The organism is Caballeronia catudaia (assembly GCF_001544755.2).
Taxonomy (GTDB): Bacteria; Pseudomonadota; Gammaproteobacteria; order Burkholderiales; family Burkholderiaceae; genus Caballeronia; species Caballeronia catudaia.
Window position 1 is genome coordinate 1 of record NZ_FCOF02000043.1, and the last position, 56351, is coordinate 56351.

Consider the following 56351-nt stretch of genomic DNA (forward strand, 5'->3'; position numbering starts at 1 on the left):
CCGTCGGCTTGCATCACCGCGTCGAAGCGGGCTTGCTCGGGAGATACCGCGGATGGGGACGCCTCGGCTGCAGGCGTCGCGCGAGGGAGGTCGAGGGATTGGGTGTACATGGGCTCCGCTGTCTTTTTTGAGATGCGATGGAGCGAGTATAACCATTAACCGACCGTCCGGTTGATTAATTTTACAGCGGGCGATTTCAGGTCGAATAGCGTCGCGTAAACCCGAATGATGTCCCGCTGCATGCAACGCAAAAAAGCCCAGCCGTATGCACGGACTGGGCAAAACCACCGGTAATCCGGCGGCGGAGGTTCCTTCCATTCGGGTCGCATTCGCCGCGCCGGAAAGTGAATTTAGACTTTTGTATGCAATGAACCGACGCGCAGGCGTGGACGTCGGGCCGTGCGCAATGATTGCTCGACCGCTTTACTGTCCGAAGAACACGCCTTGCGGGTCGACGCGCTTGCTCACGCGACCGGATTGCGATGCCGCGCTCGTCGACGAGCCGTACCCTTCCGCCTGCGCCTGAGCAAGACGCACGTCGGCCACGCGCGCTTCGGCTGCCTGCAGTTTCGCCGGATAAGAGGCGTCTTCCGCCGCCGGCGCGTAACCGGCCTTTTCAACCTGTGCGAGCTCGGCGCGAACTTGGGCACGGCTCACCGGCGCGCTCGATTGAGCGAACGAAGCCAGCGGTGCGGACGAGACTGCGATTGCAACGACTGCGTTGACCCACGATTTCATGAATGCTCTCCCTGTTTCGATGGATGGCGTACTTCAGGACGTCAGATATGCCGAGTGGACGACCGAAGTGTAGGGACGCAGCGGCGAATGATCATTCGTCGGAACGAGGAAGCATCTTTGCGAAATCGGTAAAGACCCGCCGCCGCATCGTTGCGACGCAACAGGGTAGAGCCAGTTCATGCCGGCATGTAGACCATCGCGCCGCTCGTCATTCGTGCATCGCAACAATCAGTTCGCGCGATTATTCCCATCTCGACAAAGATCATTCAACGGAAACGAGAATGATCTTCAGGGAAGTCGTCTTTACACTCCGTTCACAAGCTGCTTAACACGAAACCGGCAGCACGATCAGATCCCGAATCGGAGGTAGTCATCATGAAGACGTTCATTTCCGCAGTCGCCGTCGCCGCTGCTTTCGCCGTGCCCGCCCTGTCGTTTGCGCAGCAATCCGACGCCTCGCTCTCGCGCGCTCAGGTGCGTGCGGAGCTGGTTCAACTGGAGAAGGCTGGCTATAACCCGAATATCAGTGACCCGTCCTATCCGTCGAATATCCAGGCAGCGCAAGCGCGCGTGAGCGCCCAGACGGTCGCGCAAGCGCCGGTGCAGTCGAGCGACTATGGTTCGGTCGCCAACGGCTCGCAGTCGGGCCGCACGATCGGCGCCCAGCCGCGCGCGCTGAACACGTACTTCGGCCAGTAAGCATCGACGTGCCTCGGCCGATTCTTGGATCGGCCAGCAAACGAAAGGGCGACATCTTTGCGATGTCGCCCTTTCGCTTTTTGCATGCGAAATGCCTGATGCCAATTTGCCCGATGGCATTTTGCATACCACATGAAAAACAGCGCGCGTCCTGCCGACCCCTAGTTGGCCGGAATCGTGACAACGGGCGACTTGGCCGTGTCGGTGACTTCGGCGAGCGCCATCAGGTTTTGCACGACCGTGAACGCGTACTTCGAATCGAAGTCGCCGCGGTCGATCCAGTAGTTCGACTTGTCGTATAGCACGCTCACGTACGCATCCCGCGGCGCTTTCTCGCCCGTCTTCACGATGATCGTCGGCCGCGTTTCGCCGCCGATGAGACCGATCGTCGGCTTGGTCGCGCCGTTGCCTATCTGGTCGTCGGGCACCGAGATCTGCGCGCCGAGGTCGGTCAGGATGCCGAGCACCGAGCGCGTGACCATTGGAATGCGACTCTGATCCGCCGATTGTCCATAGACGAATTCATAGGTCTTCATTTTCGGCGAGAGATGCAGGAGCCTTCTCACGAGCGCAAGGTCGTCGGCGACTTGCTTCGAGGCTCCGCTGCGCGTCGCGCCGAGCGTAATAAATACGCCGCCCTTGTCAGCGCTATTGCCGCCCTTGACGCTCGTTTCGGTCTTGCCGGGTTTTTCGTCACCGGTATTACGCGATTCGATATTCAGCTCGCCCGCCAGTTGCAGCCGGCGCAACGCCCGCAGTAGCGGGAAGAAATCGGACGACCCCGCTGCGTTCGGCCCGCCCAGCGCCGTGCCGTTCTGCAGGCCGCTGATCGACTGCACGGTGATGCGTAACAACAAGTCGATCGGAATGCCGCTTTCGGCGAGCGGCATCACGAGCGTCGGCGATAGCGGCCGGATATAGGCGCTCGCGTAGGCATCGCCGGTCGTCGGTGAAAAAGTGAAGGTCGGATGATTCGAATAGGAGACGCTGCCGGTCGCCTGCGCGTAGTTCGGCTGCGCGCCGGAGCCGGCATTGAGAATGACGCCGCCGGAGGTATCGAACGAATAGGCGGCGATGATGCTGCTCACCGTGAGGAACGATGGCGCGTCCGCGAAGCGCAATCCGACGATCGCGGCAAGAATTTCACGCTTCTTCGCGTCGCCGAGCGCGCGGGCGTAATCGACCTGGTCGGCCTTCAGACGGCCCGGTCCGATGCCCGCGCAGCCCGCTGTGAGGAAGGAAACGGAGAGAATGGCGATCGATAGTGCTTTCCTTGTCATGGCGCTCATCGAAGGTGAGAGGAGGATCGTCGGCGCTTGGCCGCGGAACACCCGGGCGGCAGTCGCAAATTTCGTACCTTTGAGCGCGAATGAATCGTCGATGTGCAATTCCGCGCGATGCGCGAACGACCTCATCCGGCGCATTGCACGCCGGATCCCTTCGAGCGCCGCGGCCCGGCACTACGCGCCGAACTGCGCGCAAGAAACCATCACGAAGCGCCGTGCTCCGCTTTCGACCGCGCGTGCTGCTGCGGTGCCTGCCCGTGCGCGATGTGACGGCTCGCTTCCTCGTGCTGTGCGACGAGCGCATCGAGCCGGTCCTGCGCGAAGCGTGGGCCGTCGTCGCGTGCCAGCACCGGTGCGGCGAATGTCGCCGCCGTGAGAACGATGATTACGGCGAAAGGCGTTCTTCTCATGATTCACCCCGCGTTTTTACGTGCGCGGCCGAGTGCGGTGATGGGCAGCGCGGCCGCCCGGCTAGCATCGCACATCGACGTGAAAGCTGCCCGGCGCGCGCCGCATTTCGCCCTTCGCATCCCTCGCCTTTCCGCCAAAATCCAGCGCGTCCCTGCATGCGCCACGCTTTGCACCGTTCGCGTGCTTGCGAACCGCGCCCGGATTACCTATTCCTTATTTCGGGGCGTCTTTTGTCGTACCGGCGCCGACGAGCCTGGAAGACCACGGAGACCCGCGCTCATGAACCTCGCTATCTTCTTCGACGGCACGTGGAACGAACCCAACGACCGCACCAACGCCTATCTGCTCTACAAGCTCGCGCCCGAGACCGACCAGCAGGAAACCTTCTACGTGGCCGGCGTCGGCACGCAAGACAAAGGGCTGTTTTCGCTCGCCAACAAATTTCTGGGCGGCGCGTTCGGCGACGGCCTGAGCGAGAACATCAAGAGCGGCTATGCATGGCTTTGTCAGCGCTACAAACCCGGCGCGAAGATCTACATCTTCGGGTTCAGCCGCGGTGCGTATTCCGCGCGCAGCCTCGCCGGTCTGATCCGCAAATGCGGACTTGCGAAGGACTGGAGCGCGCCGTCGATTGATCAGGCTTATGGCATCTATCGCGACAAGGACGTCGGGCCTTCTGATCAATCGGTCATCGACTTTCGTAAGCAGTTCACGCGCGAGGTGGATGTCGAGTTCATCGGTGTATGGGACACGGTCGGCGATCTCGGCATTCCACTCGATGGCCTGCCCGTGCCGGGCTTTTCGAGCTACTACAAATTCCACGACACGACGCTCTCCAACAGCACGAAGGCGGCTTATCACGCGGTCGCGGCGAACGAATTTCGATCGCTGTACAAGCCGACATTGTGGACGCCGGGCGCCGACGTGCGCGGCGCCGACCTGCCGCTCGAACAGCGCTGGTTCGCGGGCGCGCATGCGAACGTGGGCGGTGGTTACGTGACGCCGCCGCGCACGCCCGAAGACCTGTTGCCCCTCATTCCGGCCGAGTGGCTTCGTCAGAAGGCGGCGGACACGGGCCTTTCGATCGACGGGCCGATCAAGATTCCGCCGCAAGCGTTCCAGTCGCAGCCGATCGACTCGTACGCGGAGTTCACCGCGCATCATCCTTTCCTGCAGGCCGTGTGCAAGAAACAGCCGCGCGTGGCAGGCACAGCGATCAATGAAACGATCGACGCAAGCCTGCTCGCGCGTCTCGAAGCGCCCGGCTTTCTCGACATGTATCCGGAACTCGTCGCGCAGTTGAAGGCACTGCCAGTCGGTAAGTAAATCAGTTATCCGAACCATTTGCTGAATTGTGTGCGCATGCGCGCACACGGCTTGCCATAACGACGCCTATTATTCGGATACAAACGTTTGCTATGCGAACGATTTCGCATCGTCAGACGCGATGCTTCGATGACTCGCGCGAGCCGTTGCACACGACAGCGTCTGCACGACGCGCGCCGTCGACAAGGACGTCCGTCCGCAGCCTGCGCTCCGCCCGGACTTGATGGGAGACCGGCATGAGCGTACCCACGACCCCGGAATTTGCGGGGCATCTGAACGACGACGTCGACGACGACACGAACCGCGGTGACACGAACGACGACTTCAGCGACGGCCAGCCCGGCCCCCGCGCGGAGGCGGACATCGCCAAATGCGAGGCGCTCATCTCGCATGCGGCCGAGACCGGCACCCTCCTCGATAAAGCCGATGTCGACGCAGTGCGAGGCGCGCGATCCGCCTTCGATCAGGGCATCTGGAGCCGCGCGACAGGCAGCGCGTTCTACGGCGCGATGAGCCGCATCGCGGCATCGGTGACTTACCCTGGGCGGCGCATCGTCGACGATCTCGATCACTGCCGCGACATGGTTTCCTATGGCGCGCAGAACGGCAAACGACTCGATGAGCACGATATCGAAGCGATGTCGAAAGCACGCGCCGCACAGCAGGATCACACGTGGAATCCGGAGATCGAGAGCGCGTTCTACGCGGCGATGAGCCGCATTGCGCATGCGGTGACGCCGGTCGTCGCCGAAACGGCGGGCGACGAAGCGCGGCAAGGCGCAAGGCGCGCGATCCGCATCTACACGCATTCGGCGATCGCGCTGACGCTGCTCGTCGTGTCGCTTTCGTGCCTGCTCTTCGTCGCGAATCAGGTGTCGACCGATATCGCTGCGGTCGTCAAGGCCAACGATGCGGCCGCGCTCACGCTGCACAACCAGTTGCAGGCGCACGCGGTCGCGATCGCCGATGCGGACAGAAAGAAAGACGCGGCCGCCGTCATCGCGCTGCAGAACTCGCAGCCCGCATTGCAGATCAAGGAAGCGTTGCAGAACTTCGCGACCAACAACCGGCAGCTTTTCGCGGACGTGTCGCGCATCAGCGCATTCACGACGAGTCTCGGCCTCGGCACGATTCGCAGTCCGTATAAAGCGCCCTGCGATGCCGAAGAGAACGTGCTCAATTTTCAGGGCGCGTATCGCACGTCGCATTCGCCGAAGTACTACAGCGGCAAGGTGGCGAGCGGCGACTGGCAATGCAGTCCGGATGTGGCGCGCAAGGTGCTGGAAATCACGCTGCCGCTGCTCGCGAAGCCCAATGCGGAACCTGGCGACTCCAACCCGCCGACGGATATCGACGCGGTCGCGCAAGGCTTTCAGAAGATCGCCGTGTATCAGGACATCCGCGCGATGGCGCTCTATGCCAACGACATCATCCTGTCGATCGTCGGCGCGGTCACGGGCTTTCTGCTACCGGTGCTCTACGCATGGCTCGGCGCGTGCGCGGCGATCCTGCGTCAGCTCTCCGCCGATTCATCGGCGAGCACGTTTCATCCCGAACATTCGAAAGTGGCGAATCGCGCGCACGTGACGAGTGCGATCATCGTCGGCATTTCGATCGGGCTCTTCAGCAAGCTGCTCGAGGGCGGCAAGGAGGTATCGCCGCTCGCGATCGCGTTTATCGCAGGCTATGCGTCGGACAAGTTCTTCTTTTTCGTCGACCGGCTCGTCGGTGCGATGTTCCCACCGCGCGCCGACCCGCCCGCGCGCATCACGCGCAACGATGGCGGCGCATGGCGCGGGTCCGGCAGCGCCGCTGCGCCCGCCGCGAAGACCGCGCTGCCGGGCAGTGTCCCGATGGGACCGCCACCGGGCGCCTGAGCGCTCAGAAGCGGTGCGGCGGCGTGCGCTCGGTCATGTCGCGCGGCAGGGTTTCATCGAGCTCGAACTCGACGCTCGGATAGTCCTGCAGCCGGCCGCTTACTTCGGCTTCGCGCTCGGCCGTGAAAAGGCCGTCGAGATAGTCGAACGACAGCTTGCCGACGAGCGCCTTCAGCGCGAGCTCCGGGCTGCGCTTCGGGTCGGTCGCGATATCGCCCGAATCCATGCACGCGCAGAATTGGCCGTTCTTTGATTCCATCCCGCCGATGTCGATCACCTTGCCGTCGACATTCTGTGCCAGCACGCGCTGCTCGACCGCGAACAGCCTGAACGGTCGTTCGAGGCGCGCGGGCTCATTGCTTCCCTGGTTGGCCATGGTGCGGTTCTCCGTCGATGCGTCGATGAAGCGAGTCAGCAAGGGCCGCGCCCGCCGCCTGTGCAATGCACCATCGACATGCCTTTCCTGCGCACGCCGCGCCGTCCTACAGTGACCATCATCGGCCACGCAACGACAGGAGCAGTCATCGTGAACGGAACCTTGAGCGGCAAAGTCGCGGTCATCACCGGCGCGAGCCGCGGACTCGGACGCAACGCCGCACTGAAGCTCGCGCAGCAAGGCGCCGGCGTGATCGGCACGTATAACCGCAATGCACAGGCCGCGCAATCGCTCGTCGATGACATCGAGAAAGCCGGCGGCAAGGCGGCAATGCTCGAGCTCGACGTCGCGCGGTGCGACACCTTCGCGGCTTTCGGCGACGCGCTCTGCAAGACACTCGAAACGACGTTCGAGCGCGAGAATTTCGATTTCCTGGTGAACAACGCGGGCATCGGCATTCACGCGCTCTTCGCAGAAACCACGCCCGAGCAGTTCGACGAACTGGTCAACGTGCAGTTGAAAGGACCGTTCTTTTTGACGCAGACACTGCTGCCCTACCTTCACGAGGAAGGCGCGATTCTGAATGTGTCGAGCGGACTCACGCGCTTCGCGCTGCCGGGCTTTGCGGCGTATGCGGCGATGAAGGGCGGCATCGAGGTGCTGACGCGTTATCTCGCGAAGGAACTCGGGCCGCACGGCATCACGGTGAATACCATCGCGCCGGGTGCGATCGAGACGGACTTCGGCGGCGGTGTCGTGCGCGACGATCACGACACAAATCAGTTCATTGCCGATAACACGGCGCTCGGACGCGTGGGTGTGCCGGACGATATCGGCGGTGCCATCGCGGCGATGCTGTCCGACGGCAACCGTTGGATGACGGCGCAGCGCGTCGAGGTGTCGGGCGGAATGTTCATCTGACGCACCCGTTCGCGCCGGAAAGACAAAAAAACCGGACGCCGAGGCGTCCGGTTTTTGCATGCAGCATGCGTAACGCTTAATGCATTACGCCGCGAAGCGTCGCTTAGAAGCGGTGGATGATACCCACGCCCGCCGCGAACATGCTGCGCGATGCCGACGGCGCGCTCTGGAAGCCATCGCCGATGGTCGCGATCGCGGCACCCTGAACCGGGCGCGTTGTCGCGTTGTTGTTCGGGTAGAACAGCGTGTTGCCGTTCGCGCGCTGGAACGCTTCCAGCGCGTACAGACCCGTGCGCTTCGAGAGCGAGTAGTACTGGGACAGGTTGAACTGATGGTACGAAGCCGCGTCGTTGATGCCGTTCGCCTTGCTCGCCCACGTGTAGCTGTAGCCTGCCGCGAAGTCCCATGCCGACGTCGCCTTCCAGTGCAGCACCGTGCCGGCCGTGTTGAACACGGCTTCGTCGGTAAAGCCGGAGTTGATGCCCGGGATGTACTGAACGTTCGTGTACGTGACCGAAATGTCCCACGCGCTGTTGAACTGGAAGCCGCCCGCGACTGCGAAGCGTTGCTGAGCCTGTGCGCGCTGATAACCCGCGGTCACCGCCGAGACGCCGGACTGACCACCACCGGTCGTGCTCGTCGTATCGTTGATGGTGGTCGACTGACCGCTGTAGAAGCCGCCGCCGTTGGCCGCGTTGTTGATGCGCGAGAACGCCACCGCACCGCCGATCGGGCCTTGCTGGTACTGCAACGCGGCCGACCACGTCGAACCTTGGTACACGCTATCCGGCACGCCTGCGAACGAGTACGAGCCGCTCACCGTGAAACCGTAGAGCTTCGGCGACGTGTAGACCACCGAGTTGTTCGCGCGGTAGATCGTGTCCAGGCCGTCCAGATCGCCCGGGTGCGCGCCGAAGTAGCCGGTCAGCCAGTTCGTCGGGCTATACGGCGAGAGCAGCGTGTAGTACGAGGTGTACTGGCGGCCCAGAGTCAGCGTGCCGTAGCCGGGGTTCGTCAGACCGACCCATGCCTGGCGGCCGAACATTGCGTTGGTGAACTGCTGGTTGCCGCTGTTGATGTCGAAGCCCGACTCCAACTGGAAGATTGCCTTGTTGCCGCCGCCCAGATCTTCAGCGCCCTTGAGGCCGAAACGGCTGCCCGCCCAGATGCCCGAGGCCATCTTGACGTTCGAGTGGCCCGCGGTCGAACGGTTCAGGTTCGTCTGGCTGTTCTGATAGACGATCGAATCGTCGACGATACCGTACAGCGTGACGCTGCTTTGCGCGAACGCCGGCGCCGCGGCTGCGAACGCCGTGGCTGCGACGATTGCGACCTTGGTCATCGTGAAACCCTTCATTTTTTCTCCTCAAGCGGTGGGCAATTACTTCCGAGCGAGTCTTGGAACCGGTGCCGCCTTCGCGACTTCGTATGGTTTCAACTCGTAACTTTTATCGGTGGCAAGTGTATGGCTTACAGACGCAATGCGAAAGAAAGACGCACTTCTGTGTCGTTTTTTTTCACTGTCTGGTTAACGAGTATTTTCTGACTTGCAGATATTAGGCAATCGAGCACGAAACTGACAGAAAGCTGACAGAAACGTGGCGCAGAAGCGGCTGGGAGACGGCTAATCGAGGGCGTATCAGCCCTCACCTCGGACGCACGGTCTCGCCGCCCGGCAAGGCACAAGTGGAATGTTCGACGAAGGGAGAATCAAGCCGGCGAGACCTACAGCGGCTTTTCAGGGCGATGAGAAACGCCGGCGTATCGAAATGGTTTTGAAAGAAAACCCGCGATACGCCGACGTCTATGTGACTGCGGCCGAAGAGCCGCTCGCACGATTTCCGTTAGTGCTCGATCTTGGCCCGAAGCTCGCGCGCCGTCTCCAGCAAACCTTCGTAGCCCGAGCGCGCGTGCGAAGGCAGATCCGGATCGCCGACGAGCGTGCCAAGCGTCTCGATGATGCTGTAGAGAATGCCCTTCGCCGCGCCCGCCGCCATCTTGCCCGCGGCATAGGATTCGTCGACGTGAGAAATGGCCGCATCGAATTGTTCGACTTCGGGATGCGCTTCTCCGATCTCCGGCGCGTCGTCGCGCGGGTCGGTCGGGTCGCTGTTCATGATGAGGGTCCTCCTTACGTGGTTCGTGCTTTCTGTATAGCGCCACGGCACAACGGGTGCAAATAGCGGTTTGCCGCAGTCGATCACGAAGTGGGCAGCTCCTGCACCGGCTGGATGAAATGCACGCGGCGCGTGTCGCCTGCGCCCTTCCCCGTTCCGTGCGGCACGCCGTGCTCCATCAGCAGCGCACGCAACTCGTTGATGACCGGAAAGACTTCGTGATTGTGGTCCGCGCCCTGCCGGTCATGCGCCTCCTGCTCGCGCTCGACGATCCAGCGATCCTCCTTGAAGATGCGCTCGGTGAACCAGACGAGCAGCGGCCACGCGGCATCGAGCAGACCGGGAATCTTCGGGCGCTTTATCGACAAGAGACCGAACGTGCGGTTCGTGCGTTGTTCGGCATCGAGCGGCACATAGGCGATCCACAGGTCCATCACCATCGTGTCGTCCTTCGTGCGGATCCTGAGCGTCTGATACGGGTATTCGGTGCGGATCGTCATCACGTCCTCGTGGCCGTCGTCGGGCTTCGAACCGCGCTTCTGACCGAAGACGAGCGCCTCGCCGATCGGCTGCTTGCCCGCCTCGCGAGCGAACGTGTAGTCGACCTCGATCCAGTCCTCGCCGCGCCGCCGGCCGAGCGAACGCGCGCGCATGTTGCCCATCTGCCGCCGATGCAGGAACTGATGGTTCATGTCCATCAGGTTCTCGTGCATGAACGTGTAGTGGCACTTCACGGCCTGACCGAAGCGGCGCGTCTTGTAGGCGGGATCGGTGGCGGAGCCGAGTTCGGGAAATTTCGCGGTGTCGGCGAGCGCAGGGTCGCCCGTGAATACGAAGACGAGCCCGCCCGCCTCGCGGCACGGATACGCGCGCACGCCGTTGGGCAGGCGCTCGCGGCCGAGATAGGGAATGTCGGTGCAACGGCCGGTGCAGTCGTAAGTCCAGCCGTGATAGCAGCAGCGGATCAGTTCGCCGTCGACGACGCCCGCCGACAGCGGCACTTGCCGATGCGCGCAGCGGTCTTCCAGCGCGAACACGCTGCCCGATGCGGTGCGCACGAGCACGATCGGGTCGCCTGCGAAGCGCACGCCGCGCGCGCGCCCCGCCTTCACTTCACGTGACCACGCGAGCGGATACCAATGATCCGGATGAATGTCGATGCGGCGCAGATCGCGCGGCGGCCTCGTCGGGGTGTCGATGGCGCCGGCTTCCTGCTCGCCCTGCGGCAACGCTGCGTGCATGTACGACGCCTCCGCTGAAAAGGAGATCGGATGGAGCGCCGCGTGCCCATGCGGCGCAATGAACGACCATTCGCAGTCTACACGGCGTCGATCGTTTCGGCGCGCGCTGAATTGCCGGGGATCGTGCACACGCGCGCGGACCTCACGTGTGCTGTCCGAGATGCGCATGCAGATGATCGATCAGCGCGCGCACCTTCGGCGGCAGGAAGCGGTTGCGCGGATAAAGCAGCCAGACCGGCCCCCGATACGCGCGCGCGTGCAATTCCCAATCGGCGAGCACGGACTGCACGCGGCCCGCGGCGAGCGCGTCGCGGGCGGCGAAATCAGGCAGCGTCGCGATGCCGAGGCCGCCCTCGGCCGCTTCCAGCCGCGCACCCGCGTGATTGGCGATGTAGCGCCCGCGCACCGCGACCGTCACCGTCTCGGTGCCGCGGGTGAAGCGCCAACGATTGTCGTCGGCGGTTTCGCCAAGATGGATGCAGTCGTGCTGCGCGAGTTCGCGCGGATGCGCGGGCGCGCCATGCTCGCGCACATAGTCCGCCGATGCGCACAGCAGCCAGCGCACGCGTCCGAGCTGCCGCGCGGCGAGCCCTTGCGGCGGATCGCTCGTCGCGCGAATGACGAGATCGACATCGCTGTCGAGCGGATCGATGTCGTGATCGGCGAAAACGAGCTGCACGTCGACATCCGGATACGCCGCGAGAAAAGCCGGCACGAGCGGATGGATGACGGATTTCGCGTACGCGGTCGGCGCCGACAGCGCGACGCGGCCCTGCGGCTTGCCCGACGACTGTCCTGCGGCATCGACCGCGCCCGATGCGGCCGCCGCCATGTCGCGGCAGTGCCGATACACCTGAAAACCTGATTCGGTGACGCGGACCTTGCGCGTCGAGCGTTCCAGGAGCCGTGTCGCGAGCGCCTCTTCGAGACGCTTGATCTGGCGACTGACCGTCGATGGCGTGCTGCCCAGTTGCCGCGCCGCGAGCGAAAAATTACCCGCGTCGACGACGCGCGCGAACACGGCCATATCGGGCATCAGATCGAAAAGGTCGGCGGATTTCATTTGTGCATTCTCGACAACAAGGCTGTGCGTCCAGGCCCGATTATCGCGCTCGCGGCATCATTCCACAATGACGGCTCAACTCGCACCGGAGCCGCCGCATGACCACCGAATCGCCCGTCCGACGTCTGCTTCCCTTGTCCGATCTGCTGCTATTCGCCGTCGCGATGGTGTGGGGCAGCAGTTACGGCATCGTCAAGAACGCGCTCGCGTTTTATCCGGTGCTGGCGCTGCTCGCGCTGCGCTTCGGCATCACGTTCTGCCTGCTGGCCGTGAATCTGCGGCATCTGCGGCACGTGAATGCGGCGGCGCTGCGCGGCGTGCTCGTCCTGGGTTTGCTGCTGCTGTCGATCTTTCTCGCCGAAACTTTCGGCGTGCTGCACACGCGCGCCGCGAACGCCGCGTTTCTCATCAGCTTGTGCGTCGTGCTGACGCCGCTCGTCGAATGGGCGCTGCTCAAGCGCCGGCCGGCCGCCGCCGAGTGGCTCGCAGTCGGCGTGTCGTTCGCGGGCGCGTGGCTGCTCGCCAGCGACGGCGCCCTCTCCTTCGACTTCAATCTCGGCGATGGGCTGATCCTCGCCGCCGCGGCGCTGCGCGCGCTCGCGGTCTGCGTGACCAAGCGCGTGCTGCGTGCGACGCCGCTGCCCGCGCTCACCGTGACGGCAGTGCAAGCGGGCGTCGTGGCATCGGGAAGCGCGGCGCTTGCCTTGCTGTTTGCGCCGTCGCAGTGGCAGCCCTTGCCCGCGCTCGCCGGACACGGCATGTTCTGGGGCTCGGTGCTGTATCTCGTGTGCGCCTGCACGCTCTTCGCCTTCTTCGCGCAAAACTACGCGATCGGACGCAGCAGCCCGACGCGCGTCTCGCTCCTGATGGGCAGCGAACCCGCGTTCGGCGCGCTCTTCGCGAGCGTGTGGCTCGGCGAGCATGTGTCGATGGCGGGCTGGATCGGCGGCGGCATGATCGTCGCGGCTTCGCTGATGGCGACCGTGTCCTGGCGCGGCCTCTTCGCGGCGCGGCCGAGGGAGGCCTGAACGAGTCTTGAGCGTGGCCTTCGTTACGCGTTCTTCTCGAACACCACGCTAAAGTTGTTGGCCGGCATCGCGACGATTTCGACGAGCGTGAAGCCGGCCTGCTTTCCCAACGCTTCGACGGTTTCCATATCACGCACGCCCCAACGCGGATCGTTCGCGCGCAGTTGCTGATCGAACGCTTCGTTGCTCGGCGCGGTATGCGCGCCGTTGCGCCGATACGGCCCGTAGAGGACCATTACACCCCCAGCGCTCAGGCGCGCGCCCGCGCCGCGAAAGAGCCCCTCGGCGGCTTCCCAGGGCGCGATGTGGATCATGTTGATGCACACGATGGCCGCAACGTTCGCGATGCCCCAATCGTCGTCCGTCACATCGAGCGCGAGCGGCGCGTTCAGGTTCGCGAGCCCCGCGTGCGCGCGCCATGCGGCGATGGAATTGCGCGCATCGGCATCGGGATCGCTCGGCTGCCACACGATGCCCGGCAGCGCCGACGCGCAGTGCACGGCGTGCTGCCCCGTGCCGCTCGCGATTTCCAGCACGATGCCGTCGGGCGGCAGCACGCGCGCGAGAACGGAAAGAATCGCATCGCGATTCCGTTCGGCCGCGGGGGCGCGGCGGCGCACGGCGGCGTGGGGATCAGGCGTGTCGTCGTCGGAGCCTGATGGGACTTGAGGACCTTGATTCATGTGCGATGGCGCGTGCGCGCGATGAGCGAAACTCGCATCGAGCCTAATGGGGCGCATGGCGAAGCGTCAAGCGCAGTCGCCCTACGCTGGCAAACACTCACTGCCATGGCGCGATTCGTGCTGCCTTGCCCGCGCGGAACGCGCGGCCTGCAAGCAAACCTGTGTATGCTCCGGGTTGATCCCGCGTCCGTAATCGCATTTTGCATGCACGCACGATGCATTCTGAATGCCAGATTCAATGTATTTGACACGCATGCCATGCGGCGCGATCGACATGGAGTGAATCGATGCAGCACGACCCGAACCCGAATCCGCCGAAGCAGTCGAATAGCGGCCCCGACGACGACATGATCGCGTTTGCCAGCGAAGTGTTCGATGTGGCCCGTCGTGGCGACGCCGCGATGCTCGATGCGCTCCTGAGCAAAGGCTTGCCGCCCAACCTGCGCAACGACAAGGGCGACAGTCTCGTGATGCTCGCGAGCTACCACGGCCACGCCGACGCCGTGCGCGTGCTGCTCGATCACAAGGCAGACCCGGATCTGCGCAACGACAATGGCCAGACGCCGATCGCGGGCGCCGCGTTCAAGGGTTTCGCGAACGTGATCGAAACGCTGCTCGATCACGGCGCGGATGTCGAAGGCGCATCGCCCGACGGCCGCACCGCGTTGATGATCGCGGCAATGTTCAACCGCGTGGAGATCGTCGACTTGCTCATCGCGCGCGGCGCCGATCCCGATGCGCGCGACGCCGGTGGTTTTTCCGCTCGCGACGCCGCCGAAAAGATGGGTGCGCCGGATACGGTCGCGCAACTCGCGAAGGCGTCGAGTGGGCGCACGCGCCCGGGACAACGGCAGTGACGAGCGCAACGGCATGACGCAATGGCCATTGCATGCATGATTCAATCCGCTTCGGTTGCACGCAAAAAACAAAGCGAAAGCGAACGAACGACCCCACGCGCGCGTCGAAGCGATCCGACAACGAACGAAACAAGCAGGTAACCCGGAACCATGGAGCTTTTGCGATGACAGGCGGTTTCCCGCATCGGGGTGATGCGTCGTCGATCGGCCTTCACGCGCGCGAGCGAGCGTGTCGGGCGGCGGGCGCCTTCAATGCCGCCGCGCGCCTGATTTTGCAGATCGCTGCGTTCGTCGTCGCGATCGCGCATGGCTTGCGCGCGCTGCGTCTCACGACGAGCCTGTCCGTCGCCGCCGCGTTCGCGCTTTCCGCATGCGGACTGATACCGCAGCAGACGCCCGCGCCGATCGTCGAGCACTCCTATATCCCGACGCCCGACGAGGCCGGCTCCGGCGAGCCCGAGGAACCGCTGCCCGCCGTGCAGGCGCCCGAGCCCGCGTCTTCGGTGAAACCTGCGCCTGCGCCGAAGCCCAAGCGCCGCGTCGTCAGGCCGAAGCCGCCGGAGCCGGTCGTCGCGCCGCCGCCCGAGCCGCCGGAGCCGCCGCCTCCGCCGCAGATCATTTCGACGCGCATCATGCAGCACGACCAGTTGCACGGCCTGCTCGATGCCGAGGTGCAGCGTCCCGACGGCAAGGTCGTCGGCCGCGCGGTGGACATGTACATCGACGCCGCCGCGAAGCCGAAGCTCCTGATGGTGAACCTGGCGGGCTTCATGGGCGTCGGCGACCGCAAGGTCAACTTCGCGTGGACCGCGTTCAAGTTCACGCCGAATTCGAAGGCCGCGCCGATCACGTTCGTGCCGCCTGCCCCGGCCGCGAAGGGCAAGCCGGCCGAACCGGTGGCCAAGCCGCAGCCGGTCAACGAGGCTCCGGCGAACCTGGTGCAGTTCATCGATTCGACGGTGACGCAGAAGAGCGGCGCGCGCATCGGGCGCGTGGTGGATGTGCTCATCGACTCCCAGGCTCAGCCGCAGGCGCTCGTGCTCGATCTTTCCAGTTCGCTCGCAGGGGACAAGCGGCATGTCGCAGCAAATTGGGGCGACCTGCACGTGATCGCGCGCAATAAACAGTGGCTTCTGCAGATGGATTTCAACGACGCGCAATTGAAGGCCGCGCCGACCTACGCGCCCGAGCAGCCAATCAAGATCGTGTCGCCCATCGCGCCCGCGCCGGCCTCGGCTGCGACCGCGGGCGCCGCGTCGGGAACGGCTGCGTCGGGGACAAGCGCGGCGGCTTCGGGCGCCGCGCCGACGGCATCGCAGGCTTCCGGCGCGCGCCTTGCCAGATAACGGATAACGACATCGAGAATAGATTCACAACATGGTAATTGCACGCAGTCTGCGCGCGCTCGACTGGCTGAACTTCTTCGTCGCCAACGTGCAGACCGGCTTCGGCCCTTTCATTGCTTCCTACCTCGCGGCCAACAAGTGGACGCAGGGCGAGATCGGCCTGATGCTTTCCGTCGGCACGATCAGCGCGATGGCGAGCCAGTTGCCGGCAGGCGCGCTCGTCGACGCGATGCGCAACAAGAAGTTCGCCGCGCTCTCCGCGATCGTCGCGATCATCGTGAGCGCGCTGTTGCTCGCCGCGAGCCCGACGTTCGTCCCCGTCTTCGCCGCGGAGGTGCTACACGGCTTCGCGAGCTGCATGCTCGTCCCGGCGATGGCGGCGATCTCGCTCGCTCTCGTCTCGCGCGCCGATCTCGGCGACCGGCTCGGGCGCAATGCACGCTGGGCGTCCATCGGCAGCGCGTTGACCGCCGCGTTGATGGGCGCGTTCGGCGAGTATCTGTCGCTGCGCTCGGTGTTTTTCTTGACGGCGGCGCTCGCGTTGCCGGCGATCGTCGCGCTGCGAATGATTCACTACGATATCCCCGCCGCCGTGCCGCGCGCGCCTACGGGCAAGCCGAAGCTGACGCCGGAAGGCGAAGAGCGTGAATCCTTGCGCGAGTTGCTGAAGGACAGGCGACTTCTGATTTTTGCGGCGTGCGTCGTGCTCTTTCACCTGTCGAACGCGGCGATGCTCAATCTCGCCGCGGGCGAAGTTACGGCGCACATGGGCGACAACGTTCAACTCGTGATCGCGGCGTGCATCATCGTGCCGCAGTTCATCGTCGCGGCGATGTCGCCTTGGGTCGGCCGGCAGGCGCAGAAATGGGGACGCAGGCCGGTGCTGATCCTCGGTTTCTGTGCGCTGCCGATTCGCGCGATTCTGTTCGCGGGTGTGTCGAGCCCGTATCTGCTCGTGCCGGTGCAGATGCTGGACGGTATCAGCGCGGCGGTGTTTGGGGTGATGCTGCCTCTGATTGCTGCCGATGTGGCCGGGGGGCGTGGGCATTACAACTTGACGATCGGGTTCTTCGGATTGGCGGCCGGTGTCGGGGCGACGCTTTCGACGGCTGCGGCCGGGTTTGCCGCGGATCGTTTTGGCACGGCGATGAGCTTCTTCGGGCTCGCAGGCGCGGGGGCGCTTGCGGTGTTGATGGTTTGGCTCGCCATGCCGGAGACGCGCGGGGCGCATGGGGTGGAGGATGATGCGGCTAAACCGCCGGTGGGGGTTTGAGGGCGTTTAGCTTTGGCTTCCAATCCAGCGAAAAGCCAAAACCCCTCGCGCCGACCAGCGCGACCCATTTCGGCTATGATCAAACCCTACCCGCAGGAGTCAAAAAATGTCACAGATCGCTGATACGGCGCATCTCGAAGCCCCATCGACCTCGTCGCAAAAGAGCCCGATTTCCCTGCCGTGGATAGAACGGCTAATCGCCATCGATACGGTCAGCCGCAATCCGAATCTCGGTCTGATCGAGACCGTCCGCGACGAACTGCGCAAATCGGGCATCGAAGCGACCATCACCACCGACCCGCGCGGCCAGTGGGCGAACCTCTTCGCCACTGTCCCGGCGCACGACGGCGAAACCCACGGCGGCATCGTGCTCTCGGGCCACACGGACGTCGTACCCGTCGACGGGCAGGACTGGCAGAGCGATCCGTTCAAACCCGAAGTGCGCGACGGCCTGCTCTACGGACGCGGCTCGTGCGACATGAAAGGCTTCATCGGCGCGGCGCTCGCGATGCTGCCGAAAATGCAGGCGACGAAGCTCGCGAAGCCGATTCATTTCGCGCTTTCCTACGACGAGGAAGTCGGCTGCGCAGGCGCGCCGATCATGATCGCCGACCTGCAAAAGCGCGGCCTCAAACCGGACGGCTGTATCGTCGGCGAACCGACGTCGATGCGCCCGGTCATCGCGCATAAAGGCATCAACACGTACCACTGCTGCGTGCGCGGCTTCGCTGCGCACTCGTCGCTGACGCCGAAAGGCCTGAACGCGATCGAATACGCCGCGCGGCTGATTTGCCATATCCGCGATCTCGTCGATGAGTTCCGCGCGAAAGGTCCCTTCGACGAGTTGTACGACGTGCCCTTCACCACCGGTCAGACGAGCACGATCAAAGGCGGCAACGCAATCAACACCGTGCCCGCCGAATGCAATTTCGAGTTCGAATTCCGCAATCTGCCGACGATCGATCCGGACCAGATCTACCGGCGCATCGAAGCGTATGCGCACGACACGCTGTTGCCGAAGATGCTGAAGGAGCACGGCAACGCGGCCATCGAGTTCACGAAGCTCGCGTCCGCGCCGGGCCTCGACGCCACCGAGCAGGCCGCCATCACGCAGCTCGTGCGCGCGCTCACGGCGAACCAGGAGAAGCGCAAGGTCGCGTACGGCACCGAGGCCGGCCTCTTTGCCAATGCGGGCGTGCCGAGCATCGTGTGCGGGCCGGGCAATATCGAGCAGGCGCACAAGGCGAACGAGTACGTGTCGCTCGAACAGCTCGCGCAATGCGAGGCGTTTCTCGGCAAGTTCATTCACAGCATGTCAGTCGTTGCTCAACCGCGCTGATCCACGCCCATGTCCACGTCCGCCCAGCATTCAGACAATACGATCGACGGCACGCCCATCCCGACGCTCGATGAGATCGCCGAGCAGCACATGGTGCTCACGCCCTGGGTTTCGCGCACGCCGACTTTCGAGCGCCACGATTTTCCGACGCTCGAAGGCACGCGGATCACGTTCAAGTTCGAGCTGCTGCAAGCGAGCGGCACCTTCAAGGCGCGCGGCGCGTTCTCGAACATCCTCGCCTTGAGCGACAGCGAGCGTTCGTCGGGCGTCACGTGCGTGTCCGCAGGCAATCACGCGGTGGCGGTCGCGTACGCGGCGCAGCGCATGGACGTGGGCGCGAAGGTCGTGATCATCAAGAGTGCGAGCCCGGCGCGTGTCGCGCTGTGCCGGCGCTTCGGCGCGGAAGTCGTGTTCGCGGAGAACGTCGCCGAGGCGTTCGATGTCGTGCGGCGCATCGAAGCGGAAGAAGGCCGCGTGTTCATCCATCCGTTCAACGGCTATCGCACGGTGCTCGGCACGGCGACGCTCGGCTACGAATGGACCTCGCAGGCGCCCGATCTCGAAGCGGTGATTCTGCCGATCGGCGGCGGCGGGCTGGCTGCGGGCGTATCGACGGCGATGCGTCTCGCGAATCCATCGTTGCACGTGTACGGCGTCGAACCCGAAGGATCGGACGCGATGCGGCGCAGCTTCGAAGCCAATCACACGATCAAGATGGGCGCGATGCACGGCATCGCCGATTCGCTGATGGCCCCGCACACCGAACAGTACAGCTATGAGCTATGCCGGCGGCATATCGACGAGATCGTCACCGTGTCGGACGACGCGTTGCGCCGCACCATGCTGCAGCTCTTCAGTGAGCTAAAGCTCGCGGTCGAGCCCGCGTGCGCGGCGGCCACGGCGGCCCTGCTCGGCCCGTTGCGCGAGCGTCTGCAAGGCAAGCGCGTAGGCGTGCTGCTGTGCGGCACGAATACCGATCCGGCCACGCTCGGGACGCATCTGTCGGACGCCTGAAGCGAAAACGGTTTGCGGACGTGTGAGTTTTACATCACCTCGGCCAGCCGTCTGCGCTCACTCCTCTGCATGAAGTAATTCGCCGCGATCACACCGATCGTTACGAGCGCGATGAACAGTGTCGCCAGCGCATTCATCTCCGGATTCAGACCGAGACGCACGCGCGAGAACACGACGAGCGGCAGCGTCGTCGAGCCTGGGCCGGACAGGAACGCCGACAGCACCAGATCGTCGATCGACAGCGTGAACGACAAAAGCCATCCCGCGACGAGCGCCTGCGAGATCAACGGCAGCGTGATCGAGAAAAACACGCGCAACGGCGTCGCGCCCAGATCGAGCGCGGCCTCTTCGAGCGACGGATTCAGTTCCCGCACGCGCGACTCCACGATGATCGCGACATACGAAATGCACAGCATCACGTGGCCGATCCAGATCGTGAAGAATCCGCGATCCGGCCAGCCGATGAGCTTCGACATTTCCACGAACAGCAGCAGCAGCGAAATGCCCTGAATGACTTCGGGGATCACGAGCGGCGCGTTGATCATGCCGGTATAGAGCGCGAAGCCCCTGAAGCGCCCCATGCGCGCGAGCACGAAACCCGCCCACGTGCCGATGACGACCGACGCGCACGCCGTGAAAAACGCGATGCGCAGCGACAGCCACGCGGCGTTGATGAGCTCGTCGTCGGAGACGAGCGCGCGATACCACTTGAGCGACGGCTCGGTCCAGACCGTGACGAGCGGCGAGTCGTTGAACGAATAAACGATGAGACTCAGGATCGGGATATACAGAAACGCAAACCCGAGCCCGAGCGCGGTGATCTGCAACGGACGGCTGGGCTTGATCATCGCTTCTCCTCCAGTTGCTTGGCCTGGAAATGCTGGAAGAGCGCCATCGGCACGAGCAGGAGCAGCACCATCGCGCAGGTGACGGCGGAGGCCATCGGCCAGTCGGCATTGTTGAAGAACTCGTTCCACATGACCCGGCCGATCATCAAGGTATCCGCTCCACCGAGCAGCTCAGGAATCACGTACTCGCCCACCGCCGGAATGAACACCAGCAGACACCCGGCGATGATGCCGTTCTTCGACAGCGGCAGCGTGATCTGCACGAACGCCTTCCACGGTTTCGCGCCGAGATCGTAAGCGGCTTCGAGCAGTGTCAGGTCCATCTTCACCAGATGCGCGTAGAGCGGCATCACGAGGAACGGCAGATACGAATACACCATGCCGATATACACCGCGATATTCGTGTGATACAGCTCGATCGGCGAATGCAGCAGGCCGATCGACATCAGAAAGTTGTTGAGCAGTCCGTTGTTCTTCAGGATGCCGATCCACGCATACACGCGGATCAGGAAGGACGTCCAGAACGGCAGCATCACGGCCATCATCAGGATGTTGCGCGAGGCCGGATTCGAGCGCGCGATGTAATACGCCATCGGATAGCCGATGATCAGGCACAGCAAGGTGGAGACCGCCGCGACCAGCAGCGAGTTCATGTAGGTCGCGAAGTACAGGCTGTCCTGAATCAGGAACGCATAGTGAGCGAAGTCGAGCGCGATGTGCATCACGCCCTCTTCCATCTTCACGAGATCCGTGTACGGCGGAATGCCGAGCTGGCTGTCCGAGAAGCTGATCTTCACGACGAGCAGGAACGGCACGAAGAACAGCAGCAGGAGCCACAGATACGGCCCGCCTATGACCAGCGAGCGCCCGCTCACGCCGAAACGGTTGAGCAGCTTCATCATGACGTCAGCACCACGCCGGCCGACGCGCTCCAGCGCACGTAGACCTCGTCGCCGAAGGTGGGCGAATCGATCTCGCCGATCGCGAGGCTCGACAGGTTCGCGACCACCACTTTCCCGGAGTCGAGCGTCACGTGATAGAGCGTGTAACCGCCCATATACGCGATGTTCGTCACCTTGCCGCGGCCCCAGTTGTACGCGCCTTCGGGCGGCTTTCTCGTCAGCGCGATGCGCTCGGGGCGCACGGAAATCGTCACCGGCATGCCGAGTGGTCCGGTGATGCCGTGGCTCACGTAGAGCCGCACCGGCAGCTCGGACGATTCGACGAACACATGATCCGGCTCGTCCTCGACGACATTGCCATCGAAGAGATTGGTCGAACCGATGAACTGTGCCGAGAAGCGCGTGTTCGGATATTCGTAGACTTCGTGCGGCGTACCGAGCTGCACGATTTGCCCTTCGCTCATCACGGCGAGGCGATTGGCCATCGTCATCGCCTCTTCCTGATCGTGCGTCACCATTATGCAGGTGACGCCGACCGTATCGAGGATATTCACCAGCTCGATCTGCGTGCGCTGGCGGATCTGCTTGTCGAGCGCGGACATCGGCTCGTCGAGCAACAGGAGCTTGGGGCGCTTGACGAGACTGCGCGCGAGTGCGACGCGCTGTTGCTGGCCGCCCGACAACTGATGCGGCTTGCGCTTCGCGTACTGCGCCATCTGCACGAGCTGCAACGCGTTGTGCACGCGATCTTTCAGCTCACCGCCCTTGACGCCTTCCTGCTTCAGCCCGAACGCGACATTCGATTCGACGCTCATGTGCGGAAAGAGCGCGTAGGACTGGAACATCATGTTCACGGGCCGGTTGTACGGCGGCATCTTAGCGAGGTCTTCGCCGTCGATCAGGATCTGCCCTTCGGTCACCGACTCGAGCCCGGCGAGCATACGCAGAAGCGTCGACTTGCCGCAGCCGGAACTGCCGAGCAGCGCGAACAGCTCGCCCTTTTTCACCGACAGGTTGACGCCCCGAACCGCCGTCGTCTCGCCGAATTTCTTCACGACATCGACGATCTGCACGAAGTTGTCGTCCGTGGCCGGGGCCGCACCGGAACTGCCCGGCTCGCGCCGGCCGGAATTAGGCGCTGCCTTCAATGCGCTCGACTGCTCACTCATGATTGCCTGTTCGACTCCTTGCTTCCATACGTTTCGGGTGGCGCGCGCCCTGCGCTGCGGCCACGAACAAAGCCCCCGGCGGTCCGAGGGCTTCGTCGATTCAAATAAATAACCGGCTTGCGCGCTTCATCGGCCGGACTTGAATTCCGTCCAGAGCCGCGTCTGCAGGCGCTGGATTTCCGGCGGCAGCGGCTTCAGCAGGAACAGCGTCTTGATGACATCCTGCGGCGGATACACGGCCGGATCGTTCGCGACGTCCTTGTCCACGTACTTGCGCGCTTCGAGGTTGGCGCTCGGGTAATACACCGCGTTCGTGATGGCGGCGTGAACCTGCGGCGTTTCGATGTAGTTGATCCACTCGTGCGCGGCGTCCTTGTTCTTCGCGTCCTTCGGGATCGCCATTACGTCGAACCAGACGGGCGCGCCGCCCTTCGGAATGTAGTACTCGATCTTGAACGGCTTCTTCGCGTCGACCGCGCGATGCTTCGCGATCACGACGTCGCCCGACCAGCCGTAGGTGAAGCAGATGTCGCCACCGACCATGTCGTTGATATAGCCCGACGAATTGAACTGCGTGATGTACGGGCGGATCTTCTTCATCATCGCGAGCGCGTCGCGATAGTCGGCCGGATTCGTGCTCATCGGGTCCTTGCCGATGTAGTGCAGCGCGGCCGCGAACATCTGGTCCGGCGCGTCGAGCACCGAGACGCCGCACGCCTTCAGCTTCGAGATGTTCTCGGGCTTGAAGAGGATGTCCCAGTTGTTGAGTTCGGCGTTGGCGCCCAGAATCTGCTTCGCCTTGTCGACGTTATAGCCGAGGCCGGTCGTGCCGTACGCCCAGGGCACCGTGTACTTGTTGCCGGGGTCCGCGCCTTCGACGAGCTTCATCAGGTCGGGGTCGAGATACTTGAGGTTCGGGAGTTTCGACTTGTCGAGCGGGGCGAAGATGTTTGCGGCGATCTGCTTGCCAGCATAGTTCGACGTCGGCACGACGATGTCATAGCCCGAACGGCCGGTGAGCAGCTTGGCCTGGAGGGTGTCGTCGCTGTCGTAGTTGTCGTACTTCACCTTGATGCCGCTCTGCTTGGTGAAGTTGGGGATCGTGTCCTTGGCGATATAGTCCGACCAGTTGTACACGTTCAGCTGCGTGTCTTTCGCCATCGCTGCGAGCGGAGTCAACATCGCGGCGCATGTCAGGGCGCCCGCCAGCTTGGCCATGCGGCTCGCCAGTTTCTCGTTCATTTCGATTCTCCCTTGTTCCTGCTTGTCACGGCGTCGTGGCGCGCGATTCCCGCGCGTCGTTTCACGCCCCGATCGGGCTCGCGACTCCTTTTGAAACCCGGAAACTACCATTAAACACAAGCGCGACAAAAATTAATGCGCCGCCTGTCGCGCAAAATGTACACGCCCTTGCGCTGCACGGCCGACAAGCCTCGCAGCACTTGCGGCGGCCACGCACCCGCATCGCGGGCCGTCAGAAAGAGCGCGCATTTTAGCCCCTAATCGCTCCCGGCGGCACCTGATAAAGCCACACTCCCATCGTGGCGCGCGGGCGCGTAAGCCCGATGCAATGTCATTATTCGTGATCGGCCGTCCGCAGCCCCGTATGAAGGGCGTCCGAGCCTGACGAATAGCCAGCGGAACAGTTGTTGCGAGCCAATTCGACGTGCGCCGCGAACAGCGGCGTTTTGTTAACCGGCAACCCGCGCGCACGACTGACCGACGCCGCCGTTGCATTGCTATTCGAGGCCGTTTTCCGGATGAATACCAATCCGTCCGCGCTCGCCCAGCTTTCCGTCGCGAAATCCGACGCGCAGTCGCCCGCGGCAAGCCGCGAGGATCGGTCACGGTCGCCGCGCCCGCGCGGACGCTGGTACTCCTTCGCGGGCGCGGGTGCGCTCGTCGCTGTGGGCTATATGGACCCTGGCAACTGGGCGACGGCGCTGTCGGGCGGCGCGCGCTACGGCTACTCGCTGCTCTTCGTCGTCCTGCTCGCGAGCCTGATGGGTATGCTGCTGCAATGGGTCGCATCGCGCGTGGGCGTCGTGACCGGGCGCGATCTCGCGCAACTGTGCCGCGAGCGCTACAGCCGCCGCACGACGCTCGTGCTGTGGATCGCGTGCGAAATCGCGATCATCGCGTGCGATGTCGCCGAGGTCGTCGGCAGCGCCGTGGCGCTCCAGATGCTCTTCGGCCTCTCGCTCACCGGCGGCGTGCTGATCTCGGCGGTCGGCACTCTCGCGATGCTCGCCCTGCAAAGCCGCGGACGCCGGCCGCTGCAGCGCGCCGTGACGACGCTGATCTTCCTCGTGAGCTTCTGCTTCGTGGTCGAACTCGCGCTCGCGCATCCGGTCTGGGGCGAGGCGATGCGCGGGCTCGCGCCATCGCGCGAACTTCTGCGCGACGCCGGCATGCTCTGGCTCGCGGCGGGCATTCTCGGCGCCACGGTGATGCCGCACAACCTCTATCTGCACTCGGCGCTCGTGAAGGAGCACGCGGGCGCCCGCGACGATCCGAGCATCGGGCGCGCGCTGCACGGCGTGAACATCGACACCTTCGCGTCGCTCGGGCTCGCGTTCATCGTCAACGCGTCGCTGCTGGTGGTCGCCGCGGCGGTATTTCACACGAGCGGTCACATCGAGGTCGATGATCTCGCCGATGCGCACCGGCTCATCGCGCCGCTCGTCGGCAGTCATTGGGCGGGCGTGGTGTTCGCCGTCGCCCTGCTCGCTTGCGGCTTGAACGCCACGGTCACCGGCACGCTCGCGGGCCAGGCGGTCATGGAAGGCTTCCTGCGCCTGAAGATGGCCCGTTGGGCCCGCGCGCTGCTGACCCGCGGCCTCGCGATCGGGCCGGCGCTCGTCGCGGTCGGCAGCTTCGGGCAGCACGGCTCGAACGCGCTTCTCGTCGCGACGCAGGTCGTGCTGAGCCTGCAACTGCCGCTCGCCGTCATTCCGCTCGTGCGCTTCGCCTCCGACTTCGGTCTGATGGGCCGCTGGCGCGTCGCACGCGTGCCGCTCGCGCTGGCGTGGGCGTGCGCGGGCGTGATCGTCGCGCTGAACGGCACGATGTTGTGGCAGGCGATTTTCTTGGGCTGAAGTCGTCGATCAGGCGCCGATGTCGGGATCACGGTGCCGTTTTCGCTGTCACACCGATCAGGCGCCCGAAACAGGACACGAACTACATGGCTCAAGGCCCACGATGGATCTGGCCGAAATCCGGCTGCGCACGCACGTTCACGCTTCTTTTTGCGTTGCTCGGTGCAAGCGGCATGGCCCACGCGACCGTTGCCGTGCTTCAGCCCGCGCGCGAAGCCGCCGGTTCGCAGCCGCTGGAACTGACGCTGCTCTATACCGACGACGACCCGACACCCCTGACCGTCGAACTACCGAAGCAACTCACGGTGAACCTGACCAACGGCGATCTGCCGCCCGCGCCGCTCACGCTCGCGCGCGATCCGAACGTGCCCGACCGCCTGCATCTCGCGCCCGGGCAATATCGCCGCGTGCGCTTTTCGGCGCCGTGGCCGGACTCGGCGCGCGGTACGGTGAAGATCGACCCGGTCGGTTTCGATGCATCGCCGATGCTCGTCACGATCAATCGCGGCGAATCGCAGACGCAGGTTGCGGCGGCCGAGCGGCGCGAAACACAGGCGACGACGCCCGAGCAGGTCGCGAGCGCGAGCGCCGCTGCGAACGCCGTCCCCTTGATGACATCCACCAGCGACACGATGCTCTCAGGCCGTTTTTCGACGTTCGATCCGATTTATTTCGCCGATGGCAAGAACGGCGACAACCTCGCCAAATTCCAGTTCAGCTTCAAGTACCGTCTGCATCTGCCCGACGATCCGCGCTCTCGCGGCTTGCTGGACAATCTCTACTTCGGCTACACGCAGACGGCGATCTGGAATCTTTCCGCGGAGTCATCGCCCTTTCGCGACATCAGCTTCCAGCCGCAATTGTTCTATTACGTCGAGGACACCGGATGGAAGAGTCCGCTCTTCACGCGCATGGGCGTTTCCGCGGGTTTCGGGCGCGAATCGAACGGCAAGAGCGGCGACGAATCCCGCTCGATCAATATCGCGTTCGTGCGTCCGACCTGGGATTTCGGTGACCTGAACGGCAATCACCTGACGCTCTCGCCGAAGTTCTACTACTACTTGTCGAAGGCCGGCAACGAGGACATCGCGGATTATCGCGGCTATGTGGACTTTCTCGTGAAGTACGGCAGCCCGGACGGCTGGCAGCTCGCGACCACGCTCCGCAAGGGCACGAAGCACTGGTACGGCAGCGTCGAGTCGCAGCTCACCTATCCGCTTGCGACGCTGATCGGCAGCGCATGGGGCGGCTATCTGTTCGCGAGTTACTTCAACGGCTACGGCGAAGACATCCTCGACTACAACCAGCGACATCACTGGATCGCGCGAATAGGCTACAGTATCGCGCGCTGAACTTTTTTACGATTTGGACCGCCCTGTTTTCGCCCCTTTTTTCGGACGATGACGCGGTCATGAGTGAGCCCCATGTCTTCGAATCTTCACGACCTTCCCGACAGCCCCTGTATCGGCGTGTGCTCCACGCTTTTCGACGACGTGTGCAAGGGCTGCGGCCGCACGGCCGGCGAAGTGTCCAACTGGGTGTTTCTCAACGACGAGGAGAAACGCGCGATCTGGGAGCGCATCAAGCGCGAGGGCACGGCGATGCGGTTTCGGAATGACAGGCTGTAAACCGGCGTGTACGAACGAGAAAAGCCGCATACGCGGCTTTTTTCCATTCTGCTGGCGACGCGGCGTGCTTACTGAATCCCCTGACTCGACAAGAAGTCTTCGTAATTCCCGCCGAAGTCCCTCAGCGTGCCATCGGTTTTCACTTCGATGATCCGGTCCGCCAGCCCGCTCACGAACTCGCGGTCGTGCGACACGAAGATCAGCGTGCCTTCGAACTTCTCCAGCGCGATCTGCAGCGACTCGATCGACTCCATGTCCATGTGGTTCGTCGGCTCGTCCATCAAGAGCACGTTGTGGCGGCCGAGCATCAGCTTGCCCCAGATCATGCGGCCCTTCTCGCCGCCCGACAGCACCTTCACGTTCTTCTTGATGTCGTCCGCATTGAAAAGCAGACGGCCGAGCGTGCCGCGCATCATTTGCTCGTCATCGCCTTCCTTGCGGTACTGGTCGATCCAGTCGGTCAGCGTCTCGTCCTTCGGAAACTCTTCGTAGGTGTCCTGCGGCATGTAGCCGACGTTCGCGTTCTCCGCCCACTTCACGGTGCCGTGATCGAGATCCAGCGCGCCCTTGAGCGACTTCAGCAGCGTCGTCTTGCCGGCGCCGTTCTCGCCGATGATCGCGATGCGCTCGCCCGGCTGCACGGAAATCGAAAAATTCTGGAAAATCGTGCGGTCGTACTTCTTCGTGATCTCTTCCGCGACCACGGCGATGTTATGCAGCTTCTTTTCATATTCGAAGCGGATGAACGGGTTCTGACGCGACGACGGCTTGAATTCCTCGATCTTGATCTTGTCGATCATCTTCAGACGGCTGGTCGCCTGACGCGCCTTCGACTTGTTCGCCGAGAAGCGGCGCACGAAGTCCTGCAGATCGGCCACGCGCTCCTTCGCCTTCTGGTTCGCCGCCTGCTGACGCTCGCGCGCCTGCGTCGACGCGAGCATGTAGTCGTCGTAGTTGCCCGGCCAGACCTTCAGCGTGCCGTAGTCCATGTCCGCCATGTGCGTGCAGACCTGGTTCAGGAAGTGTCGATCGTGCGAGATGATGATCATCGTCGAGTTGTACTGGTTGAGGATGTCTTCCAGCCAGCGGATCGAGTTGATGTCGAGGTTGTTGGTCGGCTCGTCGAGCAGCAGCACGTCGGGCTTCGAGAACAGCGCCTGTGCGAGCAGCACGCGCAACTTCCAGCCGGGCGCGACATTGCTCATCGGACCATTGTGATCGTTGATGTCGATGCCGATGCCGAGCAGCAGTTCGCCCGCGCGCGCCTCGGCCGTATAGCCGTCGTACTCGGCGAATTTCGCTTCGAGCTCGGCGGCGCGCATGTAGTCGTCATCCGTCGCGTCGGGGTTTGCGTAGATCGCGTCGCGCTCGGTCATCGCGGCCCACATTTCGGTGTGGCCCATCATGACGACGTCGAGCACGCGCATGTCTTCGTACGCGAACTGGTCCTGGCGCAGTTTGCCCAGACGAATGTTCGGCTCCAGCATGACGTTGCCGGAACTCGGCTCGAGATCGCCGCCCAGGATTTTCATGAACGTCGACTTGCCGCAGCCGTTCGCCCCGATCAGTCCATAGCGGTTTCCTTCGCCGAACTTGACCGAGATGTTCTCGAAGAGGGGCTTGGGCCCGAATTGCATGGTGATGTTGGCGGTAGACAGCACGGCGCGTCCTTTTGAATGGGGTACGACGAAAAACCTGAGATTTTAGCAGCTTTTGGCGGGGCTTTCCCGCGTTTCACCCGAGGCGTGAGCTTCACGCGACTTCATCGCGAAGAAAAAAGGGCGCGGCCCATGCGGCCGCGCCCCGTGCGCTTCGACACGCTCCGCACGAGGCGGATGCGTCTCTCGCGTTATGTCCGTTCGGCGACGAACGCCTTCACCACGGCCGCATCCGCGGGAACGATATCGAACCTTTGTGGCAGTTTTTCAAGTCCCACGAAGGCCGAAGGCCGTTCCGGTTCGCGATTGAGCGCCTCGCGGATGGTTTCGCCGAACTTGATCGGCTGCGCGGTTTCCAGAACGATCATCGGCACGCCGGGCTTCAGATTCTCCCGCGCGACCTTCACGCCGTCAGCGGTGTGCGTGTCGATCATCGTCTGATAGCGCCCGAACACGTCGCGGATCGTTTTCACGCGATCGTCGTGCCCGCTCTTGCCCGACACGAAGCCGAATTGCTGCACGCGCGCGAAATCGCCGCTCGCCGCGAGATCGAAGCCGCCCTTCTCCTCGACATCGCGGAAAAGTTGCAGCACGCGCGCCGGATCGCGGCCCAGAAGGTCGTACACGAAGCGCTCGAAATTCGACGCCTTCGAAATATCCATGCTCGGGCTGGTCGTGTGATACGTCTCCGTCGCGCCGCGCACGCGGTACACGCCCGTCTTGAAGAACTCGTCGAGCACGTCGTTTTCGTTGGTCGCGACGACGAGCTGATCGATCGGCAGACCCATCATGCGGGCGATGTGCCCCGCGCACACGTTGCCGAAGTTGCCCGACGGCACCGTGAACGACACGCGCTCGTCGTTGCTCTTCGTCGCGGCGAAATAGCCTTTGAAGTAGTACACGACCTGCGCGACGACGCGCGCCCAGTTGATCGAATTGACGGTGCCGATCTTGTGTTTCGCCTTGAACGCATGATCGTTCGACACGGCCTTGACGATGTCCTGGCAGTTGTCGAAATTGCCTTCGACCGCGAGATTGAAGATGTTCGGGTCCTGCAGCGAAAACATCTGCGCGGTCTGGAACGCGCTCATCTTCTTGTGCGGCGACAGCATGAACACGCGCACGCCGGCTTTGCCGCGCATCGCGTATTCGGCGGCGCTGCCGGTGTCGCCCGAGGTCGCGCCGAGTATGTTCAGTTCCTCGCCGTGCTTGGCCAGTGCGTACTCGAACAGGTTGCCGAGCAGTTGCATCGCCATGTCCTTGAAGGCGAGCGTCGGACCGTTCGACAGTTCCAGCAGCGACAGCGTCGCGCCGTTTTCCTCGCCGAGCGTCTTCAAAGGCGTGATCTGCGCCGCGCTCTCTTCGTGACGCACGTTGCTGTACGTCTGCGCGGTGTAGGTCTTGCGCGTGAGCGAGCGCAGGTCGTCGGCGGGAATGTCGTCGCTGAACTTCGACAGCACTTCGAACGCGAGATCCGCGTAGGACAATGTGCGCCAGCCAGCGAGTTCATCGCCAGATACGCGCGGATAGTCCGCCGGCAGATACAGGCCGCCGTCCTTTGCGAGACCGCCCAGCAGGATGTCGGAAAACGTGTGGCGCTCGTTCTGGCCGGCGCCGCGCGTCGAGATGTAGTTCATCGTGCTAACCCGTGCTTAGTTGAGCGCTTCCATGCGCAGCTTCGTCACCTTCGAGACGACCGTGGAGAGCGCTTCGATTTCCGCGATCGCCGCGTTCACGTTCTTCTCCAGCGTCTCGTGCGTGATGAGGATGATGTCCGTTTCGCCCTTGTTCGCGCCGTCGACCTCTTCCGATTCCTTTTGCAGCAACGCGTCGATCGAAATGGCCTTGTCGGCGAGAATGCGCGTGATATTCGCCAAAACGCCCGTCACGTCCGCCACGCGCAGGCGCAGGTAGTAACCGCTCGTCACTTCGTCGATCGGCAGGATCGGCGTGTTCGACAGGCTGTCCGGCTGGAACGCCAGATGCGGCACGCGATGCTCCGGGTCGGCCGTATGCAGACGCGTCACGTCGACGAGATCGGCGACGACCGCCGACGCCGTCGGTTCCGCGCCCGCGCCCTTGCCGTAGTAAAGCGTGGTGCCGACCGCATCGCCGTGCACGACGACCGCGTTCATCGCGCCTTCCACGTTCGCGAGCAGGCGTTTTGCCGGGATCAGCGTCGGATGCGTGCGCAATTCGATGCCCTTCTCCGTGCGCCGCGCGATGCCGAGCAGCTTGATCCGATAGCCGAGATCCTCGGCGTAGCGAATGTCGATGGCCGCGAGCTTGCTGATGCCTTCCACGTAGGCGCGATCGAACTGCACCGGCACGCCGAATGCGATCGCGCTCATGATCGTGACCTTGTGCGCGGCGTCCACGCCTTCGATGTCGAAGGTCGGATCGGCTTCGGCGTAACCGAGTTCTTGCGCGGCCTTCAATGCGGTCGCGAAGTCGAGCCCGCGGTCGCGCATCTCGGAGAGGATGTAGTTCGTCGTGCCGTTGATGATGCCCGCGATGTACTGGATCTGGTTCGCCGTCAGCCCTTCGCGCAGCGCCTTGATGATCGGAATGCCGCCTGCCACCGCCGCTTCGAACGCGACCATCACGCCCTTCGCGCGCGCGGCTTCGAAGATCTCAGTGCCGTGCACCGCGAGCAGCGCCTTGTTGGCCGTCACCACGTGCTTGCCGTTCGCGATCGCGCGCAGCACGAGTTCGCGTGCGAAGCCCGTGCCGCCGATCATTTCGCACACGATGTCGATGGAAGGATCGTCGACGACCGCGTTGAAGTCGTCCGTGACGGCGATGCCCTGGGTAGCGGCGGCCTCGGCCTTCGCCGGCGTGCGCACCGCGACGCGCGCGATTTCGATGCCGCGTCCCGCGCGTCGTTTGATTTCTTCCTGGTTACGGCGCAGCACCGTGAAGGTGCCGCTGCCGACCGTGCCGAAGCCCAAGAGTCCTACTTTGATCGGTTCCATGCAGCGCGAGTCTTTAAAGAGAAATTAAGCGGAATGCCGTTTGCGATAACCGTCGAGGAAGCGCGCGATGCGGTTGATCGAATCCGCGAGATCGTCGACGTTCGGCAGGAAGACCACGCGGAAGTGATCCGGCGTCGGCCAGTTGAAGCCCGTGCCCTGCACAAGTAAAACGCGTTCTTCGAGCAGCAGGTCGGTGATGAATTGCTGGTCGTCCTGAATCGGGTACATCTTCGGATCGAGCTTCGGGAACATATACAGCGCGGCCTGCGGCTTCACGCAGGTGACGCCCGGAATGGCGGTGAGCATGTCGTACGCGAGCTCGCGCTGCTTGAAGAGACGCCCGCTCGGCACGATCAGGTCGTTGATGCTCTGATAGCCGCCGAGCGCCGTTTGAATGGCGTACTGGCCGGGCACGTTCGGGCACAGGCGCATCGACGCGAGAATGCCCAGCCCTTCCAGATAATCTTTCGCGCGGCGGCGGTTCTCTTCGATCAGCCCGGAAATCGCCATCCAGCCCGCGCGATAACCGCACGAACGATAGCTCTTCGACAGACTGTTGAACGTGACCGTGATCACGTCCTCGGAGAGCGCGGCCATCGACGTATGCGTCTTGCCGTCGTAAATGATCTTGTCGTAGACCTCGTCCGCGAAAATGATGAGGCCATGCTCGCGCGCGAGCGCAATCAGCTCGCGCAGCAATTCGTCCGAGTACAACGCGCCCGTTGGGTTGTTCGGGTTGATGACGACGAGCGCCTTCGTGTGCGGCGTGATCTTCGCGCGGATGTCGTCGAGATCCGGCATCCAGCCGTTGCTTTCGTCGCACATGTAGTGGCGCGGCGTGCCCGACGACAGGCTCACCGCCGCGGTCCACAGGGGGTAATCCGGCGCGGGCAGCAGCACTTCGTCGCCGTCGTTGAGCAGCGCCTGCATCGCCATGACGATGAGCTCCGACGCGCCATTGCCGATGTAGATATCGTCCAGCTCCACGCCCGCCACGCCCTTTTGCTGCGTGTAATGCATGATCGCCTTGCGCGCGGCGAACACGCCCTTCGAATCCGAATAGCCCGAGCTGCCCGGCAGATTGCGGATCATGTCCTGGATGATCTCGTCCGGCGCGTCGAAGCCGAACGGCGCGAGATTGCCGATATTCAGCTTGATGATGCGATGGCCTTCTTCCTCGAGGCGCTTCGCATGTTCGAGCACAGGCCCGCGAATGTCGTAGCAGACGTTTTGCAGCTTGTTGGATTTGAGAATCGGTTTCACGGCTTGCGCTCTGGGTCTGTTGTGAATGCGGACGGGTTCTTGATGTGATCGGTGCGGCTCGGTATTCTGCGCAGGCAGCCGCGCGCGCGGGCAGCCGACGAGCGTGATGCGAAAACCGAGAGTGATGCCTGAAGGTGGCTCGCCCGGACGACTCGCGCGTTCCCGAGCGCCGAACGATGCATTTTAGACGCCGCGCCAGGTAAGGCATGGGCGATGCGGACCGGATTGCGTGTCGGAGGCGGCTTGTGGCTGGCACGCGAGCGCAACGGGCGGCGCACGAGCAAGCCCGGCAGCCGAAAAGTTATAATTTACTGATTATGACTCAGTTCCGCAATGCACCAAAGGAACGCGGTTTTTCGTCGCGAAAGCCGGCGCAAAACGCCTGGAGCCGCCCGGAACCGATTCCTGCGCCGAGTCTTCCTCTTTCCCTTGCCGGATCACTGTTTTGAAACTGCACCAGGATTCCAACAGAGCGCTCAACACCATAACGAGCTACGGAGACGGTTTCGTGGCGGTCAATCTCGAAAGACACGAAGGCAGTGTGATCGTCATGCCCGAAACGCCCGTTGCGGCGTGGCCGGTGTCGGCGTTCGACGCGCTCACGCCCGAGCACTTCCAGGCGCTCGTCGAGGCGGCGCCGGAAGTCGTCATCTTCGGCAGTGGGTCGCGGCTGCGCTTTCCGCATCCGCGTCTGACCGCGCAACTCGCGAAGCATCGCATCGGTGTCGAGACGATGGATTTCGGCGCGGCGTGCCGCACCTATAACATCCTGATGTCCGAAGGCCGCCGCGTGGCCGCCGCGCTTCTGATCGAAGCCTGAGAACACGCCTAAGGAAGCGTTAAGGAAGCGCTGGCAGACTTCCGCCGGGCCCCTATCGGCGCGCTGCTCCGAGTCAAATTTGACAAAAGCCGGCCGGGCGTGCGCTACACTCGCGCCCGCATGCGTCTTTCGCGGACGCATCGGGTGCGGCGCGGCGTAGCCGGCGGTGTCGCCGGGACGTCGATCCAGTCGCGGGCTGACGTGCGGCACAACAGCACTGGCGAACTCGCAGCGAAAATGCGTGCCTGAGCATGCGCACGACGTCTCTTCGCGCAGCCCGCATCCAACGCTCATTTCGTTTCACTAGCGCCGCGCATCGCGGCATCGGACAGGTCGACTCCATGAACGATAAGCCTTCGCGGCTACCGCTCACGCATCTTTCGCTCATTCTTCTGATTCTCGCGCTCGCGATCGTCTGGTTCGCGCCGCTCGGCTACCGCCATCTGGTGCCGAGCGACGAAGGCCGCTACGCCGAAATGGCGCGCGAGATGTTCGTGACCGGAGACTGGATCACGCCGCGTTACAACGGCTACAAATACTTCGAAAAGCCGCCGCTGCAGACTTGGGCGAACGCGCTCACCTTCGCCTGGTTCGGCATCGGCGAATGGCAGGCGCGGCTCTATACGGCGCTCACGGGCTTCGCGGGCGTGCTGCTCGTCGGCTACACCGGCACGCGCGTGTTCAATGCGATGACCGGCTTCGCCGCTGCGGTCATTCTCGCGACCAGCCCGTTCTGGAATCTGCTGGGCCACTTCAACGTGCTCGACATGGGCCTGTCGTTCTGGATGGAACTGACGCTCTGCGCGCTTCTGCTCGCCCAGCGTCCCGGCCTGCCGACGCGACAAGTGCGCCTGTGGATGTGGCTCTGCTGGGCCGGCATGGGCGCGGCGGTGCTGTCGAAGGGGCTGGTCGGCCTGATCCTGCCGGGCGCGATTCTTATCCTCTATTCGCTCGTCTCGCGCGACTGGGCGCTCTGGAAAAGGCTTTATATCGGCAGCGGGCTGATCGTGTTCCTGATCGTGACGGGCCCGTGGTTCGCGCTCGTGCAGATGAAGAACCCCGAGTTCTTCAACTTCTTTTTCATCGTCCAGCAGTTCAACCGTTATCTGACGCCCGAGCAGAACCGTCCTGGCGCGTGGTACTACTTCGTGCCCGTGCTGCTCGTCGGTTTTTTGCCGTGGCTGTCGATTGCCTTTCAGAGCGTGCGTCACGGCCTGAAAACGCCGCGTCAGCCCAACGGTTTCGCGCCGGTCACGATGCTGCTGGTCTGGTCGGCCTTCATCTTCCTGTTCTTCAGCGCGTCGCACTCGAAGTTGCTTTCGTATGTCCTGCCGATGGCGCCCGCCCTCGCGCTCGTGCTCGGGCTCTATCTGCCGTCGCTGACGAAGACGCGGTACCGCATGCATCTGGTCGGCTACGCGGTGTTTCTGATCGCGGCGGCGTTCGGCGCGATCTTCATCGGCCGCGCGGGCAACGCGAGCAACCCGAACGCGCTCTATCGCGAATTCCAGATCTGGGTGTACGCGGGCATTGCGGTGGCGTTCGTCGTGACGATCTTCGCGATCTGGCTGAACCGGCGCAGCGTGCTCGCCGGCGCGGCGGGCCTGGGCGCGGCGTGGCTGCTGCTCGGCACGATCGCGGGCTCGGGCCACGATGTCTTCGGCACGCAGAGTTCGGGCGTGAAACTCGTGCCGGCGGTGAAGGCTGCGATGGCCAAATTGCCGCCCGACACACCCTTCTATTCGATTGCGAAGCTCGATCACACGATGCCCTTCTACCTCGGCCACACGATGATCATGGTCCAGGAAGCCGACGAACTGACGTTCGGCGTGCAGACGGAGCCGCAAAAATGGGTGCCGAGCATCGACGACTGGATCAGGCGGTGGGATGCGGAACGCTATGCGCTCGCGCTGATGCCGCCGAACCGCTACGACGAGCTCGTGGCGCGCCATGTGCCCATGCAGGTCATCGCACGCGATTATCGCCGCGTGATCGTGCAAAAACCGCAGCCGTGAGCGATATTGCGCCGCACGATCGTTCGGCATATCGAGATGAACCGAGTATCCTTGTTCCGCATTTGAAAAACGCGCGATGAACCCCATTTCCTTTATTTGCATCGTCATCGGCGTATTGTTGAACGCATGCGCCCAGCTTCTGCTCAAAGCCGGCGTGAACGCGGTGGGCCATTTCGATCTGACGGCCGCCAACATCTGGCCGGTCGGCATCAGGATCGCGACGCAGTGGCCCATCATCGGCGGGCTCGCGTGCTATGTGCTGAGCGTCGTCGTGTGGATCGTCGGGCTGTCGCGGGTGGAAGTGTCGATCGCGTATCCGATGCTCTCGCTCGGCTACGTCGTCAATGCGTTCGCGGCGTGGTATCTGTTCGGCGAAGTCTTGTCGATGCAGCGGCTCGTCGGAATCAGCATCATTCTCGTGGGCGTCGTGGTGCTCGCACGCGGCTAGCGGCACGCAGTCGAACGTTCGACCGGATCAACTCATTTTTAAGCGCATAGTCCATGACTCAAACAACGCGGCCGTTTCTGCCTTTCGTGAAGCCGGAAATCGACGAAGAAACCATCCAGGGAGTCGTCGACGTGCTGCGCTCGGGCTGGATCACGACCGGCCCGCAGAATCAGCAGTTCGAAGCCGAATTGTCCGCCTACGTCGGCGGCCGCCCCGTGCGGGCGTTCAACTCGGGCACCTGCACGATGGAGATCGGCTTGCGCATCGCGGGTGTTGGTGCGGGCGACGAAGTCATCACCACGCCGATGACCTGGGTGTCGACCGCGAACGTGATTCTCGAAGTCGGCGCGACGCCGGTGTTCGTCGACATCGACCCGGTCACGCGCAATATCGATCTCGACCTGCTCGAGCGCGCCATCACGCCGCGCACGAAAGCGATCATGCCGGTGTATCTGGCGGGTCTGCCCGTCGACATGGACAAACTCTATGAGATCGCGCGCGCCCATAAGCTGCGCGTGATCGAGGACGCGGCGCAAGCGTTCGGCTCGACATGGAAGGGAAAACGCATCGGCGCGATCGGCGACATCGTGTCGTTCAGCTTCCACGCGAACAAGAACGTCACGTCAATCGAAGGCGGCGCGCTCGTGCTCAATAACGAAGACGAAGCGGAGCTCGCACGCAAGTACCGGCTGCAGGGCATCACGCGCACGGGCTTCGACGGCATGGATTGCGACGTGCTCGGCGGCAAGTACAACCTGACGGACGTGGCGGCGCGCGTCGGCCTTGGCCAGTTGCGGCAGATCGAGCGCTTCACCGAAAAGCGGCGCGAACTCGCGCGCGCCTACTTCGACGCGTTCGAAGGCGGCGCCGCCGTGAAGCTCGGCGTCGGACTGCCGCTGCGCAACTTCACCGACAGCAACTGGCATATGTTTCAGATCGCGCTGCCGCTCGACAAATTGAAACTCACGCGCGCGGAGTTCATGGCAGAGATGAAGGAGCGCGGCATCGGCACGGGCTTGCACTATCCGGCGCTGCATCTTTTCACGCTGTATCGCGAGCGCGGGTTCAGGGATGGCATGTTCCCGCACGCGGAGCGCTACGGCGCGTCGACGGTCACGCTGCCGCTCTTCACGCTGATGAGCACGGACGATGTCGCACACGTCGTGAAAGCGATCGATGAAATTTGCGAACAGTTCGCGCACAACGGGTAACCAGCAAGGACACTCAGGCCAACATGAGTCATTTGGATTTTCCGGCGACGTCTCCCGAGCTTTCGGTGATCATCCCCGTCTATAACGAGGAAGACGGGCTCGCCGCCCTCTTCCAGCGTCTCTATCCGGCACTCGATGCGCTCGGCACGTCGTATGAAGTGATCTTCATCAACGACGGCAGCCGCGACAAATCGGCCGCATTGCTCGCGCAGCAATTTCATGTGCGGCCCGACACCACGCGCGTGATTCTGCTCAACGGCAATTACGGGCAGCACATGGCGATCCTCGCGGGCTTCGAGCAATCTCGCGGCGAGATCGTCGTCACGCTCGACGCCGACCTGCAGAATCCGCCCGAGGAAATCGGCAAGCTCGTCGAGAAGATGCGCGCGGGCTACGACTACGTCGGCACGATTCGTCAGCAGCGGCAGGACAGCCTGTGGCGCAAGAAGGCGTCGCGCGCGATGAACCGCCTGCGCGAGCGCATCACCAAGATCAAGATGACGGATCAGGGCTGCATGCTGCGCGCATACAGCCGTCATATCATTGATACGATCAACCGCTGCGGCGAGATCAACACGTTCATTCCGGCGCTCGCGTACACCTTCGCGCAGAATCCGATCGAAGTCGACGTCGCGCACGAAGAACGCTTCGCGGGTGAGTCGAAGTACTCGCTCTACAGCCTCATCCGCCTGAACTTCGATCTCGTCACCGGATTCTCGGTCGTGCCGCTGCAATGGCTGTCGTTCATCGGGGTGATCCTTTCGGTCGGCTCGGCGGGCCTGTTCCTGCTGTTGGTGATTCGCCGCTTCATGTTCGGCGCGGAAGTCCAGGGTGTGTTCACCCTCTTCGCCATTACGTTCTTCATGCTGGGCGTGATCATCTTCGCGCTCGGGCTGCTCGGCGAGTATATCGGTCGCATTTATCAGCAGGTGCGCGCACGGCCGCGCTACCTCGTGCAGACGATTCTCGAGCAGCGCGACGGCCTGCCCTCCGCCGTCAGGCCGCCGCAGGAAGCGCTGCACGTGGCGGTCGTCACGCGCGAGGAAGACGGCCGATGAAGGCGCGCGCAGTCGTCTTCGCTTATCACAATGTCGGCGTGCGCTGCCTGCAGGTGCTGCGCGCGCGCGGCGTCGATGTCGCGCTCGTCGTCACGCACGAGGACAGCGCGAGCGAGAACATCTGGTTCGGCAGCGTCGCGCAGGTCGCGGCGGAATACGGCATCGAAACGATCATGCCCGCCGATCCGAAGTCGCCCGAGCTCCACGACGCGGTGCAACGCATCGCGCCGGATTTCATCTTCTCGTTCTATTACCGGCACATGCTGCCCGTGTCGCTGCTCTCGCTCGCCAAGCGCGGCGCGTACAACATGCACGGCTCGCTCCTGCCGAAGTATCGCGGCCGCGTGCCGACGAACTGGGCCGTGCTCAACGGCGAAACCGAGGCCGGCGCGACGCTGCACGAAATGGCCGCGAAGCCCGACGCGGGCGCGATCCTCGCGCAAACGCCGGTGCCGATCCTCCCCGACGACACCGCTGCGCAAGTCTTCGACAAAACGGTCGTCGCCGCCGAGCAGACGCTCTGGCGCGTGCTGCCCGCGCTGCTCGCGGGCGAGGCGCCGCATCTGCCGAACGATCTCGCGTCGGGCAGCTATTACGGCGGACGCAAGCCGGAAGACGGCCGCATCGACTGGTCGCAGCCGGCGCAACGCGTCTACAACCTGATTCGCGCGGTGGCGCCGCCGTATCCGGGTGCGTTCACGGATATCGGCGCTGACCGTTTCATCGTCGCGCGGGCGCGGCTCGTGCCTGAAACGGGCGCGCCGGGCATCGCGCCCGAAAGACTCGGTGAGCTGCGGCGTTTGCCCCCGGGCCTGAGCGTGACGGATAATGCGCTGTTTGGCGTCTGCGGCGACGGCCGCGTCATTGCCATCCACGAGTTGCGTCACCGGCCGCTCGATGCCGGCGGCGTCGCGTCGAGCGAAGCGCGCACCGTCGAACCCGCCGAATTCGGCCGAATCATTCAATCCTCTCGTCATTCATGAAAAAAGTCCTGATTCTGGGTGTCAATGGCTTCATCGGCCATCACCTGTCCAAGCGCATCCTCGAAACCACCGACTGGGAAGTCTTCGGGATGGACATGCAAACCGACCGCCTGGGCGACCTCGCGAATCACGAGCGGATGCATTTCTTCGAAGGCGACATCACGATCAACAAGGAGTGGGTCGAGTATCACGTGAAGAAGTGCGACGTAATCCTGCCGCTCGTCGCGATCGCCACGCCCGCGACCTACGTGAAGCAGCCGCTGCGCGTCTTCGAGCTCGACTTCGAAGCCAATCTGCCGATCGTGCGTTCGGCCGTGAAGTACGGCAAGCATCTGGTGTTTCCGTCGACGTCCGAGGTGTACGGCATGTGCACCGACGAGCAGTTCGACCCGGAAGAGTCCGTGCTCTCCTACGGCCCGATCAACAAGCCGCGCTGGATCTACGCGTGCTCGAAGCAACTGATGGACCGGGTGATCTGGGGCTACGGCATGGAGGGCCTGAACTTCACGCTGTTCCGCCCGTTCAACTGGATCGGCCCGGGCCTCGACTCGATCTACACGCCGAAGGAAGGTTCGTCGCGCGTCGTGACGCAGTTTCTCGGCCACATCGTGCGCGGCGAGAACATCAGTCTCGTCGACGGCGGCGCGCAGAAGCGTGCGTTCACCGACATCGACGACGGTATCGGCGCGCTGATGAAGATCATCGAGAACAAGGGCGGCGTGGCGTCGGGCAAGATCTATAACATCGGCAATCCGACGAACAACTTCTCGGTGCGCGAACTGGCGAACAAGATGCTCGCGCTCGCAAACACATTCCCCGAGTACGCGGACAGCGCGAAGAAGGTGCAGCTCGTCGAAACCTCGTCGGGCGCGTACTACGGCACGGGCTATCAGGACGTGCAGAACCGCGTGCCGAAGATCGACAACACGATGCAGGAACTCGGCTGGGCGCCGCTAGCCAGCATGGACGACGCGCTGCGCAAGATTTTCGAAGCGTATCGCGGGCATGTGGGCGAGGCCCGCAAGCTCGTCGAACAGGCGTAAAGAGGCGCGCGTGGCCCGCATCGTTCTCAAGATCGACGTCGATACCTTGCGCGGCACGCGCGAAGGCGTGCCCAATCTCGGGCGTCTGCTCGACAAATACAGCGCACGCGCGACCTTCCTCTTCAGCCTCGGCCCCGATCACACCGGCTGGGCGCTGCGGCGCGTCTTCCGGCCGGGCTTTCTGAAGAAAGTGTCGCGCACGTCCGTGGTCGAGCATTACGGCGTGAAGACGCTCATGTACGGCGTGCTGTTGCCGGGACCGGACATCGGCCGCGAAGCCGTGTCCGAAATGCGCGCGATCCACGAGGCCGGCTTCGAATGCGGCATCCATACGTGGGATCACGTCTACTGGCAGGACAACGTGCGCGCGCGCGATCGCGCATGGACCGTCGCGCAGATGCAGCAGAGCCATGCGCGCTTCATCGAGATATTCGGCGGGCCGCCCGTCACGCACGGCGCGGCCGGCTGGCAGATGAACGGCTACGCGTTCGAACAGATCGACGCGTGGGGCATGCGCTACGCCTCGGACGGGCGCGGTCGCACGCCCTATATCCCCGTGCTCGACGGCCGCACGCTGAACCACATCCAGATGCCGACCACGCTGCCCACGCTCGATGAAGTGCTGGGCGTCGATGGCGTCGACGAGAGCAACGTCGCGGCGCATCTGCTGCGGCATACGGCGAACAATCCGCACGATCAGGTGTTCACGCTGCACGCCGAGCTCGAAGGCCAAAAACTCGCGCCGATTTTCGAGCAACTGCTCGCCGGCTGGCGCGCGCAAGGACACAGCTTCGCCACGATGGGCGACTACCATGCGGCGCTGGACCGCGCGACGCTGCCCACGTACCCTGTGACGTGGGGCGAGATCCCCGGCCGCGCGGGCGAGCTGATCGTCCAGCCGGGCTAAAAGCGGCGCGTGGCCGCTGTCCAGTCTCGTCGTAAATTCGTCGTCTTTCTCGCCAACGAACCATAACAATCGGAGAAACCTTCGTGTCAGTTGCAGTCGACCAGCCCGTACCCGACTTCACCGCACCCGCAACGGGTGGCGAGTTCACGCTTTCGAGCCTGCGCGGCACGAAAGTCGTGCTCTTTTTCTACCCGAAGGACAACACGCCGGGCTGCACGACCGAAAGCCTGCAATTTCGCGACCACTACGACCAGTTCAAGGCGGCCGGCGCGGAAATCGTGGGCATCTCGCGCGACAGCGTGAAGTCGCACGACAACTTCAAGGCCAAGCTGGAGTTGCCTTACACGCTGGTTTCGGACGGCGACGAAGCCATCTGCTCGCTCTTCGATGTCATCAAGATGAAGAAAATGTATGGCAAGGAAGTGCGCGGCGTGGAGCGCTCGACCTTCCTCATCGACGCGAAAGGCGTGCTTCGGCGGGAGCTCCGCGGCGTCAAGGTGCCAGGCCACGTAGAGGCCATCGTCGAGGCTGTACAAGCGATTTGAGGCACGTTATATTGGACCGCAATGAGCGCCTGTCCACCCCATTCCTTTTGTCTTTGCGCGAGCCGCCGTGTGCCTGTCGGCGCGGCCGGCACGGACCCGGGCTATGTGGAATCGGCAGGGGAAAGGCGCTCTGAGACAGAAGTCAGCCGCTGGGTCCGCTAATCGGAGCAGCGGCTTTTTTATTTGTGTTTTATTCAGCATTGCACGAAAGCCACGCTGCAACGGCTCACGCGCAACGATTGCACGCAACCTTCAAGGAGCAGATCGAAACTTAGGCGAACCGGCGATTTCGACAACGAAGCGCGCCACCGGGCGCAAACTGCGGGAACCGTATTGCTTCGAGGGCGTACGAGCAGGATGCGACAGGCGGCGCACGATACACGAACCCGATTCCTTTCGAGGGAACACCATGCCTTTGCCTACCGCCCCGGCCAAGCTCGGCCATCTCCTTCCGGCTGAAGAATACAAGGCCAAAGCCCGGCCTTCGAAACAGCCGAAAAAACAAGCCGCGGCGAGCGATGACGACGGCTTCGGCGCGGTCGACACCGTCGCCGCCGAGCGTCCCGCAGCCAACGCCGCGCACACGCTGCGCTCGATCGCGAGCGAAGTGCTGACCCAGATTCCCGCCGAAGCGCATGTGGAAGCGGTCGTACCGCCGCCTGCGCCCGGCACCGTGCCGACGCGCGGCCGAAGAACGAAACAGACCGCTGCGCTCCTGCAGCCGGCGCCGTCCGCGCGCGAGAGCGCACGCGAGACTGAGCTCGATAGGCCCGACGAGGTCGTTGCCCGCGCCGGGCGCGCGGAAACACCCGTGGCCCCCGCGCCGACCGCCGCAAAGGACGAATCGCGCGCGCAAGGCAAACGTCGCAAGGGCGCGACCGCCGAGACCGAATTGCGCAAGCTTTTCGTGCTCGACACCAACGTGCTGATGCACGACCCGAGCTCGCTTTTCCGCTTCGAGGAACACGACGTCTATCTGCCGATGATGACGTTGGAAGAACTCGACAACCACAAGAAGGGCATGTCGGAAGTCGCTCGCAACGCGCGTCAGGTGAGCCGCACGCTCGATGCGCTCGTCGCGCACGCGGGCAAGATGACGGAAGGCATTCTGCTCTCCTCGCAGGGCAACCGCGACGCGCTCGGCCGCCTCTACTTCCAGACGACGCTCACCGATATCGAGCCGGTTCAGGGACTGCCCGTCGGGAAGGCGGACAACCAGATTCTCGGCGTCGTGCGGGCGCTGCAGAAGGAGCGGCCGGATCGTCAGGTCGTGCTGGTGTCGAAAGACATCAACATGCGCATCAAGGCGCATGCACTGGGTCTGCCCGCCGAGGATTACTTCAACGACCAGGTTCTCGAGGACAAGGACCTGCTGTACTCGGGCGTGCGCGCGCTGCCTCAGGATTTCTGGACCCGGCACGCAAAGGGCATGGAGAGCTGGCAGGACACGAAAACCGGCACGACCTACTACCGCGTGACCGGGCCGCTGTGCCCGTCGATGCTCGTCAACGAGTTCGTGTATCTCGAACCGCAAAACGGCGAGCCGTCGTTTCACGCGGTCGTGCGTGAGCTGAACGGCAAGACCGCGTTGTTGCAGACGCTGCGCGACTACGGCCATCACAAGAACAACGTCTGGGGCATCACCGCGCGTAATCGCGAGCAGAACTTCGCGCTCAATCTGTTGATGAACCCCGAAGTCGATTTCGTCACGCTGCTCGGCCAGGCGGGCACCGGCAAGACGCTGATGGCGCTCGCGGCCGGTCTCGCACAGGTGCTCGACGACAAGCGCTACAACGAGATCATCGTGACGCGCGCCACCGTGCCGGTCGGCGAAGATATCGGTTTCCTGCCGGGCACCGAGGAAGAGAAGATGCAGCCGTGGATGGGCGCGTTCGACGACAACCTCGAAGTCCTTCAGAAAACCGACGACGCCGCCGGTGAATGGGGCCGCGCCGCGACGCAGGAGCTGATCCGTTCGCGTCTGAAGGTGAAGAGCATGAACTTCATGCGCGGCCGGACGTTCGTCGACAAATACGTGATCATCGATGAAGCGCAGAACCTCACGCCCAAGCAGATGAAGACGCTCGTCACGCGCGCGGGTCCGGGCACGAAGATCGTGTGTCTCGGCAACATCGCGCAGATCGACACGCCGTATCTCACCGAAGGCAGTTCGGGGCTCACGTATGTCGTCGACCGCTTCAAGGGCTGGACGCACAGCGGTCACGTGACCCTTGCGCGCGGCGAGCGTTCGCGTCTCGCCGATTACGCGTCGGACATTCTGTAGGCGGCCGCTTTTCATCGCGATAAACGGCCCGGCGGCGCAATCCGTAGGGCCGTTTCGTTTTCGTGCGGACGTTCTCCGGTTGCAACTTACAGCACAAACTTCATGTAATCCCTCAAGACAACTTGCCGCACGCCCGTTCGGCGGGCTAGTATCGGCACACTGCCCTTCCTGCGAGTTTTCGCTCGTCTATTGCAATGCGTCGAATCTGGCTGCCGCTTTTCGTGACCGTCCTGCTTGCCGCGTGTGGAACCGCGCCGCAGCAGACTGCGCGCAAGCCTGCCGCCAGCACGAACGCCGACCGTACCTATAAACCGCCGCCGGGCTTTCCGACTTTCGTCGATCACAGCGTCGGGCGCGAGGAAATTTCCATTCAGGCGATGTCGCTCGTCGGCGTGCCGTACCGCTGGGGCGGCAACACGCCCGACGCGGGTTTCGATTGCAGCGGGCTCGTGCGCTACGTCGTCGATCGCGCGGCGTCGGTCAATCTGCCGCGCACGACAGCGGAGATGAGTTCGCGCGGCGATTCGGTCGAGCCCGATGAAATCGCGCCCGGCGATCTGATCTTCTTCAACACGACCGGGCGGCCACATTCGCACGTGGGGATTTACGTCGGCAAATTGCGCTTCGTGAATGCGCCGTCGACGGGCGGCACCGTGCGGCTCGACTATCTGACGAATCCGTACTGGGCGAAGCGTTTCGATGGCATTCGGCGCGTCGCGCCGCCGAAAGCCGCGCCGACGCCTTTCGATGCGCCGACTTATCTCGCAGCGGCCGCACCCGGGCCCGCACCCGTGCAAGCGCCGCCCGCAGCAGCATCGGCCTACGCGCGTCAGGCGACGCCGCCAACGAATGTCGACGCCTTCGAGCCGCCACCCCCGGCGCTCTCCGCGGCGCAACGGCAATCGCAAGCCGCCAGCGCGACGGCGCCATCCGTCGCGCCCGATCCGATTCAGGCCGCCGCCGACGCGTTCGAACCGCCGCCTCCGACCTCGCGCGCGGCGCGCCAGCAAGCGCGCGCGGCACAGGCCGTCACCGACGATTCCGCCGAACCGCCCGTGCGCGTGATGCGCGCTTCCACCGGTTCGCTGGCCGCGCCCCGCCCCGCGCAAAACGACGATCCCATCGCCCGCTTCGCGACCGGCACGAACTGACGCGCGCAGCGCGTCTCTGCTATCGTGTTCCGATCATTCGTCGACGGAGCGAAACATGGACTTGGGACTCGCGGGCAAGGTCGTCCTGATCACGGGCGGCAGCAAGGGAATCGGATTTGCCTGCGCGAAAGCGTTCGCGAGCGAGGGCGCGAAAGTCGCAATCGTCTCGCGCGACGCCGCCAATCTCGCCCGCGCCCGCGAACAACTGGCCAGCGACGGTTATCACGTGCATCTCGCGCGCGCCGATCTGCATGAGGCGCACAGCGCCGAGGACGTCGTCGAGGAAGCGAGCGCCGCGCTTGGCCCCATCGACATTCTCATCAACAGTGCCGGTGCCGCGCGCCGCTACGATCCCGATACGCTCGACGCCGCCGCGTACAAGGCGGCCATGGACGCGAAATACTTTTCCTACGTGTATCCGCAGCAGGTCGTGTTGAAGCGCATGGCCGAGCGCCTGCGCAACGATCCGGGCGCGGCGCCGGGCGCCATCGTCAATATCGTCGGGATGGGCGGGAAGATTGCGACGGACATCCATATCGCGGGCGGCGCGGCAAACGCGGCGCTGATGCTCAACACCGTCGGCCTCGCGCATCATTACGCGAAGCTCGGCATTCGCATCAACGCGATCAATCCGGGCGCGACGCTCACGGAGCGCGTCGAGGAGGCATTGGAACTGGAAGCGAAGCGGCAAGGCGTCACGCGCGAGCAGGTGCTCGCCGAGAGCCAGGCGAAAGTGCCGCTCGGACGTTACGCGAAACCCGAGGAAATCGCCGACGTGGCGCTCTTTCTGGCGAGCCGCCGCGCGAGTTACGTATCGGGCGCGATCATTCCGATGGACGGCGTGTCGTCGCCCATCATCTGACACGCGCCCGCGGGCGCGTGGTGCGGCTCAGAGGAAGCGGTGGCCGACCCACCAGCCCGCGGCGGCGAGCGCGGCCGATGCCGGGATCGTCAGAATCCACGCCCACACGATATTGCCCGCGACACCCCAGCGCACCGCGCTGAACTTCTGCGTCGCGCCCACGCCGACGATCGCGCCGGTGATCGTGTGCGTCGTGGAAACCGGAATGCCGAGGAACGACGCGAGGAAAAGCGTGATCGCCCCGCCCGTCTCCGCGCAAAAACCGCCGACTGGCTTCAGCTTCGTGATCTTCTGGCCCATCGTGCGCACGATGCGCCAGCCGCCGAAGAGCGTGCCGAGACCCATCGACAGATAGCATAGACCGATGACCCAGACAGGCGGCGCGTCGGCGGTGGCGGACGCATAGCCTGTCGCGATCAGCAGCATCCAGATGATGCCGATGGTCTTCTGCGCGTCGTTGCCGCCGTGGCCGAGCGAATAGAGCCCCGCCGAAACGAGCTGCATGCGGCGAAAACGGCGGTCGACCTTCGACGGCGGCGTGCGGAAATACAGCCACGACACGAGCAGCATGAAGAACGAGCCAAGCACGAAGCCCAGCACCGGCGAGATGAAGATGAACGCGACGGTCTTCAGCAGGCCGTCCCAGTTGAGCGAAGCCCAGCCCGATTTGGCGAGCGCCGCGCCGACGAGACCGCCGATCAGCGCGTGCGACGAACTCGACGGAATGCCGTAGATCCAGGTCACGATATTCCAGCCGATCGCGCCGACGAGCGCGCCAAAAATCACGTAGTGGTCGACGATTTCGGGATCGATCGTGCCCTTGCCGACGGTGGCCGCGACCTTCAGGTGAAAGACGAAATACGCGATGACGTTGAACGCGGCGGCAAACGCGACCGCCTGCTGCGGCTTGAGCACGCCCGTCGAGACGACCGTGGCGATGGAATTGGCGGCGTCGTGAAAGCCGTTCATGAAGTCGAACGCGAGTGCGACTATGACGAGCAAGGCGACTGCCCAGATGGCGAGTTGAATCGAATGCATCAGTTGGTGTTTTTTGTGCCGGCGCGCGCAGACCGCGCGGGTTGTCTGTCGTCGTTACCCGCGTCGCGTCGTGCGTCGCGGGCTCGGGCGGCATGATCAGGCGTTTTCCAGCACGATGCCTTCGATGATGTTCGCGACGTCCTCGCACTTGTCGGTGATCATCTCGAGCAGCTCGTAGATGGCCTTCAGCTTGATGAGCGTCTTCACGTCGTCTTCCTCGCGGAAGAGCTTCGACATGGCCGAGCGCAGCACGCGGTCCGCATCCGACTCCAGGCGGTCGATTTCCTCGCAGATCTTCAGGATTTCGCTCGCGCGCTTCATGTCCGCCAGCAATTCCACGGCCTGCTGCACGCGCGTGACCGTGCCCGTGCAGATATGCGCAAGCTGACTCGCCTCCGACGTCACCGCGCGCACGTCATACAGCGAAATGGCGGTCGCGACGTCCTCCATCAGATCGAGGGTGTCGTCCATCGTGGTGATGAGCTTGTGGATTTCGTCGCGGTCGAGCGGCGTGATGAAGGTCTTGTGCAGCAGGTCGATGGTCTCGTGCGTGAGCTTGTCGGCGCGCTTTTCGTTCGCCTGCACGTTCTGCTTGTGTATCTCTGCGTCGTCTAGATTATCGATCAGCAGTTCGAGTTCGCGGCTGGCATCGACCATGCACTTTGCGTGCTCGTTGAAGATCTCGAAGAATTTGCCCTCAGTGGGCATGAAACGACCGAACATGAAAATCCCGGTAAATGGGTCAATCTGAGATGGACATCAAACCGACATATTGTACCCGCGCGCACCCGGAGGCGCACCGCGCGTGAACGACGCGCGGCGGCGGATGTCGCGAAGAATTGACAGTCGATGCGCCAAGAGGCCTATTCGCCGCCGTAGAAGTTCTGCGCGCCGGCGAAGTTATCGAATTTCGTGTACTGGCCGTGGAAGGTCAGACGCACCGGGCCGATCGGACCGTTACGCTGCTTGCCGATGATGATTTCGGCGGTGCCCTTGTCGGGACTGTCGGGGTTGTAGACTTCGTCGCGATAGATGAAGAGGATCACGTCCGCGTCCTGCTCGATGGCGCCCGATTCGCGCAGATCCGACATGATCGGCCGCTTGTTCGGCCGCTGCTCGAGGCCGCGGTTCAACTGCGACAGCGCGATCACGGGCACGTCGAGTTCCTTCGCGAGGCTCTTGAGCGAACGGGAGATTTCGGAGATTTCAGTCGCGCGGTTTTCGCCGCCCCCCGAACCCGACATCAACTGAAGATAGTCGACGATGATGAGGCCGAGCTTGCCGCATTGCCGCGACAGGCGCCGCGCGCGCGAGCGCAATTCCATCGGATTGAGGCCGCCGGTTTCGTCGATGAAAAGCTGCGCCTCGCTCATTTTCTGCACGGCGTGCGTGAGCTTCGGCCAGTCTTCGTCCGTGAGGCGGCCCGTGCGCATGCGGTGCTGATCGAGCCGGCCGACGGACCCGAGCATACGCATCGTCAGTTGCGTGCCAGGCATTTCCATCGAAAACACCGCGACCGGCAAACCGTACTCCACCGCGACGTATTCGCCGATGTTCATCGAAAAAGCCGTCTTACCCATCGACGGACGGCCCGCGACAATGATCAGTTCGCCGCCGTGCATGCCCGAGGTCATGCGGTCCAGGTCGACGAAGCCGGTCGGCGTGCCGGTCACATCGCTCGGATTGGCCGTGTGATACAGCGTATCGATGCGTTCGACAACCTGCGTGAGCAGCGGCCCGATTTCGAGGAAGCCCTGCGTGCCGCGCGCGCCGTCTTCGGCAATCGAGAACACGCGCGCTTCGGCTTCGTCGAGAATCTGGCGGACTTCCTTGCCTTGCGGATTGAAGGCATCGGCGGAAATTTCATCGGCGACGGAGACGAGACGGCGCAGCACCGCGCGATCGCGCACGATCTCGGCATAGCGGCGGATATTGGCCGCGCTCGGCGTGTTTTGCGCGAGCGCGTTCAGATACGCGAGTCCGCCCACTTCCTCGGCCTTGCCGGCCATCGTGAGCGCTTCGTAGACGGTGATGACGTCAGCCGGGCGTGTCGCCGCGATCAGCTTGCCGACATGCTCGTAAATGATGCGATGGTCGTAGCGATAGAAATCGCTCTGATGCATGACGTCGGCGATACGGTCCCATGCGGCATTGTCCAGCAGCAGGCCGCCGATCACGGATTGCTCGGCTTCGATCGAATGCGGCGGGACCTTCAGCGCGTCGAGTTGCGGGTCTTTGGACGGAGCGTTCATGGGGTGGGATTATCGACCAAATAAGACAGTCGTTGCTATATTCAGACAAACAAAAAAGGCAGGAACCGTATCGGTTCCTGCCTTTGTTTCCTGCTCGCGAGGCGCGGAGCCTCGCGTCTAACTTACGCGTGCTCGCCGAGCACCGACACCGTGACGTCGACCAGCACGTCCGTATGCAGCGCCACTTGAACAGAATGGTCGCCGACCATCTTGAGCGGGCCTTCCGGCAGACGCACTTGCGCCTTTTCCACTTCCGCGAAGCCTTGCTTCTTCAGCGCATCGGCGATGTCCGCGTTCGTGACCGAACCGAACAGACGGCCGTCGACGCCAGCCTTTTGCGAGATCTGAACCGTGAAACCGCTCAGCTTTTCGCCTTGAGCTTGCGCAGCCGACAGCTTTGCAGCAGCCGTCTTTTCGAGTTCGGCGCGGCGAACTTCGAATTCGGCGATTGCGTCCTTGGTCGCGCGGCGAGCCTTCTTGCCGGGGATCAGGAAGTTACGTGCGTAGCCGTCCTTGACCTTGACGATATCGCCGAGGTTGCCCAGGTTGACGACCTTTTCCAAAAGGATGATTTGCATTTTTGGCTTTCCTTAGTGCGTCGTCTGATTAGGCCTTGTGCAGGTCGGTGTACGGCAGGAGCGCGAGGAAACGCGCGCGCTTGATCGCCGTGTCGAGCTGGCGCTGATAGTGCGCCTTCGTGCCAGTCAGACGAGCCGGCGTGATCTTGCCGTTTTCGCCGATGAAGTCCTTCAGCGTTTCCGTGTCCTTGTAGTCGATGTGATCGACACCGGCTGCCGTGAAACGGCAGAACTTCTTGCGCTTGAAGAGCGGATTTTGTTGCTGACGACGCTTGTCGAATTTCTTACCAGTCGGGCGGGGCATGATTAGTCCTTTCCAATGTCCTGCAATTCTGTGATGTGAAACACCAGGGTTCGCGCGTTACGGCTTTTCTTCGCCAGAAAGCCGGTGAAGCGTGTTTCGACGCCCATCGGACAGCTTTCCAGCCTACCGCTCGCTTCGCCGGCCGCGACCGCCTGCAGGGTCAGTTCGATCTTTCGGGCGATGCCCGCTTCGACGACTTCCGCTGCGTGTTGCAACGTGCAGCTTGCGATCGGGATGCCGGCGGGCGTGTACCGCACCGGTTCGCGTTCCACGACGCTTGCTGTCAGTTGCAGCCGGTTCACTTAAAGTGTTCGTTCCTGGTGGCTTGACAGTTCGAAACTGTCCTTAAGCCTGCGCTTCGGACGGCTGGCTGGCCGCCTTCTTGGCTTCTTCGCGCTGCACTTCCTTCATCATCGGCGACGGGCCGGTTTCGGCCTTCTTCATCTTGACGATGAGGTGACGCAGAACGGCGTCGTTGAACTTGAACGCGTGCTCGAGCTCTTCGAGCGTAGCCTGATCGCATTCGATGTTCATGCAGACGTAGTGAGCCTTCGCGAGTTTCTCGATCATGTAGGCCAGTTGGCGACGGCCCCAGTCCTCGATACGGTGGATCTGGCCACCGTGCGACGTGATCGTGCTCTTGTAGCGCTCGATCATGGCGGGCACTTGCTCGCTCTGATCGGGGTGCACGATAAATACGATTTCGTAATGACGCATATTCACTCCTTGTAGCTACTTGTGGATTAGAGCCACCCGGGCGTCGGACCGGTGTGGCAAGTGAGAAGCTCGAAACTATATCGCGTTTCGCCTGGGTGGGCAAGGAAAATCGGCGATCTCCGAATGACTTCGGCTGAAAAATCAACCAATTAGCAAGCGGTCAGCGCCCGTGCGCGTGCTCTCGCAGCGGTTCACCGGGGAGTGTGAGCGGACGGCTCCAGTAGCCGGGCTGCGCGTAGATTTCCTTAAGATAATCAATGAAGTAGCGCACACGTGCGGGTACATAGCGTTGCTGCGGGTACACCGCGAGGATGTCGTAGTCGGGCAGTTCGAATTCGTCGAGCACGGTTTCCAGTTCGCCCGCTTCCAGTTGCCGCTGGATTTCCCACGTCGAGCGCCAGCCCAGTCCGAGCCCTTCCGAGGCCCAGCGGTGCAGCAATTCGCCGTCGTTGCAATCGAGGCTGCCGCTCACGCGCACCGTCACGACCTTGCCGTTGCGCCGAAAATACCAGCCGCGATTCTGGCCGCCCTGGAGATTGAACGCGAGGCAATTGTGGTTCGGTAAATCTTCGAGCGTTTTCGGGCGGCCGTGCTTCCTGAAATACGCGGGCGTGCCGCATACGACGCGCCGGTTGCCCGCCAGTTTCACCGCGACGAAGTTCGGATCGACCGCGCCGCCGATGCGTATCGACAGATCGTAGCCTTCGCGCACGAGATCCACGACGCGGTCGGTCAGGTTGAACGACATCTGCAACTCGGGTTTGTCGACGACGAACGCCGGCGCGTGCGGCGCCACGTGCATGCGCCCGAACGCCGCCGGCGCCGACACGATCAGATGCCCGCCCACCGCGCGCCGGCCCGCCGCGAGTTCGTTCTCCGCCTGATCCCATTCGGACAGCAGATTCTTGCAGCGATCGAGGAACGCCGCGCCCTCTTCGCTGACGACGAGCCGCCGCGTCGAGCGATACATCAGCTTCACGCCGAGGCGCTTTTCCAGCGCGTCGATGCGCCGTCCGAGGATCACCGGCGACACGCCCTCTTCCAGCGCCGCCGCCGCGAGACTGCCCGCCTCGGCGACGCGCACGAAGGTCTCGATCTGCTTGAAACGATCCATCTTCTGTCTCCAATCCGCCCGGCGTCGTCATTCGAAACTTTTTGTACGGGATAAAGCGACTCCGACTGATCTTATCAAACCTTTTTAACACTCTTAAAGTGCAACTGAACCCTGCTTCACATGCAGACAGCGATTACGGATAGAGACCCCAGGAAGGAGACAATCATGCCCAAGATGAGAGCCGTCGACGCAGCCGTCCTCGTGCTGGAAAAAGAAGGAATCGATACCGCGTTCGGCGTACCGGGCGCGGCCATCAACCCGTTCTACTCGGCGATGAAGAAGTCGGGCGGCATCAGCCACGTGCTCGCGCGCCACGTCGAAGGCGCCTCGCACATGGCCGAAGGTTATACCCGCGCGGCGCCGGGCAATATCGGCGTTTGCATCGGCACGTCGGGCCCGGCGGGCACGGACATGATCACCGGCCTGTATTCCGCTCAGGCCGATTCGATCCCCATTCTCGCGATCACCGGCCAGGCCCCGCGCGCGCGTCTGTATAAGGAAGATTTCCAGGCGGTCGATATCGAATCGATCGCGAAGCCCGTCACCAAGTGGGCCGTCACCGTGCGCGAGCCGGCGCTCGTGCCGCGCGTGTTCCAGCAAGCCTTCCATCTGATGCGCTCGGGCCGTCCGGGTCCGGTGCTGGTCGATTTGCCGATCGACGTGCAGATGGCCGAGATCGAGTTCGACATCGACACGTACGAGCCGCTGCCGGTCTACAAGCCGAAAGCAACGCGCGCACAGATTGAAAAAGCGCTCACGATGCTCAACGACGCCGAAAAGCCCCTGATCGTGTCGGGCGGCGGCGTGCTGAACGCGGCGGCGGAAAATCTGCTCGTGCAATTCGCGGAAACGCTCGGCGTGCCCGTGATTCCGACGCTCATGTCCTGGGGCGCGATCCCCGACGATCACCCGCTGATGGCCGGCATGGTCGGCTTGCAGACGTCGCACCGCTACGGCAACGCGACGATGCTCGCCTCCGATTTCGTGCTCGGCATCGGCAATCGCTGGGCGAATCGCCACACGGGCAGCGTCGAGGTTTACACCAAGGGCCGTAAGTTCGTGCACGTGGATATCGAGCCGACGCAGATCGGCCGCGTGTTCGGACCGGACCTCGGCATCGTGTCGGATGCGAAGGCCGCGCTCGAACTGTTCGTCGAAGTGGCGAAGGAATGGAAGGCCGCTGGCAAGCTGAAAGACCGCGGCGCGTGGGTCGCGGACTGCCAGCAGCGCAAGCGCACGTTGCAGCGCAAGACGCACTTCGAGAACGTGCCGATGAAGCCGCAGCGCGTCTACGAAGAAATGAATCTCGCGTTCGACCGCGACACGTGCTTCGTGACGACGATCGGTCTCTCGCAGATCGCGGGCGCGCAGTTCCTGCATGTGTTCAAGGCGCGCAACTGGATCAACTGCGGCCAGGCCGGCCCGCTCGGCTGGACGATCCCCGCCGCGCTCGGCGTGCGTGCCGCCGATCCGCAACGCAAGATCGTCGCGCTCTCGGGCGACTACGACTTCCAGTTCATGATCGAGGAACTGGCGGTCGGCGCGCAATTCAAGCTGCCGTACGTGCACGTGGTCGTGAACAACTCGTACCTCGGCCTGATCCGTCAGGCGCAGCGCGGCTTCGACATGGATTACTGCGTGCAGCTCGCGTTCGACAACATCAACGCGCCTGAACTCGAAGGCTACGGTGTCGATCACGTCGCGGTGGCCGAAGGTCTCGGCTGCAAGGCGCTGCGCGTGCACAAGCCGGAAGACATCGCTCCAGCGCTGAAGCGGGCGCAGGCGCTGGCCGCCGAGCATCAGGTGCCCGTGGTCGTCGAGATGATTCTCGAGCGCGTGACCAACATTGCGATGGGCACCGAGATCGACGCGATCAACGAGTTCGAAGAGCTCGCCGAAACGAAGGCCGATGCGCCGACCGCCGTCACGCCGCTCGACTAAAACCCGAGCGATTCCACTGACCGACCATCAGGAAAGAACAATGCCGAAATTTGCCGCGAACTTGACCATGCTGTTCAACGAAGTCCCGTTCCTCGACCGCTTCGCGGCGGCGTCGAACGCGGGTTTCAAGGCGGTCGAGTTCCTGTTCCCTTACGCGTTCCCGATCAGCGATATCCAGCAGCGCCTGAAGGACAACGACCTGCGGATCGTGCTGCACAACCTGCCCGCGGGCAATTGGGAAGCGGGCGAGCGCGGCATCGCCTGCCTGCCGGATCGCGTCGCGGAATTCCGCGAAGGCGTGCCGCGGGCGATCGAGTACGCGAAGGCGCTGAACGTGCCGCAACTGAACTGCCTCGTCGGCATTCCGACGGCCGGTGTATCGGCGGAACAGGCGCGCACGACGATCATCGAAAACCTGCGCTTCGCCGCGGACGCGTTGAAGAAGGAAGGCATCAGGCTGCTCGTCGAGCCGTGCAACGCCTACGACATTCCGGGCTTCGCGCTGAACAGGTCGAAGGAAGGTCTCGACGTCATCAAGGCAGTCGGCTCGGATAATCTGTTCCTTCAGTACGACATCTATCACATGCAGCGCATGGAAGGCGAGCTCGCCGCGACGATCAGGAAGAATCTGCCGCAGATCGCGCATGTCCAGCTTGCCGACAACCCCGGCCGCAACGAACCCGGCACCGGCGAAATCAACTACGCGTTCCTGTTCGCGCTGCTCGACGAGATCGGCTATCAAGGCTGGATCGGCTGCGAGTACAAGCCGCTGAATGGCACCGAAGCGGGCCTCGGCTGGCTGCAGAGCATCGGCCGCGTGAAAGCCACCGCCACCGCATAAAGCAACGTTAAGCAACGTTAAGGAGGAGCACAAAGTATGGCAACGATCGGTTTCATCGGACTCGGCATCATGGGCGCGCACATGGCGCGCAACCTCATCAAGGGCGGCCACTCGCTCGTCGTGAACGGCAAGTATCCGGTGCCCGACGATATCCGCGCGCAGACGAAAGTCGTCGAAGATTCGAGCGCGGTCGCGCAGGCGAGCGAAATCGTCATCACGATGGTGCCCGACACGCCCGATGTCGCCAATGTGCTGTTCGCCGATGACGGCGTCGCGAAGGGTCTGTCGAAGGGCAAGCTCGTCATCGACATGAGCTCGATCGCGCCGCTGGAAACGCAGGAGTTCGCGAAGAAAATCAACGGGCTGGGCTGCGACTATCTCGACGCGCCGGTTTCGGGTGGCGAAGTCGGCGCACGCGAAGCGACGCTCACGATCATGGTCGGCGGCCCGGAGAAGTCGTTCAACCTCGCGAAGCCCCTGTTCGATCTGATGGGCAAGAACATCTCGCTCATCGGCGATAACGGCGCGGGACAGACCTGCAAGGTCGCGAACCAGATCATCGTCGCGCTCAACATCGAGGCCGTCGCCGAGGCGCTGCTGTTTGCGGCACGCTCGGGCGCCGATCCGGAACGCGTGCGCAAAGCGTTGATGGGCGGCTTCGCGTCATCGCGCATTCTTGAAGTACACGGCGAGCGCATGACCAAGCGCACGTTCAATCCGGGCTTCCGTATCGAGCTGCATCAGAAGGATTTGAATCTCGCGCTCGACGGCGCGCGCAAGATGGGCCTCGCCCTGCCCCACACCGCGAGCGCGCAGCAGCTCTTCAGCGTGTGCGCGGCGAACGGCGGAAAGGCGTGGGATCACTCGGCGCTCGTGCGCGCGCTCGAGATCATGTCGAACTTCCAGGTGGCGGACGAGCCGCAGCAAGCCAAGGCTGCATGAGGCCGTTCAACACCTGAACCGTGGGGCGTCCCGCGTATGGGCACGCGGGACAAATGCCGCTCTGGGCTGAGGGCGGCAAGTGGGGTCCGAGAAGCGGCACCCGGCGGTGCGCCGGGTAAGCCTTGGTCGGTCAGACGGTTTGTCGTCGGGTGTCCGCGTCG

General features: G+C 63.4%; 53 protein-coding genes and 1 pseudogene. 28 read left to right on the top strand and 26 right to left on the bottom strand.

Annotation, left to right across the window (positions count from 1 at the left end):
• Positions 1-110, bottom strand: a pseudogene (locus AWB75_RS38840) (1,2-phenylacetyl-CoA epoxidase subunit PaaA); the annotation flags it as partial.
• A gap of 313 nt (positions 111-423) precedes the next feature.
• The gene (locus AWB75_RS29530; RefSeq protein WP_061127561.1) at positions 424-738 is read right to left on the bottom strand and encodes a DUF4148 domain-containing protein; all 315 of its coding nucleotides are present in this window, start codon (positions 736-738) and stop codon (positions 424-426) included.
• 375 nt (positions 739-1113) lie between these two features.
• On the opposite strand from AWB75_RS29530, the gene AWB75_RS29535 reads away from it, so the two are divergent.
• Complete coding sequence (locus AWB75_RS29535) at positions 1114-1437, top strand: DUF4148 domain-containing protein (protein ID WP_061127562.1); 324 nt, start codon at positions 1114-1116, stop codon at positions 1435-1437.
• 161 nt (positions 1438-1598) lie between these two features.
• On the opposite strand, the gene AWB75_RS29540 is transcribed toward AWB75_RS29535, so the two are convergent.
• Entirely contained in the window at positions 1599-2717 is a 1119-nt protein-coding gene (locus AWB75_RS29540; RefSeq protein ID WP_061127605.1) for a hypothetical protein, read from the bottom strand.
• Between the two features lie 209 nt (positions 2718-2926).
• A complete protein-coding gene (locus AWB75_RS29545) occupies positions 2927-3133 on the bottom strand; it encodes a hypothetical protein (RefSeq protein WP_061127563.1) in 207 nt (68 codons plus the stop codon).
• A gap of 280 nt (positions 3134-3413) precedes the next feature.
• Between AWB75_RS29545 and AWB75_RS29550 the strand changes: the two genes are divergently transcribed.
• Both AWB75_RS29550 and AWB75_RS29555 read left to right on the top strand, forming a co-directional pair.
• Positions 3414-4460 carry a DUF2235 domain-containing protein gene (locus AWB75_RS29550; RefSeq protein ID WP_061127564.1) on the top strand — a complete coding sequence of 349 codons (1047 nt, stop codon included), beginning with the start codon at positions 3414-3416 and terminating at the stop codon, positions 4458-4460.
• A 236-nt stretch (positions 4461-4696) separates the two neighbouring features.
• A complete protein-coding gene (locus tag AWB75_RS29555) occupies positions 4697-6337 on the top strand; it encodes an aldehyde dehydrogenase family protein (RefSeq protein WP_061127565.1) in 1641 nt (546 codons plus the stop codon).
• Between the two features lie 4 nt (positions 6338-6341).
• Here the strand turns inward: AWB75_RS29555 and AWB75_RS29560 are convergent, their stop codons facing one another.
• Positions 6342-6842, bottom strand: a complete 501-nt coding sequence (locus tag AWB75_RS29560; protein ID WP_235012290.1) for a hypothetical protein — start codon at positions 6840-6842, stop codon at positions 6342-6344.
• 33 nt (positions 6843-6875) lie between these two features.
• Between AWB75_RS29560 and AWB75_RS29565 the strand changes: the two genes are divergently transcribed.
• Positions 6876-7634 (top strand): SDR family NAD(P)-dependent oxidoreductase, encoded by a 759-nt coding sequence (locus AWB75_RS29565; RefSeq protein WP_061127607.1) that lies wholly within the window; start codon positions 6876-6878, stop codon positions 7632-7634.
• Between the two features lie 103 nt (positions 7635-7737).
• Here AWB75_RS29565 and AWB75_RS29570 read toward each other — a convergent pair whose 3' ends face one another.
• From AWB75_RS29570 to AWB75_RS29585, 4 genes are all read right to left on the bottom strand, one after another.
• Positions 7738-8991, bottom strand: a complete 1254-nt coding sequence (locus AWB75_RS29570; protein ID WP_061127566.1) for a porin — start codon at positions 8989-8991, stop codon at positions 7738-7740.
• Between the two features lie 487 nt (positions 8992-9478).
• Positions 9479-9751 carry a hypothetical protein gene (locus tag AWB75_RS29575; protein ID WP_061127567.1) on the bottom strand — a complete coding sequence of 91 codons (273 nt, stop codon included), beginning with the start codon at positions 9749-9751 and terminating at the stop codon, positions 9479-9481.
• An 83-nt stretch (positions 9752-9834) separates the two neighbouring features.
• A complete protein-coding gene (locus AWB75_RS29580) occupies positions 9835-10992 on the bottom strand; it encodes an aromatic ring-hydroxylating oxygenase subunit alpha (RefSeq protein ID WP_061127608.1) in 1158 nt (385 codons plus the stop codon).
• A 142-nt stretch (positions 10993-11134) separates the two neighbouring features.
• On the bottom strand, positions 11135-12055 hold the full coding sequence (locus AWB75_RS29585; protein ID WP_061127568.1) for a LysR family transcriptional regulator: 921 nt from the start codon (positions 12053-12055) through the stop codon (positions 11135-11137).
• A 98-nt stretch (positions 12056-12153) separates the two neighbouring features.
• On the opposite strand from AWB75_RS29585, the gene AWB75_RS29590 reads away from it, so the two are divergent.
• Positions 12154-13083, top strand: a complete 930-nt coding sequence (locus AWB75_RS29590) for a DMT family transporter (protein ID WP_061127569.1) — start codon at positions 12154-12156, stop codon at positions 13081-13083.
• A 23-nt stretch (positions 13084-13106) separates the two neighbouring features.
• Here the strand turns inward: AWB75_RS29590 and AWB75_RS29595 are convergent, their stop codons facing one another.
• Entirely contained in the window at positions 13107-13766 is a 660-nt protein-coding gene (locus AWB75_RS29595) for a DUF938 domain-containing protein (RefSeq protein WP_061127609.1), read from the bottom strand.
• Positions 13767-14113: 347 nt separating this feature from the next.
• On the opposite strand from AWB75_RS29595, the gene AWB75_RS29600 reads away from it, so the two are divergent.
• From AWB75_RS29600 to AWB75_RS29620, 5 genes are all read left to right on the top strand, one after another.
• Positions 14114-14623, top strand: a complete 510-nt coding sequence (locus tag AWB75_RS29600) for an ankyrin repeat domain-containing protein (protein WP_407642180.1) — start codon at positions 14114-14116, stop codon at positions 14621-14623.
• Between the two features lie 164 nt (positions 14624-14787).
• Complete coding sequence (locus AWB75_RS29605) at positions 14788-15969, top strand: hypothetical protein (RefSeq protein ID WP_061127571.1); 1182 nt, start codon at positions 14788-14790, stop codon at positions 15967-15969.
• A 31-nt stretch (positions 15970-16000) separates the two neighbouring features.
• Positions 16001-17242 (top strand): MFS transporter, encoded by a 1242-nt coding sequence (locus tag AWB75_RS29610; protein WP_061127572.1) that lies wholly within the window; start codon positions 16001-16003, stop codon positions 17240-17242.
• Positions 17243-17348: 106 nt separating this feature from the next.
• Positions 17349-18581, top strand: a complete 1233-nt coding sequence (gene argE, locus AWB75_RS29615) for an acetylornithine deacetylase (RefSeq protein WP_061127573.1) — start codon at positions 17349-17351, stop codon at positions 18579-18581.
• Between the two features lie 9 nt (positions 18582-18590).
• Positions 18591-19595: a threonine/serine dehydratase gene (locus AWB75_RS29620; RefSeq protein ID WP_061127574.1), complete on the top strand. Its 1005-nt coding sequence runs from the start codon at positions 18591-18593 to the stop codon at positions 19593-19595.
• Between the two features lie 29 nt (positions 19596-19624).
• Here AWB75_RS29620 and AWB75_RS29625 read toward each other — a convergent pair whose 3' ends face one another.
• The 4 genes from AWB75_RS29625 to AWB75_RS29640 all read right to left on the bottom strand — a co-directional run bounded on the left by AWB75_RS29625 (position 19625) and on the right by AWB75_RS29640 (position 23732).
• Entirely contained in the window at positions 19625-20440 is an 816-nt protein-coding gene (locus AWB75_RS29625; protein ID WP_061127610.1) for an ABC transporter permease subunit, read from the bottom strand.
• Complete coding sequence (locus tag AWB75_RS29630) at positions 20440-21345, bottom strand: ABC transporter permease subunit (protein WP_061127575.1); 906 nt, start codon at positions 21343-21345, stop codon at positions 20440-20442. Before AWB75_RS29630 ends, AWB75_RS29625 begins: the two co-directional genes overlap by 1 nt.
• Positions 21342-22514, bottom strand: coding sequence for an ABC transporter ATP-binding protein (locus AWB75_RS29635; protein ID WP_061127576.1), 1173 nt, complete (start codon positions 22512-22514; stop codon positions 21342-21344). Before AWB75_RS29635 ends, AWB75_RS29630 begins: the two co-directional genes overlap by 4 nt.
• Before the next feature lie 126 nt (positions 22515-22640).
• On the bottom strand, positions 22641-23732 hold the full coding sequence (locus AWB75_RS29640; RefSeq protein ID WP_407642181.1) for a polyamine ABC transporter substrate-binding protein: 1092 nt from the start codon (positions 23730-23732) through the stop codon (positions 22641-22643).
• Positions 23733-24274: 542 nt separating this feature from the next.
• Between AWB75_RS29640 and AWB75_RS29645 the strand changes: the two genes are divergently transcribed.
• The 3 genes from AWB75_RS29645 (at position 24275) to AWB75_RS29655 (ending at position 27240) form a co-directional block, all read left to right on the top strand.
• A complete protein-coding gene (locus AWB75_RS29645; protein WP_061127578.1) occupies positions 24275-25612 on the top strand; it encodes an Nramp family divalent metal transporter in 1338 nt (445 codons plus the stop codon).
• Between the two features lie 86 nt (positions 25613-25698).
• Positions 25699-26964: a phospholipase A gene (locus tag AWB75_RS29650; protein ID WP_061127579.1), complete on the top strand. Its 1266-nt coding sequence runs from the start codon at positions 25699-25701 to the stop codon at positions 26962-26964.
• Between the two features lie 72 nt (positions 26965-27036).
• Positions 27037-27240: a DUF1289 domain-containing protein gene (locus AWB75_RS29655; RefSeq protein ID WP_061127580.1), complete on the top strand. Its 204-nt coding sequence runs from the start codon at positions 27037-27039 to the stop codon at positions 27238-27240.
• A 68-nt stretch (positions 27241-27308) separates the two neighbouring features.
• Here the strand turns inward: AWB75_RS29655 and AWB75_RS29660 are convergent, their stop codons facing one another.
• From AWB75_RS29660 to AWB75_RS29675, 4 genes are all read right to left on the bottom strand, one after another.
• On the bottom strand, positions 27309-28901 hold the full coding sequence (locus AWB75_RS29660; RefSeq protein ID WP_061127581.1) for an ABC-F family ATPase: 1593 nt from the start codon (positions 28899-28901) through the stop codon (positions 27309-27311).
• Between the two features lie 188 nt (positions 28902-29089).
• Positions 29090-30535, bottom strand: coding sequence for a threonine synthase (thrC, locus tag AWB75_RS29665; RefSeq protein ID WP_061127582.1), 1446 nt, complete (start codon positions 30533-30535; stop codon positions 29090-29092).
• A 15-nt stretch (positions 30536-30550) separates the two neighbouring features.
• A complete protein-coding gene (locus AWB75_RS29670; protein ID WP_061127583.1) occupies positions 30551-31873 on the bottom strand; it encodes a homoserine dehydrogenase in 1323 nt (440 codons plus the stop codon).
• Positions 31874-31897: 24 nt separating this feature from the next.
• The gene (locus AWB75_RS29675) at positions 31898-33136 is read right to left on the bottom strand and encodes a pyridoxal phosphate-dependent aminotransferase (protein ID WP_061127584.1); all 1239 of its coding nucleotides are present in this window, start codon (positions 33134-33136) and stop codon (positions 31898-31900) included.
• 445 nt (positions 33137-33581) lie between these two features.
• Here AWB75_RS29675 and AWB75_RS29680 point away from each other — a divergent pair, with 445 nt between their 5' ends.
• The 12 genes from AWB75_RS29680 to AWB75_RS29740 all read left to right on the top strand — a co-directional run bounded on the left by AWB75_RS29680 (position 33582) and on the right by AWB75_RS29740 (position 46463).
• A complete protein-coding gene (locus AWB75_RS29680) occupies positions 33582-33956 on the top strand; it encodes an Mth938-like domain-containing protein (protein WP_061127585.1) in 375 nt (124 codons plus the stop codon).
• A gap of 341 nt (positions 33957-34297) precedes the next feature.
• On the top strand, positions 34298-35971 hold the full coding sequence (locus tag AWB75_RS29685) for a glycosyltransferase family 39 protein (RefSeq protein WP_061127586.1): 1674 nt from the start codon (positions 34298-34300) through the stop codon (positions 35969-35971).
• A 76-nt stretch (positions 35972-36047) separates the two neighbouring features.
• Positions 36048-36419 carry an SMR family transporter gene (locus AWB75_RS29690; protein ID WP_061127587.1) on the top strand — a complete coding sequence of 124 codons (372 nt, stop codon included), beginning with the start codon at positions 36048-36050 and terminating at the stop codon, positions 36417-36419.
• Between the two features lie 53 nt (positions 36420-36472).
• Positions 36473-37630, top strand: coding sequence for a DegT/DnrJ/EryC1/StrS family aminotransferase (locus AWB75_RS29695; RefSeq protein WP_061127588.1), 1158 nt, complete (start codon positions 36473-36475; stop codon positions 37628-37630).
• Positions 37631-37653: 23 nt separating this feature from the next.
• Entirely contained in the window at positions 37654-38688 is a 1035-nt protein-coding gene (locus AWB75_RS29700) for a glycosyltransferase (RefSeq protein WP_061127589.1), read from the top strand.
• On the top strand, positions 38685-39671 hold the full coding sequence (locus tag AWB75_RS29705; protein ID WP_061127590.1) for a formyltransferase: 987 nt from the start codon (positions 38685-38687) through the stop codon (positions 39669-39671). Before AWB75_RS29700 ends, AWB75_RS29705 begins: the two co-directional genes overlap by 4 nt.
• Complete coding sequence (locus AWB75_RS29710; RefSeq protein WP_061127591.1) at positions 39668-40714, top strand: bifunctional UDP-4-keto-pentose/UDP-xylose synthase; 1047 nt, start codon at positions 39668-39670, stop codon at positions 40712-40714. Before AWB75_RS29705 ends, AWB75_RS29710 begins: the two co-directional genes overlap by 4 nt.
• Positions 40715-40724: 10 nt before the next feature.
• Positions 40725-41621 carry a polysaccharide deacetylase family protein gene (locus AWB75_RS29715; RefSeq protein ID WP_061127611.1) on the top strand — a complete coding sequence of 299 codons (897 nt, stop codon included), beginning with the start codon at positions 40725-40727 and terminating at the stop codon, positions 41619-41621.
• Between the two features lie 83 nt (positions 41622-41704).
• Entirely contained in the window at positions 41705-42166 is a 462-nt protein-coding gene (locus tag AWB75_RS29720) for a peroxiredoxin (protein ID WP_061127592.1), read from the top strand.
• A 409-nt stretch (positions 42167-42575) separates the two neighbouring features.
• Complete coding sequence (locus AWB75_RS29730) at positions 42576-44450, top strand: PhoH family protein (protein ID WP_061127593.1); 1875 nt, start codon at positions 42576-42578, stop codon at positions 44448-44450.
• Between the two features lie 194 nt (positions 44451-44644).
• Positions 44645-45601, top strand: a complete 957-nt coding sequence (locus tag AWB75_RS29735) for a C40 family peptidase (protein WP_061127594.1) — start codon at positions 44645-44647, stop codon at positions 45599-45601.
• 55 nt (positions 45602-45656) lie between these two features.
• Positions 45657-46463 (top strand): SDR family oxidoreductase, encoded by an 807-nt coding sequence (locus AWB75_RS29740; protein ID WP_061127595.1) that lies wholly within the window; start codon positions 45657-45659, stop codon positions 46461-46463.
• A gap of 27 nt (positions 46464-46490) precedes the next feature.
• On the opposite strand, the gene AWB75_RS29745 is transcribed toward AWB75_RS29740, so the two are convergent.
• From AWB75_RS29745 to AWB75_RS29780, 8 genes are all read right to left on the bottom strand, one after another.
• Positions 46491-47501, bottom strand: coding sequence for an inorganic phosphate transporter (locus AWB75_RS29745; RefSeq protein ID WP_061127596.1), 1011 nt, complete (start codon positions 47499-47501; stop codon positions 46491-46493).
• Between the two features lie 96 nt (positions 47502-47597).
• Positions 47598-48224 (bottom strand): DUF47 domain-containing protein, encoded by a 627-nt coding sequence (locus tag AWB75_RS29750; protein ID WP_061127597.1) that lies wholly within the window; start codon positions 48222-48224, stop codon positions 47598-47600.
• 140 nt (positions 48225-48364) lie between these two features.
• Positions 48365-49753, bottom strand: a complete 1389-nt coding sequence (locus tag AWB75_RS29755; protein WP_061127598.1) for a replicative DNA helicase — start codon at positions 49751-49753, stop codon at positions 48365-48367.
• A 122-nt stretch (positions 49754-49875) separates the two neighbouring features.
• Positions 49876-50331, bottom strand: coding sequence for a 50S ribosomal protein L9 (gene rplI, locus AWB75_RS29760; RefSeq protein ID WP_061127599.1), 456 nt, complete (start codon positions 50329-50331; stop codon positions 49876-49878).
• 28 nt (positions 50332-50359) lie between these two features.
• Positions 50360-50635 carry a 30S ribosomal protein S18 gene (rpsR, locus tag AWB75_RS29765; RefSeq protein WP_061127600.1) on the bottom strand — a complete coding sequence of 92 codons (276 nt, stop codon included), beginning with the start codon at positions 50633-50635 and terminating at the stop codon, positions 50360-50362.
• Positions 50636-50637: 2 nt separating this feature from the next.
• The gene (gene priB / locus AWB75_RS29770; RefSeq protein WP_007000151.1) at positions 50638-50937 is read right to left on the bottom strand and encodes a primosomal replication protein N; all 300 of its coding nucleotides are present in this window, start codon (positions 50935-50937) and stop codon (positions 50638-50640) included.
• Positions 50938-50980: 43 nt separating this feature from the next.
• Entirely contained in the window at positions 50981-51352 is a 372-nt protein-coding gene (gene rpsF / locus AWB75_RS29775) for a 30S ribosomal protein S6 (RefSeq protein ID WP_061117413.1), read from the bottom strand.
• A 160-nt stretch (positions 51353-51512) separates the two neighbouring features.
• Positions 51513-52466, bottom strand: coding sequence for a LysR family transcriptional regulator (locus AWB75_RS29780; protein WP_061127601.1), 954 nt, complete (start codon positions 52464-52466; stop codon positions 51513-51515).
• Between the two features lie 165 nt (positions 52467-52631).
• Between AWB75_RS29780 and gcl the strand changes: the two genes are divergently transcribed.
• Genes gcl through AWB75_RS29795 form a run of 3 tightly spaced genes read left to right on the top strand, consistent with a single transcriptional unit; the run spans position 52632 to position 56190 of the window.
• Positions 52632-54407: a glyoxylate carboligase gene (gene gcl / locus AWB75_RS29785; protein WP_061127602.1), complete on the top strand. Its 1776-nt coding sequence runs from the start codon at positions 52632-52634 to the stop codon at positions 54405-54407.
• Positions 54408-54447: 40 nt separating this feature from the next.
• The gene (hyi, locus tag AWB75_RS29790) at positions 54448-55248 is read left to right on the top strand and encodes a hydroxypyruvate isomerase (RefSeq protein WP_061127603.1); all 801 of its coding nucleotides are present in this window, start codon (positions 54448-54450) and stop codon (positions 55246-55248) included.
• A gap of 36 nt (positions 55249-55284) precedes the next feature.
• Positions 55285-56190: a 2-hydroxy-3-oxopropionate reductase gene (locus tag AWB75_RS29795; RefSeq protein WP_061127604.1), complete on the top strand. Its 906-nt coding sequence runs from the start codon at positions 55285-55287 to the stop codon at positions 56188-56190.
• The last annotated feature ends 161 nt before the right edge of the window (positions 56191-56351 follow it).

What these genes read in the sequence shown, in the direction of transcription:
- AWB75_RS29530 (WP_061127561.1), bottom strand. Translation starts at nt 738, where the DNA reads ATGAAATCGTGGGTCAACGCAGTCGTTGCAATCGCAGTCTCGTCCGCA.
- AWB75_RS29535 (WP_061127562.1), top strand. Translation starts at nt 1,114, where the DNA reads ATGAAGACGTTCATTTCCGCAGTCGCCGTCGCCGCTGCTTTCGCCGTG.
- AWB75_RS29540 (WP_061127605.1), bottom strand. Translation starts at nt 2,717, where the DNA reads ATGACAAGGAAAGCACTATCGATCGCCATTCTCTCCGTTTCCTTCCTC.
- AWB75_RS29545 (WP_061127563.1), bottom strand. Translation starts at nt 3,133, where the DNA reads ATGAGAAGAACGCCTTTCGCCGTAATCATCGTTCTCACGGCGGCGACA.
- AWB75_RS29550 (WP_061127564.1), top strand. Translation starts at nt 3,414, where the DNA reads ATGAACCTCGCTATCTTCTTCGACGGCACGTGGAACGAACCCAACGAC.
- AWB75_RS29555 (WP_061127565.1), top strand. Translation starts at nt 4,697, where the DNA reads ATGAGCGTACCCACGACCCCGGAATTTGCGGGGCATCTGAACGACGAC.
- AWB75_RS29570 (WP_061127566.1), bottom strand. Translation starts at nt 8,991, where the DNA reads ATGAAGGGTTTCACGATGACCAAGGTCGCAATCGTCGCAGCCACGGCG.
- AWB75_RS29575 (WP_061127567.1), bottom strand. Translation starts at nt 9,751, where the DNA reads ATGAACAGCGACCCGACCGACCCGCGCGACGACGCGCCGGAGATCGGA.
- AWB75_RS29580 (WP_061127608.1), bottom strand. Translation starts at nt 10,992, where the DNA reads ATGCACGCAGCGTTGCCGCAGGGCGAGCAGGAAGCCGGCGCCATCGAC.
- AWB75_RS29585 (WP_061127568.1), bottom strand. Translation starts at nt 12,055, where the DNA reads ATGAAATCCGCCGACCTTTTCGATCTGATGCCCGATATGGCCGTGTTC.
- AWB75_RS29590 (WP_061127569.1), top strand. Translation starts at nt 12,154, where the DNA reads ATGACCACCGAATCGCCCGTCCGACGTCTGCTTCCCTTGTCCGATCTG.
- AWB75_RS29595 (WP_061127609.1), bottom strand. Translation starts at nt 13,766, where the DNA reads ATGAATCAAGGTCCTCAAGTCCCATCAGGCTCCGACGACGACACGCCT.
- AWB75_RS29600 (WP_407642180.1), top strand. Translation starts at nt 14,114, where the DNA reads ATGATCGCGTTTGCCAGCGAAGTGTTCGATGTGGCCCGTCGTGGCGAC.
- AWB75_RS29605 (WP_061127571.1), top strand. Translation starts at nt 14,788, where the DNA reads ATGACAGGCGGTTTCCCGCATCGGGGTGATGCGTCGTCGATCGGCCTT.
- AWB75_RS29610 (WP_061127572.1), top strand. Translation starts at nt 16,001, where the DNA reads ATGGTAATTGCACGCAGTCTGCGCGCGCTCGACTGGCTGAACTTCTTC.
- argE (WP_061127573.1), top strand. Translation starts at nt 17,349, where the DNA reads ATGTCACAGATCGCTGATACGGCGCATCTCGAAGCCCCATCGACCTCG.
- AWB75_RS29620 (WP_061127574.1), top strand. Translation starts at nt 18,591, where the DNA reads ATGTCCACGTCCGCCCAGCATTCAGACAATACGATCGACGGCACGCCC.
- AWB75_RS29630 (WP_061127575.1), bottom strand. Translation starts at nt 21,345, where the DNA reads ATGATGAAGCTGCTCAACCGTTTCGGCGTGAGCGGGCGCTCGCTGGTC.
- AWB75_RS29635 (WP_061127576.1), bottom strand. Translation starts at nt 22,514, where the DNA reads ATGAGTGAGCAGTCGAGCGCATTGAAGGCAGCGCCTAATTCCGGCCGG.
- AWB75_RS29640 (WP_407642181.1), bottom strand. Translation starts at nt 23,732, where the DNA reads ATGGCCAAGCTGGCGGGCGCCCTGACATGCGCCGCGATGTTGACTCCG.
- AWB75_RS29645 (WP_061127578.1), top strand. Translation starts at nt 24,275, where the DNA reads ATGAATACCAATCCGTCCGCGCTCGCCCAGCTTTCCGTCGCGAAATCC.
- AWB75_RS29650 (WP_061127579.1), top strand. Translation starts at nt 25,699, where the DNA reads ATGGCTCAAGGCCCACGATGGATCTGGCCGAAATCCGGCTGCGCACGC.
- AWB75_RS29655 (WP_061127580.1), top strand. Translation starts at nt 27,037, where the DNA reads ATGTCTTCGAATCTTCACGACCTTCCCGACAGCCCCTGTATCGGCGTG.
- thrC (WP_061127582.1), bottom strand. Translation starts at nt 30,535, where the DNA reads ATGAACTACATCTCGACGCGCGGCGCCGGCCAGAACGAGCGCCACACG.
- AWB75_RS29670 (WP_061127583.1), bottom strand. Translation starts at nt 31,873, where the DNA reads ATGGAACCGATCAAAGTAGGACTCTTGGGCTTCGGCACGGTCGGCAGC.
- AWB75_RS29685 (WP_061127586.1), top strand. Translation starts at nt 34,298, where the DNA reads ATGAACGATAAGCCTTCGCGGCTACCGCTCACGCATCTTTCGCTCATT.
- AWB75_RS29690 (WP_061127587.1), top strand. Translation starts at nt 36,048, where the DNA reads ATGAACCCCATTTCCTTTATTTGCATCGTCATCGGCGTATTGTTGAAC.
- AWB75_RS29695 (WP_061127588.1), top strand. Translation starts at nt 36,473, where the DNA reads ATGACTCAAACAACGCGGCCGTTTCTGCCTTTCGTGAAGCCGGAAATC.
- AWB75_RS29700 (WP_061127589.1), top strand. Translation starts at nt 37,654, where the DNA reads ATGAGTCATTTGGATTTTCCGGCGACGTCTCCCGAGCTTTCGGTGATC.
- AWB75_RS29705 (WP_061127590.1), top strand. Translation starts at nt 38,685, where the DNA reads ATGAAGGCGCGCGCAGTCGTCTTCGCTTATCACAATGTCGGCGTGCGC.
- AWB75_RS29710 (WP_061127591.1), top strand. Translation starts at nt 39,668, where the DNA reads ATGAAAAAAGTCCTGATTCTGGGTGTCAATGGCTTCATCGGCCATCAC.
- AWB75_RS29730 (WP_061127593.1), top strand. Translation starts at nt 42,576, where the DNA reads ATGCCTTTGCCTACCGCCCCGGCCAAGCTCGGCCATCTCCTTCCGGCT.
- AWB75_RS29735 (WP_061127594.1), top strand. Translation starts at nt 44,645, where the DNA reads ATGCGTCGAATCTGGCTGCCGCTTTTCGTGACCGTCCTGCTTGCCGCG.
- AWB75_RS29740 (WP_061127595.1), top strand. Translation starts at nt 45,657, where the DNA reads ATGGACTTGGGACTCGCGGGCAAGGTCGTCCTGATCACGGGCGGCAGC.
- AWB75_RS29745 (WP_061127596.1), bottom strand. Translation starts at nt 47,501, where the DNA reads ATGCATTCGATTCAACTCGCCATCTGGGCAGTCGCCTTGCTCGTCATA.
- AWB75_RS29750 (WP_061127597.1), bottom strand. Translation starts at nt 48,224, where the DNA reads ATGTTCGGTCGTTTCATGCCCACTGAGGGCAAATTCTTCGAGATCTTC.
- AWB75_RS29755 (WP_061127598.1), bottom strand. Translation starts at nt 49,753, where the DNA reads ATGAACGCTCCGTCCAAAGACCCGCAACTCGACGCGCTGAAGGTCCCG.
- rplI (WP_061127599.1), bottom strand. Translation starts at nt 50,331, where the DNA reads ATGCAAATCATCCTTTTGGAAAAGGTCGTCAACCTGGGCAACCTCGGC.
- rpsR (WP_061127600.1), bottom strand. Translation starts at nt 50,635, where the DNA reads ATGCCCCGCCCGACTGGTAAGAAATTCGACAAGCGTCGTCAGCAACAA.
- rpsF (WP_061117413.1), bottom strand. Translation starts at nt 51,352, where the DNA reads ATGCGTCATTACGAAATCGTATTTATCGTGCACCCCGATCAGAGCGAG.
- AWB75_RS29780 (WP_061127601.1), bottom strand. Translation starts at nt 52,466, where the DNA reads ATGGATCGTTTCAAGCAGATCGAGACCTTCGTGCGCGTCGCCGAGGCG.
- gcl (WP_061127602.1), top strand. Translation starts at nt 52,632, where the DNA reads ATGCCCAAGATGAGAGCCGTCGACGCAGCCGTCCTCGTGCTGGAAAAA.
- hyi (WP_061127603.1), top strand. Translation starts at nt 54,448, where the DNA reads ATGCCGAAATTTGCCGCGAACTTGACCATGCTGTTCAACGAAGTCCCG.
- AWB75_RS29795 (WP_061127604.1), top strand. Translation starts at nt 55,285, where the DNA reads ATGGCAACGATCGGTTTCATCGGACTCGGCATCATGGGCGCGCACATG.